Raw genomic sequence first — 56,042 nt, 5'->3', positions numbered from 1 at the left:
CTTTCATGTCCCGGGAAACTTTGGCGTAGCCATAACCCGGGAGATCGACGAGCCGGCAACCCTCGCGGTTGAGCGTGAAGAAGTTGATCAGGCGGGTACGGCCTGGTGTTTTGCTCGTTCGGGCCAGCTTGCCGTTAGCGGTAATGGCGTTCAGTGCACTGGATTTACCGGCATTGGAACGTCCGGCAAAAGCGACTTCAGCACCATGATCCGGCGGGCACTCATCCAGTTTGGAGGCGCTGATCAGGAAACGGGCACTGTTAAAAGAGATGGTTTTTTGAGTCAGATCAGGGTCCACAGCGGTTGGCTTTCCTTTGGATTTCAGTTATCAGGGATTAATGTATAATGCTACACCAAATCCGGGCGGCGCGCTGAGCGTGACCGCTGTCAGCCCCGGTTTTGAGCCTGACTGGTCAGTGCCTGCCGGCTGCACAATAAAGAATACCTTTAAGATGAGAGAAGCGGAGCGAGCATGAAAAAACTGATCGCAGGAGTTGTTCTCGGTGTTAGCCTCACAGCGATGGCTCACGGGGCAGGAGATCCTCAAGCGGGCGAACAGAACGCAGCGGTGTGTGCCGGCTGTCACGGCCAGGGTGGCCAGAAGCCGATAATGGGTGCGTATCCCAAGCTTTCGGGCCTGGGAGAAAAGTATTTGCACAATCAGCTCATGGCAATTCAGTCGGGCGATCGCGCGATTCCTGAAATGACCGGCCTGCTGGATGGCAAGTCTGACCAGGAGTTGCAGGATCTGGCGGCCTATTTTAACAGTCAGGACATGGTCGTTAGTCAGGCCAATCCGGATCTGGTTGACCAGGGCGCGGCCCTGTACCGGGGTGGCAATATGGCTTCCGGTGTGCCGGCGTGTGCTGGCTGTCATAATCCCAGGGGTCTCGGCAATGAGCCGGGCGGCTACCCGCGTCTGGGTGGTCAGAGTGCGGAATACGTGGTCAAGCAGCTGCAAGCCTATCGTGACGGAACCCGGGCAACCGGTTCCAACGCAGCCATCATGATGGATGTCGCCGCGAAGCTGACCGATGCGGAGATTGAAGCTGTTGCGAACTACGTGTCAGGCCTGAACTAATAGATTGGTTCTGGATGGTATTTCAGAAAACCCCGCGTCAGGCGGGGTTTTTTGTTGCTTACCGGTCTGTAACCCTCTCTTTTGGCCGCCTGTATGGAACTTTCCGGGCTGCCTGAGTCATAATCCCTCACACTCATGAATTGAAGATACCGGAGATGATCAATGATCAGAACACTCGGAACTGCCGCTTTCATGGCTATGATTTTTGCATTTGGTGTCCCTGCCAGCGCAGAAACCTGGGAGGAGGGGACGCACTATCAGGAGCTCGATACGCCGGTGCGGACCGATAGCGATGGCAAGATCGAGGTCGCGGAAGTGTTCTGGTATGGGTGCCCCCATTGTTACAACTTCAAGCCAATCGTTGAGGCGTGGGAAAAAGACCTTTCCGATGACGTGCGTTTTGTCATGATGCCTGCGGCCCTCGGTCGGTCCTGGGAGCCTCATGCCCGCGCTTACTATGCGTTGGAAGCGATGGGTGAGCTGGAGAAGGTGCACGATGCCCTGTTTGATGCCCTGGCGGGAGAGCGTCGCCCCCTGAATACACCGGAAGCTCTGGCAGATTTTGTTGCCGGGTACGGTGTGGATGCTGAATCGTTTCTCAGCAATTACCAGAGCTTTGGCGTGAACGCCCGAATGCAGCAGGCGCAGTCAAAGATCCGGGGTGCGCGGATTACCGGCGTTCCGACTATGCTGGTAAATGGGAAGTACAAGGTGAGCGCTTCCATGGCAGGTGGCCATGAAGCCGTGCTGGAGGTCGTTGATTACCTGATTGCCAGGGAGCGTGATACCGGAGCAGAGTAACGCATAGTGCCTGTGGCTTCGCCGCTGCAGGCAGCCGGAAACACGTTGGGCTGTCATCATGTACAAACGAATCCGCAAGCAACTGAATGGCATGGTCAGCCCGGTCAAAGGGCCACGTGGCACGTGTTCAGGGCTGGACCATGTCCCGGCATTCGAACCTCATCGTTATATCCGTCTGCTGACCTTCAACATTCAGGTCGGTATCAACACGTCGTCCTACCGGCATTATCTGACCCGAAGCTGGCAGCATATACTTCCCCATCGTCGGCGGATTGAAAATCTGGATCGTATCGCCCGCCTGATCAGAAATTACGACGTGATTGCGCTTCAGGAGTGTGACGGGGGCAGTCTGCGTAGTGGTTATATCAATCAGGTCCAGTATCTTGCGGAAGCCGCCAGCATTCCATATTGGTACCAGCAACTGAACCGTAATCTCGGCCAGATTGCACAGCACAGTAATGGCCTGCTGAGTCGTTACCGTCCACTTGATGTCACCGAACACAAATTGCCGGGCCTCATTCCCGGGCGGGGCGCGATCATTGCCCGCTACGGTTCTGAGGATGATCCACTGGTGCTGGTGCTAATGCATCTGTCTCTCAGCAAGGCAGCACAGCAAAGGCAACTCGGGTATATCAGGGAACAGATCGAGGACTATCAGCACGTTGTGCTGATGGGAGATATGAATAACCACGCGGAAGAGTTGTTAACGCAGACACCGCTTAAAGGAACCAACCTTGTGCCGCTGCCGGATACCGCTCACAGTTTTCCGAGCTGGCGGCCTGAGAAAGCGCTTGATCATATTCTGGTCAGTCCTTCACTGGAAATTCGCCGCTCGGAAGTGGTGAGTTATCCAGTATCGGATCACTTGCCAATTGCGTTGGATGTGGCGCTGCCCAAGGGCTATCTGGAAGCCTTTTAGCTGCTTTCTGTTAACGCACAAAAAAACCCGGCACATGGCCGGGTTTTTTGTGGATGCCAGATCAATAATTACTTGATCTTGGCTTCCTTGTACGCAACGTGCTTGCGGACGACCGGATCGTACTTTTTGATCTCGATCTTTTCCGGAGTGTTACGCTTGTTCTTGTTGGTCGTGTAGAAGTGACCAGTGCCTGCTGACGATACCAGCTTGATTTTCTCGCGCATGATGCGGCTCCTTAAAATTTCTCGCCGCGGGCACGAAGATCGGCCAGCACAGCGTCAATGCCTTTTTTGTCGATGATGCGCATGCCCTTGGTGGATACGCGCAGCTTCACGAAACGCTTCTCGGATTCAACCCAGAAACGGTGGTTCTGCAGATTAGGCAGAAAACGACGACGAGTGTGGTTCATCGCGTGGGAAACATTATTACCGGTAACCGGACGCTTACCGGTAACCTGACAAACTCTGGACATACTTGCCTCCGACCTGAGCAATGGTCTCAATATACGAATTCGTTTTTAATGCGTCTCTGGTTGCTGAGGAGCACTTACGCTCCCTTTCGCGCCTCTAAACTGAACGCTGCTCGCCAGACGCCGCCAGAAAGGGACGCTTTTATACCAGAACTGCCACCCTAACGCAAAAAATTGTTGGGAATTTGGCCAGTTTTTCGACCGTCGCGTTCGCGTACACTTACATCAGCCCCCGTTCCGCGAGCGATATTACCTCACCATGGCCCACAACCATATGGTCAAGAACCCTGATATCGACCAGACCCAGTGCTTCCTTCAATCTGCGGGTCAGGGAAATATCTGCCTGGCTGGGCTCTGCGACCCCGGAGGGGTGATTGTGGGCGAATATGACGGCTGCAGCATTATCTTCGAGTGCCTGGCGCACAACCTCTCTGGGGTAGACGGCCGCGCCATCAATGGTACCGCGAAACAGCTCCCGGTAGTGGATAATCCGGTGTCGGTTATCAAGGAAAAGGCCGGCGAATACCTCGTGGGGGTAGGTTCCAAGCCGACTGGTCAGAAACCGGCGAGTGTCTTCCGGCGAGCGCAATGGGTTGCCCTGGCGCAGGGGTTCGTCCATGACGCGCCTTGCCATTTCCATGGCAGCCTGCACCTGGGCGTACTTGGCCGAACCCAGGCCTTTGACATGGCAAAACTGGCGCCGGGAGGCGGTCATTAAACCCCTGAGGCTGCCAAACTCATCAATTAGTGCTCTTGCCATTGCCATGACAGGTACGCCGGCGGTGCCGGTGCGAAGAAAGATGGCCAGCAGTTCGGAATCGGAGAGGGTTGGCGCCCCGTGGTTCAGCAGGCGTTCCCGTGGACGTTCGTCCGTGGGCCAGTCAGAGTTGGGCATTAAGGCTTCCTTGCGTAGTGGATCCGGTGAGTCGTGGCGCTTCCTGCGCCGGGACCTGTGTCTCAGGGTTACAAAGGTTACTTCAAAAAGTAACAATCGGTAAATGTCTGGAAGGGTTGGCAGGCTGTCTGCTTTGCCGGACCGTGCTATCTTATAAGCCTTTCTTTTTGCAACGATACGGAGCCCGTATGGCCGCCAAACGAATTCTGCTGGGCATCACCGGCGGTATTGCTGCCTATAAGAGCGCAGAGCTGGTTCGCTTGCTGAAAAAGGCAGGACATAGTGTGCGGGTGGTTATGACCCGGGGAGCCGAAGCGTTTGTTACACCATTAACGTTCCAGGCACTGAGTGGTGAACCGGTGCGTACATCGCTGCTGGACCCTGAGGCGGAATCAGGCATGGGGCATATTGAACTGGCTAAATGGGCGGATCAGGTTGTGATTGCGCCGGCGTCGGCTGATTTCATTGCTCGCCTGGCCCAGGGCATGGCAGACGACCTTCTGACGACTTTGTGTTGTGCCACGGAAGCGCCCATTGCCATTGCCCCGGCAATGAACCAGGCCATGTGGGGCAATAACCGTACGCAGCGGAATATCCGGCTGCTGCAGGAAGACTCCCAGATCTGCCTGTGGGGCCCGGATCAGGGTCAGCAGGCCTGTGGTGATACCGGGCCAGGCCGTATGCTTGAGCCGGCGGAACTGGTCGGGCTCATTAATCATGATCGCTCTCAGGGGCCACTGGCAGGCAAGCAGGTTATCATTACGGCTGGCCCCACCCGTGAGCCGATTGATCCGGTTCGTTACATCAGCAATCACAGCTCGGGGAAGATGGGTTACGCACTGGCTGCTGCCGCCCATGATGCCGGCGCTGACGTTATTCTTGTCAGCGGGCCGGTTAACATTCCGGTTCCCGCGGGGGTTGAGGTTCGCCATGCTTCTACCGCCGAGGATATGCTGCGAGAGTCGAGTGCCGCCGTAGATGCCGGTTGTGACCTGTTTGTGGCAAGCGCTGCCGTCGCTGATTATCGCCCGGAGACATGTGTCGGAGACAAGATCAAGAAATCCAGTGATCAGATGTCACTCTCGCTGGTGCGCAATCCGGATACCCTGGCAACGATCGCGGCCCGTGAGGATGCGCCCTTCACAGTGGGATTTGCCGCGGAAACGTCCGATGTAGCCCATTACGCCACTGAAAAAATGCAGCGCAAGAAGCTCAGGATGATCGTGGCAAACGACGTATCCACCCCGGGGCTTGGCTTCAATAGTGAGAACAATGCGGTCACTGTTTTCTGGTCTGATGGTCAGGAGTCAATCGGCCCGGACAGTAAACAGCAGATCGCAGCGCGCCTGGTGGCGCTGATTGCTGAACATCTCGAAAGGGCTGGGTGTTAATCCGGCACCACCCTGGACCATTTCAAATAAAGGACAGTTCATGACCAGAAAAAAACTGCAGGTGCGGGTACTGGACGACCGTATCGGAAACCAGATTGCTTTCCCCGAGTATGCGACGGATGGTTCCGCCGGGCTTGATCTTCGCGCCTGTCTGGATGAACCGCTGACACTGGCACCGGGTGAGACACAGCTCATAAAGACCGGCTTGTCCGTTCATATTGCCGATCCGTCTCTCGCGGCCATGATCCTGCCAAGAAGTGGCCTCGGCCATAAACACGGCATCGTGCTGGGGAACCTGGTGGGGCTGATTGATTCGGATTATCAGGGCGAGCTTATGGTGTCTTGCTGGAACCGTGGCCAGACCACCTTCACTGTCGAGATTGGCGAACGCATCGCCCAGCTCGTTCTGGTGCCCGTCGTTCAGGCGGACTTTGAAGTTGTTCCGGAGTTCGATACCAGTGTCCGCGGTGAGGGCGGTTTCGGCTCTACAGGCACACACTAAGACCCTGCCGCCCACGCAGAATCGTGGGTCGGCGTCTATACTTTGCGGATATTCAATTTCTCCTGGAAGAAAAAAATACAACTGCAGGATGGGCTATGAAGCTGGGTAAGAAGACCTCCGACACGTCCGTTGATGAAAAACCCGCCAAAAAGGGGGCAAAAACCGAGAAAAAAAAGGCCACCGCCCGCGCCGGGCTGAAACGCCTTAATTCAGTAGCTACCAGCCAGGCGCTGGTGGTTGTTCTGGTTGGGGTTGTTGCCTCGGCGCTGATTCATTTTCTCGTAGTTCAGCCTTCGGCCACCAAGCAACTTGAGATCCAGAAAACGATTGAGGCTGACGGCGCTGCTCTTCGGCTTAACCAGTATCTCGGTTTAATGCAAGAGAGCGTTAACAGTCTGGCGGGCCGGCCGGATGTCATCACCGCGGTATCTGAGCGCAGTGGTATTCCTGTGGCAGAGGATGCTCTGACTGACGCTTTGCCCGGTATAGAGGGGGTTTATCTGTTTCCTTACCGGATGATCCCCAGAACGGTCAATGGTGACGCATTGCTGGGTTTTGCCGGACTGGAACTTGCCAGAGAGGCGGAAGCCGGTCAGGTCCTGCATCCGGATGCTTTCTCCAGGGATAATCGCTGGTTCCTTCAGATGGCGACTCCGGTTCGAAATCCGGTCAGTAATGCCGTGACAGGCAGCCTGTTGGTGGTTTTTGATGCGACGCAGTTGCGGCCCCTGCTGCAGGTTGTTAATCCGCGGCTCGGTGGACAGTTGGCGCTGATCCAGACCGTCTCCGGTTCCTCAAGAGCCGTGGTCAGCAACGGTAGTGCTTCGGGGGCAGCAGAAACCCGGCCATTGTCCAACCCCGACTGGTCGGTAGCGTACACGCCGGCCAGGTCCCCTGCAGCGCCGGTGGACATTATCATGATTGCGTTGCTGGTTGGCGCACCCGCGCTGGTCGCTGCGATTCTCATATGGGTGTTGCTCAGCGGAGCGCAACGGGGCCTGCGGAAAGATTTGGCGGTACTGATTCAGTGGTCGCACAAGGTGTTTGGTGGTGAGCGGATAAAGCTACCGGCGTTTCAGTGGGATATGGTGGCTTCTACTGGTGAGGTATTGCTCCGCCTGTCTCAGGTCGTAGACAAGCGCATTACCAAGGCAGCCGGAACGGCGAAGCCAAAGCAGCAGGCGGCTAAAAAGTCTTCTTCTCCAGACTCCGGTGAGCCGTTGTTCCAGGACAATGATATGCCGGAGATCGACATGCTTGACGGTGACGAAGATGTGTTGGGCTTTGGTAGTGGAGAAGACAGTGTTTTGGGGAGTGGCGATACGCCTGATGTTGAAGAGGTTGCGTTGCCGCAGGTTGAGCTGTCTCCGGATATTTTCCGCGCTTATGACATCCGCGGTATTGTGGATGAAAATCTGACCCCCGATGTTGTTCAGGTCATCGGCCGGGCCATTGGTTCGGAAGCTGTTGAACGTGGCATTGATGCGCTCTGCATCGGTTATGACGGTCGTCACTCCAGTCCTGACCTGGCCGATGCCCTGGCTCGAGGCATTATGGCAACCGGGTGTAACGTGATTCACGTGGGTGCCGTGCCGACCCCTGTGCTCTATTTCGCCACCCATGAACTTCAGACCGGGTCCGGGGTTATGGTAACCGGAAGCCACAATCCCCCGAACTACAATGGCCTCAAAATCATGCTGGGCGGTGATACGCTCTCTGGTGAGGCTATACAGAAACTCTATCAGCGCACCCGGACAGGCGATTTTGCCAGCGGTCAGGGCGGTCAGTCGTCCGAAGACGTTCGCCGCGCCTACCTGGATCGTATCGTTGGCGACATTGCCGTTGCTGCGCCGCTCAAGGTCGTGGTTGATGCCGGTAATGGCATTGCCGGCGAACTCGCACCCATACTGATTGAAGAGCTCGGCTGTGAAGTGGTGCCGATCTATTGTGACGTAGACGGTGATTTCCCGAATCATCATCCGGATCCCGGTAAACCCGCCAACCTGGCGGACCTGATTGCCAAAGTGAAAGAAGAGGGCGCTGATCTCGGGGTGGCTTTTGACGGTGATGGTGACCGACTGGGTCTGGTCACCAACACTGGCAAGATTATCTGGCCGGACAGGCTGTTGATGCTGTTCGCCCGCGACGTGGTATCCCGTAATCCCGGAGCCGACGTGCTCTATGACGTGAAGTGCAGCCGTCGCCTTGCCGGAGTGATCTCTGAGGCTGGCGGCCGGCCTATCATGTGGAAAACGGGTCATTCCCTGATGAAGGCCAAAATGAAAGAGACCGGAGCCCTGCTGGCCGGCGAGATGAGTGGCCACATCTTCTTTGGCGAACGCTGGTACGGGTTTGACGATGGTCTATACTCAGCCGCTCGTCTTCTGGAGGTCCTTGGTATTGACGATCGTCACAGTGACGAAGTGTTTGAAGACTTCCCGGATGATATCAGTACACCTGAGCTGAATGTCGAGGTGACCGAAAGCAGCAAATTCGCGATCATTGAGCGCCTTGGACAGGAAGGTGACTTCAGGGACGGTAACATCAGCACCATTGATGGCATTCGTGTCGATTATGCCGATGGCTGGGGGCTGTGTCGCGCGTCCAATACCACGCCGGTACTGGTGCTGAGGTTCGAGGCGGAAACCGAAGAGGCTCTTGAGCGGATCAAAGGTCTGTTCCGGGAACAGCTAAGCAAAGTGGCCCCCGATATTGCAGTGGATTTCTGATCGCTGATTATTCAATGTGTTAACTACGGATTATTAAGGCAGCAACATGGCGCTGGATCGTGAAACAGCAATGCAGGTGGCTTCAGTTCTGAGTCGCGGCCTGCCCTATATTCAACGGTTTACCGGTAAGACCGTGGTGATCAAGTATGGCGGTAACGCCATGGACAATGAGGAGCTGAAGAGCAGCTTTGCCCGCGATGTGGTGTTGATGAAACTGGTGGGTATCAATCCTATTGTTGTCCATGGTGGCGGCCCCCAGATCGGGGAACTGCTGGAGCGTCTGAACATTAAGTCCAGATTCGTCAATGGCATGCGGGTAACCGATTCCGAGACCATGGACGTTGTGGAAATGGTTCTTGGTGGCCAGGTCAACAAGGAAATTGTGTCCCTGATCAATGCTCAGGGTGGCACAGCAGTCGGTCTGACCGGCAAAGATGCGAACCTGATCCGTGCCCGCAAACTGGAAGTGGTCGACCGTTCGCCGGAACTGGAACGCCCTGAGATCATCGATATCGGGCATGTTGGCGAGGTTGCCAGTGTCAATGTGGACGTAATCGATATGCTGACCCGGAGCAATGTGATCCCGGTCATCGCGCCGATTGGTGTTGGCCCCGACGGTGCCTCCTACAACATCAACGCTGATCTGGTCGCCGGTAAAGTGGCTGAGGCGATGAAAGCGGAGAAGCTGATTCTGCTAACCAACGTTTCTGGTCTCAAGAGCAAGGAAGGCAATGTACTGACGGGTCTGACAGCACAGCAGGTCAATGACCTGATTGACGATGGCACTATCCACGGCGGCATGCTGCCCAAGATTCGCTGTGCCTTGAACGCCGTCGAAAACGGCGTGCAGACCTCCCACATCATCGACGGCCGGGTGGCCCATGCCTGCTTGCTGGAAATCTTCACCGACGAGGGTGTCGGCACTCTGATTTCCCGCAACTGAAGGCGCTGCCTGAGGAGTTTCCGGATGAAGCGCCTGCTCACAATGCTGGTTGTTCTAGCTCTGCTTGGTTTTGCCGGTTTCAAGGCTGCTGTCTGGTGGCTGACGGACCAGCGCATGGCTGAGGCGAGAACGGCTCTTGATGACTGGGGTGTCCTCCAGCGCGGCACCATTGGTTCAGGCCTCGACGGGCATATGATGCTAGTCGGAAGCAGTTGGCAGGACTTCCGGCTAACTCAGCCCCTGGATATCGGCCGGGTGGAATTTGATGCCGGATCACCGGTTGACTTGCTGACTGCACTTGCCGACCCCACCAGACTGCCCGCCAGTTGGGAAATACAGGGGGAGGGACTGGGGCTCATCCTGGAGGCGACCATGCTTCGCAACTGGGTAACTGCCGATGGTGAGAACAGCGAAGGTGAGCCTGCGCTGTTTGTTCTTTCCTGTGCGCCGGATCCGCGGCAGCAGATTGGTGGTGGTGACCTGATGCGCATGGGTATTACCGGCCTTTCGGGTGAGTTCATGCTTCGCCAGAATCCGGACGGCCTGTATGCCGAACTGAACACCGCCGGCACTGGCAGTCTGGAACTGGGCTGGCCGGATACCCGCCTTGATCTCACCGAGCCTGAAGCGGCTTGGGCCAGCTCTTCCGGCCCCATGCTTATTACCCTGCGCGACGGAGGACTGATGCGACGGGTTGCCGCCTATTGTGCCCGGGAGGCAGGACTGGAAACGCCGGAGTGGGCAGGGCGGGTTCTGGATGCATTCCGCCGGGGCCTGGAAGCCCGGGGACTGGTCGCAAGCAAGCAGTTACTGGCCCTGTATCGACAATGGCTGCTGGAAGGAGGTGAGCTTACCCTGACGCTTCGTCCAGGTGCACCGGCATATGGTATTCCGGTCTATCCCCCTGGCAGTGAGGCCCCGGAACCTGGCTTGGACGTCAAATATAACGGGGCTGTTGTGCCCGATGTGTATTTGCAGGAAGTAGCAGCAGTTATTCCGCAACGTTCGAAGGACGCTGTGGAGCCGGTTACTCCCCGGGAGAATACTGAAGTTGAAGGGTGGTATGCTGACACCATTGAGAATGCTGGTAACTGGATCGATCACAGGGTCCGGGTAACGCTCTCCAATGAAAACGTGGTTGAAGGTCGGCTGGTGAGCGTCAGTGATCGCGAGCTGGAGGTGGCCAGTGTGGTTGCCGGAGGTGAGGTGGCTTACCCTATGCTGGTGCGCGCCATTACCGGATTTGAGGTGTGGCGGCGCGGCCGCACGGAATGACCCTGCTGGGTCTGAGAGGAGCTTATGTCGCAGTCCGCAGTTAATACCGCGGCGGTGCCAGGCATCAAGGATATGCTGGCCCGCCTGATTTCCCTGCCATCGATCAGTAGCGCGTCTCCCAATTGGGACCACAGCAATGAAGCGGTTGTGCGGGTCCTGGCGGAGTGGCTGGAGCCTCTCGGATTTCAGATTGAGATTCTGGCAGTGCCTGGTATGCCAGGCAAATACAATCTGATTGCGACTCTGGGCAGCGGCTCTGGTGGCCTTGTGCTGTCCGGCCATACCGATACCGTGCCGTTTGACGACAAGCGCTGGCAGAGTGACCCTTTTACCCTCACCGAGCGGGATAACCGCTGGTATGGGCTGGGAACCTGCGATATGAAAGGGTTCTTTGCACTTGCCATTGAGGCTGCCAGGGAATTTGCAGGACAGGACCTGAAGGAACCGCTGATCATCCTGGCGACGGCCGACGAGGAAAGTTCCATGAACGGCGCACGGGCACTGGCCGAAGCCGGTAAGCCCAAAGGCCGTTATGCAGTGATTGGTGAGCCAACCAGCCTGAAGCCGGTGCGTATGCACAAAGGCATTATGATGGAACGCCTGAAATTTGAGGGCCAGTCTGGTCATTCCTCGAACCCGGCGCTGGGCCGCAATGCCATTGAAGGGATGCACGAGGCACTGACGGAATTGATCAACTTGCGCAGTCAGTGGCAGGAACAGTATCGCAACCCGAATTTTGAGGTTCAGGTGCCTACACTGAATCCGGGGTGTATCCACGGTGGTGATAACCCCAACCGGATATGCGGCGAATGTGAACTGCACTTTGATTTGCGGCCTTTGCCAGGCATGAATATGGAGTCGCTACGTCAGACCATCCTGAGCACGCTCCGGCCGGTCGCCGAGCGGCGGGAACTGTCGATGGTATTCGAGCCCCTGTTTGATGGTGTCCCGCCGTTTGAGACACCGGCCGATGCGGCATTGGTCAGAGCCTGCGAAAAGCTGACCGGCCATACCGCTCACGCTGTAGCGTTTGCGACCGAGGCTCCCTGGTTGCAGAAACTGGGCCTCGAGACCCTGGTCATGGGGCCTGGTTCCATTGACCAGGCCCATCAACCGGACGAGTTTCTGGAGCTGTCACAGCTGGAACCAACGGTTCGGATTCTCAAGGGCCTGATCCGCCAGTTCTGCCTATAAACTGCCTGTAACGACTGACTTGGAGACCGGGTTGAAATCAAACGAGTGGCTGCACGGATTCCGGCATTCATCTCCCTATATCAATGCCCACCGTGGCCGAACGGTGGTGCTGACGATTCCGGGGGATGCCATCGAGCACGGGAATTTCATCAACATCATTCATGACATCGCACTGTTGAGCAGCCTTGGTGTGCGACTGGTGGTGGCGTATGGGGCACGGCCCCAAATACAGTCCCGCCTGGACCGGGCTGGTGTTGAGTCATCCTTTGCCAGCGGCCTGCGTGTTACGCCGGAAAATCATCTGCCGATGGTCATGGAGGCTACTGGCGGGTTGCGGGCCTATCTGGAAAGTCAGCTTTCCATGGGGCTGGTGAATTCGCCTATGCACAATGCCCGTATCAGGGTTAGCAGCGGGAATTACGTTGCGGCCAAACCAGTGGGGGTGCTCAATGGCATTGATTTTGGCCATACCGGTAAGGTTCGCCGTGTTGACGTAGCGGGGATTGATAAGCTGCTGGAACTGGGACACATTGTCCTGTTGCCTCCCATGGGGTACTCGCCTACTGGCGACGCCTTCAATCTTTCCTATGAAGATGTGGGTAGCCAGGTGGCAGCTGCGCTTCAGGCGGAAAAGCTGATGGTCTTTATTGACGAGCAGGGCTTACTGGACGAAGACGGCACTCTGGTTCGGGAGCTTTCCGCTCGCCAGGCCTCGGAGCGGCTGGCGGCCGGGACGATAGTCGGCCACGATGCGTCGTTGTTGAAAGCGGCCTGTGATGCCTGCGTAAAGGGAGTGCGGCGCGCGCACATTATCAGCTATGTGAAAGATGGCGCCCTGCTGGAAGAAATGTTTACCCGGGACGGTTCGGGCACGCTGGTCAGTGGTGATAATTATGAGCAGATCCGGCAAGCCAGGGCAGAAGATATTGGCGGCATCCTGGAATTGATCCAGCCGTTGGAGGAACAGGGTATTTTGGTGCGGCGTTCCCGCGAGAAGCTGGAAACCGAGGTTGACCGGTTTGTGGTTGTAGAGCGTGACGGCACAGTTGTCGGTTGCGCCGCGCTTTACAGTTATCCGGATGAAGATGCCGGAGAGCTATCCTGTTTTGCTGTAGACCCCCATTATCGTCGTGGGGGGCGAGGTGACGAGATCCTGGCCATGGTGGAGAAACTGGCCCGGGCGCAGGGTGTCCACAAACTGTTCGTGCTTACCACGCAGGCTGAACACTGGTTCCGGGAGCGTGGTTTTCAGTCTTCGTCTATTAATGCCTTGCCAGGCCCCAAGTTGGCCTCCTACAACACCCAGCGGAACTCAAAAGTCTTCTTTAAACCTCTCTGACAGCTCGGTGAGCGTGCGTATACGCTCGTTCGCTGGCAGTTCGGACAGCGCCGTTACCGACCGGTAAAACGCAGGAAAACTATCTCCGTTGTCCCGAAGCAGCTGGCGGAATCCGGCTACATACTGGTTGTACTGCCTGAACAACGCCAGGTTGGCGTTGTTCAGCGCGGAGGGGCTCTCGCCAAAAGGACCGGGCTGCTGCCATTGCTCTGATAGCCTTTGGTAGTTCCGGAGCAGGTTGCCCAGTATGGTCGACTTGCGTTGTCGAAGTTGCTGACGGGTCAGCGTGCCCTGCTGGCGATAGAGCTGTTCAAGCTCATCGGTCGCTTTTCGTACCAGTGCGACTGTCTGGTTGCGCTGCTGCAGGCGTTCAAGTGCTCGCTGGAAAGCTACAGGATTTCCTTGCTGAGTTAACCAGAGCTTCAGGCCTTCCAGTTCCACTGCGGTCGCGAAGCTCTCGTTGAAGGCGGTGTCGTTGTCAATATAAACCACCCGGTGTGCCAGCTCATGGAACATCAGTGCCACCATGCGGTCTTCGGGCAGACTGGTAAAGCCTGAGTGAAGAGGGTCGTCGAACCACCCGAGGGTGGAATAGGCAGTGACACCGCCAATAAACGTATCGTATCCGTCTTCCCTGAACGCACTCCGTTCACGCCTGGCATCCTCGAGACTGAAATAGCCTCGATAGGCCTGGCAACCGAGGAACGGATAGCACCAGCGGTGTGGCTCCAGCGAAAACTCCGGTACGGCTACAAGGTTGACCACGACCCAGGGCCGGCCCAGTTCCACGTAATTGGAAAAGGCCTCTTTCACAGGCAGCTCCAGTGTGTTCGTGGCGAATAACCGGGCTTGCTGTGAGATAAGCAGCTTCCGCTGGAGCTCCGGAGAAGTTGCGTTGCCAGCGATAAATTCGTCTACCGGCTCACCGGCCATCATCAGTGACAGATGCCCCCCAATAGCCTGGCTGTAGTAGCTAATGGTCGTACACCCGCTTAGGCCTGTTGCCAGTAGCAAAAACAGATAGATCTGACTAAGCTGTCTTATGGAGCAGGATGTTATAATGGCGCCGGATACCTGTAGAATTCAGGTTAATATACTATAAACATAGTTCCCATAGTGGCAGGTGCCAACAGTCACCGTTTTCAGGGACGCGAGTCGGATCGGGACAAGTGTTCCCGCCCGGTGTTTCCGGCTTTGCAAGATATCAGGTAGTTCATGGATCCGAGAGAACGTCGTAGCAGCCCCCGTAAACCTATCAAACTGGCAGCCCAGGTCGATCTGGGAGGCGGAGAGCACTGGCCTTGCCAGATTGCGGATTTTTGTGCCGAAGGGCTGTTTATTCGCTATTCAGGCGAAACCTCCCGGAAACTTGATCGAGCCCTGGCTTCCGGCAATCCTCCGGAACTGGTGGTGCGGTTTCGCAGCATCGATGGCCAGCGCCGTCATGAGTTGCACGTCAGTATTGTCCGTCGCATCGACGGCGCCATGGGTGTGAACTTCACGCGCGCCAACCCCGAGGCCGTGGATGCGATGCTGCAGCAATGTGGTGGCTCTCGGAATCAGGAGCGTTCCTCGCTCCGGCCCCCGAGTGACCGTGTTCAGTTCGTGCTGCATCAGGCCGCCAAATCAGTTATCCAGTTTATCGAGCCGCTCATGGATGCCTGCTTCCTGCAGATGGTTGCAGCACTGAAGCAGTCGGCGGAGAAGGCTTCAAACGATCAGCAGGCGAACGAGTTCATGGATGCATCCGGGCAGCTCCAGGCCCGCCAGCGGGTTATCTGGCATCAGATGGCCCGCAACCTTGAGTCGCCACTGAAACCGGCCCCGAAGGGCTTCCCAGGCTCAGAGCTATCGGTGGTGGACAAAGGGGAGTTTGAGGACTGGCTTACCATTCGGGTGATGGTGACCAAAGCGGATACCCAATACCGGGGTGACCTGCTCCAGTTAAAACTCCGTCTCGACAAACTCGGCATTGCCAATGCAACGGGCCATCATAATCCTCTCGGCCCTTCGCTTGTCTGTGAGTCCTTTCATGCCGGGCTGAGTCATCTCAAAGGCTCGCGCGAGGTCGAGAAAGTCTGCCTCAAGGCCTTTGAGCAAGCGGTCCTGTTGAAGCTGGATCCCCTCTACAAGGAGCTGAACAGTATTCTGATCCGGCACGGGGTGTTGCCGGATCTGGACCTCAGCAAGTACCTGAGCGAGAAAGCGGCGGCAAAGTCAGAATCCAAGGCCGTACCCGAGACCAGCCCGGTGACTGAAGGCTCCTCACCGGGTAAGCAAACCGAAGCAAAAACGAGCGAAAAGCCCAGAGCGTCCGGTTCCGGGCGTCGTTTTGATGCCAGTCGGGCAGGTGGTGAATTCCGCGGCCATGCGCAGGCTGCTCAAACAGCGTTTGCCACCGTTCGAAATCTGATCAGCACCCTGACTGCAAGCCGGATTGCCAGCGGGGATCCCGAACCCGTGGCATTCCCGCCCAATGCCCGGCCACTCTCCGCCGGTGAGTTTCAGCGCGAGCTTCAGCAGTTGCAGGTGCAGGCATCGGATCCATCGGCAGAGCAGGTGCCACTCAAGGAGCGGGTGGTTGAAAAGATCCGCGAGAGCGGGGAGACCAAACTTAATGAAGAGCAGCAGGGTACGGTCGACGTTGTGGACCGTTTTTTCAGGTCTGTGGTCGAGAGTCCCAAGCTCAGCGAATACGCTCAGGAACGGATGCGCCAGCTGGAAGTTCCGGTCCTTAAGGTGGTCATGCGAGATCCTGCTTTCTTTGACGACCAGGACAGTCCGGTACGTGGCGTGATGAACCGGCTTGCACAGCTGGGGGTGAAAGGTGGCCGAGTCAACCCGGTTGTGCAGCGTAAGGTGGATGAGCTGGTTCAGCGAATTACCACGGATTTTGAGCAGGATACCGGGGTGTTCGAGCAGACGGTGCAGGAACTCGACTCCCTGATTGATCGACAAAACCTGGTCTACCGGCGCAATGTGGAACGGGTCACCGCAGCGGCCGAGGGCGCTCAGAAAGTGGCTGAGTCCAAGACTGCCGTTGCCGACATGCTGAATCAGAAGCTGGCTGGCCGGAAGGTTCCCAAGGCCGTGCTGAGCTTGCTCGATGGAGGCTGGCGCGACTTGCTGTCACTGACCTGGATTCGCCAGGGGCCGGACAGTCAGCTCTGGCACGATTACCTGGCGGTGATTGATTCCCTGCTGTCTTTTGCCGATGACCCAGACAGCGCCGTCAACCTGCCTGAGCTCTTGAGGGTGATCCAGGACGGGCTGGCTTCGATCTCCAGCAACCATATGCCCTCGTCGCAGATTCGTGATGAGCTGAAACAGTTCCTGGTTCGAAGCCCGGACAATGCGCCCGAACTGGTGGAGGTTCCAGCTGCGCAACCGGACAAGGAAGATAAGCAGACCGCCATGTCCGAGCGCGAACAGCGCAGCCTTCAGCGCTGGATTAAACGAGTCCAGCAGTTGCGCACTGGCGACTGGCTCCGGGATCAGGACAAGCCGGATGACCCTCAGTACATTCGCCTGGTCTGGATTGCCCGTGGTTTCAGCCGGTTTGTCTTTGTAAACCATCAGGGCATGCGTGTGGTTGAGCTGGAACTTGAGGCTCTGGCCCGTCACATGCGTAAGGGCATTATTGTTCCTGATGGCCAGTATGAGCGACCGCTGGTGGATGAGAGCATCGATCGCATGGTTAGTAAGGTGTATGACCAGCTGTCCTGGGCATCCACCCATGATGAGCTGACAGGGCTTCTGGGGCGCCGCGAGTTCGAGCGCATGCTCGATCAGCAGCTGGCACGTCGGGAGGATGTGCGGGCGTTGTTGAGAATCGACCTTCGCCGTTTCCGGTTGCTGAATGATACCGCTGGATACCAGGCGGGAGATGCCACCCTGAAAAAGGTTGCGGATATTCTGGGTCGTCATGTGGAGGATGGCATGCCTCTGGCCCGACTGGCGGGCAATGAATTCGGGATGCTGGTGCCGGCCGAGAACGCCATGCAGGTAGCGAAGGACCTGATCAGGTCATTGGAGGAGGCCGAGTTCACCTTTGATGGTCGCACCTACCGCCTTTCAGCCAGCGCAGGCGTGGTGCCCGAGCAGCCGGCGCTGGTTAGCGCCGAACGCTGGCTAAGAGCCTCTGAGCAGGCTCTGGCGGCGTCCAGACAGCAGGGGCATGGCAAAGTCGCTGAGCACGCACTGGATGCCGGTGATCAGGCTCGCCAGGAACAGATTGCTGCCAAAGTGGCTGGCCTCAGTGACCTCAATGAGGAGCGCATGCTGCTGAGGTGTCAGAAGATCATTCCGTTGCATGCCAAGGCGGCAATGTCGCCCCAGTATGAGGTGCTTATCAGCATGTATGACGATGCTGGCAACCTCATTACCGGCAGGGACTTTGTGCGCATGGCGGAGAGGTATGACCGGATGCAGGCGGTGGATCGCTGGGTGGTCGGTCATATGCTGGACTGGTTGCAGGAGAAAGCACCGGATCCCCGCCACCTGGGCGGTATTTGTATTAACCTGTCCGGTTACTCCCTCAACGACCAGTCCCTGCTGGAGTTCATCTACGAGAAGCTGAGCCAGAAGGATGCACCGATTGAACGGCTTTGGTTTGAGCTTACGGAGGCCTCTGCGATCAATGATATTGAAGCGGTGGCTGACTTTATTCTGGAAATGAAGGAGCTCGGGTGCCGCTTCTGTCTGGGTAATTTTGGTAGTGGGCCGAGTTCGTTCCAGTTTATGCGGTCGCTGCCGGTGGATTTCATCAAGATCGACAGTGCTTTCACCAGCCAGCTCACCACCAGTGAAACTGATCGGGCCATGGTGCAGTCCATGGTTGAGATGGCGCACTATATGAAGCGGGAAGTGATTGCCTCCAAGGTTGAATCCCGGGACGTTCTGGATATGCTGACACAACTGGGTGTGGATTACGCTCAGGGCTTCGTAGTCGAGAAGCCCCGCTTACTCGACAGCCTTACCTGATCTTCGGAACACGTCCTGTTATGTCCAAGCGTCATCCCATCATCGCTGTTACCGGTTCATCCGGAGCCGGAACCACGACTACCGGGCAAATCTTCAGCCGGATGTTTGCCAGTGAGGGGCTGAAACCGGCCACAGTGAGCGGAGACAGCTTTCACCGTTATAATCGCGAGCAAATGGCCCGGTTGGCGGCCAAGGGACAGTTCGGCGAGCGAAACCATTTTGCCCTTGCAGCCAATCATATCGATAAGCTGGAAGCCCTGTTTTACGATTACGGTCACACCGGTAACGGTCGGTATCGCCAGTATGTCCATGACGAGGATCGGGATCTGGTGATCGCAGGCCACAAACCCGGAACCTTTACGCCCTGGGGGCCGCTGCCTGCGGAAACCGACCTTCTCTTCTACGAGGGTTTGCATGGGGGCGTGGTCAGTGATGCGTACAACATTGCCCAGTATGTGGATCTTTTGATTGGTGTTGTGCCGATCGTGAATCTGGAGTGGATTCAGAAGATCCGCCGGGATACCAACAAGCGGGGCTACAGTCAGCAAGCGGTGGTGGAAACCATCATCAATCGGATGGACGACTACGTTCACGACATTGTGCCGCAGTTCTCCCAGACTCACATCAATTTCCAGCGGATCCCGCTGGTGGACACCTCCAACCCGTTTGTAGTTCGCGATGTGCCTACCGAAGACGAGAGCATGCTGGTGATCCGGTTCCGGGATCCGTCCGAGGTGGACTTCCCCTATCTGCTCCAGGTGATCGCTAACAGCAGCCTGTCCCGTCATGACACTCTGGTGATACCGGGAACCAAAATGGCGCTGGCCATGGATCTGTTGGTACGACCCATGGTCCATCGCCTGATGTCCCGAAAGTCATTTGCCTGATGGCTTTCAGGCGGTAAGTCTGCCGTCCCGGAAATCCCTCAGCGTCTGCTCGATCTCTTCACGGGTATTCATCACAAACGGTCCGTATTGAACGATCGGCTCACCAATGGGCTTGCCGGCTATCAGCAACAGGCGCGCACCCTGTGCGCCGGCAGTCACGGAAATGTGGTCGCCATCTCCAAGGACATTGGCTGCACTGAGCTGCAGATCCGTGTTGCCCAGGCTGGCCTCGCCGTCATAAAGGTACAACATGCCATTGTGGGTCTCCGGCACCGGCAGAGTCACCTGGCCAGCAGGGTCCAGATGGATATCCGCGTAAACAGGCTGGGTACTTCGTCCCGTTACGGCTCCAGCATGGGGGATGCCGTCAATCACCAGTGTGCCCGCGATCAGTTTGATCTGACCGCCTGCCAAAACGATTTCAGGAATATCCTCGGGCTGGATATCGCGGTAACCAGCGTCGGTCATCTTCTCGGCAGCAGGCAGGTTCAGCCAGAGCTGGAAGCCTCGCATTACCCCCTCTTCCTGCTGGGGCATTTCCGAGTGGATTATGCCGCGCCCCGCGGTCATCCACTGCACACCCCCATTGCGAAGATCACCGCGGTTACCCAGATGATCTTCGTGGAGCATGTGTCCTTCGATCATATAGGTCACCGTTTCAAAGCCACGGTGCGGGTGGGATGGAAAGCCGGAAATGTAGTCTGCGGCATCCGCTGATCCGAACTCGTCCAGCATCAGGAAAGGGTCCAGTCGTACCGAGGGCTGCTGTCCCAGTGACCGCTTGATGCGGACGCCGGCCCCGTCAGAGGTTTCGGCACCCGGAATGACCTGTCTGAGTGTGCGTGCTGTCATTACAGACCTCCCTGCTCAAAGCAATAATAAGACCGCGGGCTCAGGCGGTCAGGGTTTCAATATTACGACCGGCTTCCTGCAGGGTGCGCTGTTTTTTTGTCATCGCCAATATCCAGGCTCTCAGCGTGCACAAATTAGAGCGCCCTCCGGTCGCTAAATCCGGGGCAGGAGCGCAGTCTGTGAGTCATTCGGCGTGCCGGTGCAGGTGCCTCCGGTGTCGATCGAGTCGTATGGGGGTATTTAACGTCGTGGCAACGAAAGATGAAATCGGAGAATCTTGGCGGGCTTATTCAGAAAATTTGATGGTCCGCGTCACGCGCCCCGGAGGGCGCTGACAGGCGTGCGGAGCGGATTATTCCACATTCCGGGAGTAGAAGATCTCGAGCATTTCCCTCCGCAGGCGATCTTCGATGGATTGGGCTTCCTTCGGATCAAGATCGCTGGCATTGACACCAAACACGTAGTTGTCCAGCTTGAAGTTCTTCAGCATCATCTTGGTGTGGAACAGGTTTTCCTGGTACACGTTCACATCGATCATCTGATAGGCGTTCTGGGTATCTTCAGTCAGGTAGTTCTGGATCGAGTTGATGTCGTGATCGATGTAGTGCTTGGTACCATCCACATCGCGGGTGAAACCGCGCACACGATAGTCCACGGTGACCACGTCCGAGTCGAAACTATGAATCAGGTAGTTCAGCACCTTGAGTGGTGAAATCAGGCCACACGTGGATACGTCGATATCGGCGCGGAAGGTACTGACGCCGTCGTGGGGGTGGCTCTCCGGGTAGGTATGCACCGTCACGTGGCTCTTGTCGAGGTGGGCCAGAATTGTATCCGGCAGGGGGCCCGGCGACTCTTCGTTATCCGGCTCTTCGCCATTGGTCAGCTCATGCTCGGCAATCAGCATGGTGACGGATGCCCCATGGGGCTCGTAGTCCTGGCGAGCAATATTGAGAACGTTGGCGCCGATAATCTTGACCACGTCCGTCAGGATCTGGGTCAGGCGCTCGGCATTGTACATTTCGTCGATGTAGTCGATGTAAGCTGCACGCTGCTCTTCTGTCTGCGCATAACAGATGTCGTAGATATTGAAGCTCAGGGATTTGGTCAGGTTGTTGAAACCGTGTAGCTGGAGTTTGTTTTCCATGCTCAGCCCCTCCGGATGATGGAAATGAATGACTGCAGAGCTGCTATCAGGCGCTCTGCCGAGGCGGCCACCGACTACTGACCCGGTTGTTCACCTTTTGCGCAGACCGGCGGAGAGGGTGCGTATTATGCACACCGCAAGTGACATTGGATAGTATTCACCGGGACATTTTAGCATCCGTGATTTCCGCTGCACCTGGATGGCCGGATAAGGCACGAGACGGCCTTTGGGGTTCGGCTCTGCCATTGATCCCGGTCAGATTATTCAGCTTCCCGAATTTCGTGGCTGTGGGTGATTTCGACGCCGGCTTTTTCCAGCATGATGGAGGCGGAACAGTATTTTTCAGCCGACAGGCTGACTGCTCGCTTGACCAGGTTTTCTTTCAGGCCGTGACCAGTGACGATGAAGTGCAGATGGATCCTGGTGAACACCGCTGGCACAGCATCGGCGCGTTCCGCTTCCAGTTCGGCATGACAGGCAGTCACGTCCTGACGGCTTTTTTTGAGGATGCTCATAACGTCAAAGGAAGAGCACCCACCCAGCCCCATCAGCATCATTTCCATCGGGCGTGGCCCAAGGTTTTCTCCGCCATGATCCGGTGGGCCATCGAGCTGAACACTGTGGCCACTGGCGCTGGTGGTCTTGAAGCTGGCGTTGCCGGTCCAGTCAACGGTTGCTTTCATCGCGCTTGATCTCCGAGTCAATTTGGTTGTGAGCCGGCATGGACCGGCGGCCGATACAGATTATTGAGGCAGGATGCTAGCACAGTCGCATTTATGCGACAGCCGTCTATCAGTGGATGCGGATACATCTTGTATACTCTTTCCGGTTGCCCAACTCAGGCCTTCTTGCTATAAGTTGCGGTGTTTGTGAATAAAAATGAACGAACCCGCAGGGAAAGCCGGGTGCATAACAATCATTGGGGTCCGCCAGTATTTCATTGGGATCCGCCAGTATTTTAGGAGGCACGACTCGCATTATGGCCACTATCGTCAAGCCGGTTGAGCAAAAGACCAAACATCTCGACTATTTCCTTTCGCAGTGCCATCGCCGCCGTTATCCAGCCAAGAGTACGATTATCTATGCAGGGGACAAAAGTGACTCCCTGTTTTACATCGTCAAGGGGTCCGTCACGGTGATCATCGAAGATGATGACGGTCGCGAGATGATCATGGCCTACCTGAACGCTGGCGACTTCTTCGGCGAGATGGGTCTTTTCGATAACATGGATTCCCGCAGTGCCTGGGTGAAAGCCAAGACCGAGTGTGAGGTGGCGGAGATTTCCTACACCAAATTCCGGGAAATTGCCCAGCAGGACCCCAGGGTGCTCTACTTCATCGGTGAGCAGATGGCCTCGCGCCTGCGCCAGACCACTCGCAAGGTGGGCGACCTGGCCTTCCTGGATGTGACCGGTCGTGTTGCTCGCACCCTGCTGGATCTCTGCAAGGAGCCGGATGCCATGACCCATCCGGATGGTATGCAGATCAAGATTACCCGCCAGGAAATTGGCCGCATTGTGGGTTGTTCCCGCGAGATGGTGGGCCGAGTCCTTAAAACTCTTGAAGATCAGGGGCTGGTTCGGGTCAAGGGCAAAACCATGGTGGTTTACGGAACCCGTTAATTCACCTGGAAGCTCCCGGTGTTCGACAAAAGGCCGCTGATTCCAGCGGTTTTTGCGTTTTTTTGGGCTGTCAGTCCACGATTGCCACGGACTTGATCTGCATCCAGACTTGCTGGCCCTGCTCAATAGCGAGCGCATGGACAGCCCGACTGGTCAGGCGGGCAAGAAACGGAGTTTGTCCGGCCAGAAGGCGTACCATGGAAGTACCGGGACTGAGGTTTGAGGCAATTTCGTCAACGCTGGCAACAATCAGGTTCTGTATGCTCTGATCGGTCTGTTCGGTCAGGGCGAGGCTGATGTCCCGTGCCAGCACCTGCAGGCGAACCGGTTGTCCGATTACCAACCTCTCGTCGGCGCGAAGCCATAGGTGGCCACCGCTGAAATCCGCGCGGCACAGGTGCCACTGATCGTCCCGTTCCCTGATCACCGCCTCAATGATGACTCCCGCATCCTCCTCCAGTCCAAACGGTTGGTCAGTCCTGGCGAGTATCTCCTGAAGTGGCCCCTCGGCGACGACGCTGCCGTTATCCATCATCACGATGTGATCCGCCAACCTGGCAACCTCTGCTGCCGAGTGGGAGACATAGAGTATGGGGATGGAGAGAGTATCCCGGAGGGCCTCGAGGTACAGCATGATTTCCTGCTTACTGCCCTGATCCAACGCAGACAGCGGCTCATCCATCAGCAACAGGCGGGGACTGGTCAGCAACGCCCTGGCAATGGCCACACGCTGGCGTTCTCCGCCCGACAGTTTTGCCGGCATACGCTCCAGAAGGTTCGCGAGCCCCAGCCAGTTTACCGCCTGGTCAAATGAGATCTGACGTTCCGTTTTCGGGAGGCGCCGGTAACCGTACATCAGGTTGCGCCTTACGGAGAGGTGGGGGAACAGACTTGTTTCCTGAAATACATAGGCGAGCGGGCGCTGGTGGACTGGGCGGCTGAAGGAAGCACTTTGCCACTCGTCACCATTAACGGACATGGTTCCTTCCGCTGGCTGCAGGCCGGCCATGCAGCGGAGTAACGTCGTTTTTCCGCAGCCGGAGTGACCGAAAAGAGCGGTGAGTCCGCGACCGGGAAGGTTCAGCTCGACATCCAGATGAAACCCTTCGAAGTGGCACTGGAAGTGCGCCTGTATGCCCGGTGATTTCGTCATTTCACCATCCCGGACTGTAACCGACCATTGAGCGAATACAGGGCGACCAGGACCACGAATGAGAAAACGACCATGCCGGCCGCCAGCCAGTGGGCCTGGGTATACTCCAGGGATTCCACATGATCATAGATTGCGACAGAGAGCACCTTGGTCTCGCCTGGTATGTTACCGCCAATCATCAGAACGACACCAAACTCGCCGATGGTATGCGCGAAGGTTAATACGCATGCAGTGAGAAAACCGGGGCGAGCCAGGGGCACCACCACTGAAAAGAAACGGTCCATAGGTGAGGCCCGAAGCGTCGCTGCGGCTTCCAGGAGTTGCTGGTTGACTGTCTGAAAGGCGTTTTGCAGAGGCTGGACTGTAAACGGCAGTGAATAAATAACCGAGGCAATCACCAGGCCTTCGAATGTAAAAGGAAGCAAACCCAGTCCTATCTGTTCGGTCAGCCTGCCGACCAGGCCCTCGGGGCCCATCAGAATCAGCAGGTAAAAGCCGAGAACGGTGGGCGGTAATACCAGCGGCAGGGCGACGACGGCAGCAACAGGTTGCCTCAGCCAGTGCTGGCTTCGTGCCAGCCACCAGGCAATGGGGGTGCCAATCAACAGCAGCAGGGCCGTGGTAAAACCGGCAAGTTTCAGTGTGAGCCACACGGGCTCCCAGTATGTGTGCATGATATCGACCAGATTACCGATCAGCGTTGGGTTTCATAACCGTACCTCTCAATGATCCTCCTGGCCTCTTCGCCTTGCAGGAATGAGAGCCAATGGTGAGCAGCGTCGTTTTTCTCACCATGGGACAGCAGGATAGCCTGTTGATCAATGGGGGAATACAGGCCCGGCGGGATAAGCCAGAGGGATCCGCCTTGATTCCCCCAGGCAAGGACCTGAGAAAGCGCTACAAAACCGGCCTGGGCATTGGCGGTGGCCACGAACTGGAAGGTCTGGGCGATGGAGTCGCCGCGAACCAGCCTGGGTTGCAGAGGGGCCCAGAGATTAAGGCGGGAAAGCACCTGCTTGGCTGCCAGCCCATAGGGGGCAGTCTTGGGATTGGCAATGGCGAGCCGCGCAAATCCTGTCGATGCCAGCCAGTCTTCCGGTGGATTAAAGGCATTCCGTTGCGGGCTCCAGAGTACCAGTTTGCCTTTTGCATAGGTAAACCGGGTGCCGGTTACCCCGTGGCCATTCTCCTCCAAAAGCTCTGGCCTGCGGCTGTCGGCGGCCAGGAAGGCGTCAAACGGCGCCCCGTTCCGAATCTGGGCATACAGCTTGCCGGTGGATCCGAAGCTTGCCGACGCTTCCAGTCCGCTGGCCTGGGCGAAAGCCGTGATGAGCTCACGGGCGGTATCGGTAAAATTTGCGGCAATCGCAAGGCGGACATCGGCTGCAAACGAGGTGCCGCTGAAGGCCAACAGCGAAACCAAACCTGCGATATGTATAAATTGGAGTTTCAGGAACGGCAATTGCGAAGTCTCTGATTGTTCAGGTGGTTTCCAGTCTTTTTTCACTCGGCTTTTCATCATGCCCTTGAGGCGGGGGAACACACAAGGACTGAATGTAGGCACGGACCTCTGCGGCATTGGTTTCATTCAGCATTTCATGCCGTCCGCCCCTGAACAGGCGAAGAGTGACGCGTTGAACCCCGGCATCCCGGATAGACTGGAAATGGCGGGTCATGCCATTTCCCATCTCGCCTACCGGATCATCCGTGCCGGCAAACAGGTGCACAGGAAGGTCCTTGCGCCACTGTTTCGGATCTATCGCCAGCATGCCCCGAATAAAGTCATGCCACAGCCCTGTGGTGCATGTGAACCCACAGAGAGGGTCCGCTATGTACTGGTCGACCTGGGCGGTATCCCGGCTGAGCCAGTCGCATTCGGTACGGTTTGGTTTGAACTGGCTGTTGAATTTGCCAAAGGTCATTTTGGTGATGATCCGGCTTTGATGGTGGCATCCGTAGAGCTTTCGGATCCCACCGATCAAAGCCCGGGAGGCCAGCAGTTCGGTGCGGTTGATGCGATTGGTGGCACTGAGGATCAGTGCGTCCAGCGAATCGCCGTGCTTCTGGGCGCAGCTCTGGGCAATAAAGGAGCCCATGCTGTGACCCATCAGTACAAGCGGTACAGCCGGAAAGCGTTTACGGGTATGAAGCAGCACCCGGTGCAGATCATCGGTGACCTTGCTCCAGCCATTGTTGTCGCTGTAATGGCCGAGCCGATGTTTGGGGCATCCGGGGCCGTGGCCCCGGTGGTTGAACGTAACGACGCCAATCCCCTGGTTTGCCAGCGAGCGCGCAAAGTCTGTGTAGCGCCCAGCGTGTTCAGCCATTCCGTGGGAGATAACCAGAGTCGCACCGGCGGTGTCCGGGCAGAAAACAGTGCCGGAGATAATGTGGTCATCCTGGCTGGTCAGTTTTAGCGGCTGTTCGTGCATGGGGTGATCCTGAGTCTGTTGATGCCGGACGTTCCCATTCCGGTGGTTTCCAAAGGTGTCTGAGCCGTGACAATAGACCGCCCGGGCGGGCCATGTCGCGGAACAGGTCCACGTATTCGTGGGTCCAGAGCACAAACAGGTTGTTTGAGGACACTGGGCGGGTAATGCCGTAATGGGGGGGATCCTTGGCATCCTCGTCAACGAACGACCCGAACAGGCGATCCCAGATGATCAGTGTGCCGCCGTAGTTGCGATCAATGTAACCGGGGTTGCGCCCGTGATGTACCCGGTGGTGGCTGGGTGTGTTAAACAGCAGCTCGACCCACCCCGGCAGGCGGCCGACCAGCGTGGTGTGGATGAAGAACTGATAGACCAGTGACAGGGCGTAGGCGACCCCGATCCAGACCGGGTTGAACCCGATCAGGGCCATGGGCAGGTAAAACATCCACATGCCGTTAAAGATGTTGGTGGCATTCTGGCGCATGGCGGTAGAGAAGTTCATGCGTTCAGAGGAATGATGGACAACATGGGCGGCCCAGAACCAGCGTATCCGGTGGCTGGCCCGGTGCATCCAGTAAAAGCAGAAATCGACGCCGAGGAAGGTCAGGAAGCCAGTCATCCAGTCGAGTTCCAGATCGAACAGCCGGTAGTGGTAACAAAGCGCGTAGACCGGAAACGCGATCATGCCCGCGAACAGCAGTTCGGTGACCTGATAGCCTGCGCCAAGGGCGAAATTCCGGACGGCTTCCCGGGTATCCATCAGTTTTGGGTTGTGGCGTATTTTCAGGTATTCCCAGAGTGTGACGGCCACGAATACCGGTGTTGCGAAGACAAAGATAAGCTGCCGTTCATCCAGTGCCAGCCAGGGCGAAACCGTATCCCAGAGCTCCAGCATACCGCTGTTCTCGAGCACGGCCAGGAGCATGTCAGTCAGAGCCATAAGCGACCTGTCAGAATTGTTATTGTTCAGGGCCTATTGTGGCATGGCTGTGGACAGTTTTATTTGTCGCTTTCCGCCATAAATACTGGCGATTTACGCCAGTATCGCTCCGGGATCAGCGGTGTTTCCGGTGGTCTTTATAGATTCTGGAAAGCACCTCAAGCTCTGGTTGCCACTGGTCCAGCCAGTCCTTGATATCTTTGGGAATCTTGCTGGTTTTCGGCCAGGGCACTGGATACTCGGTAGGCTGGAACATTGGTGCGAACAGGGCGGCTGCGGTCAGGTCCGCACGTGTAAACGTATCGCCCGCCAGGAAAGGTTGCTTGCTGTAAGTCGCTGCCAGTTCCTTCAGCAGACCTTCCATCACTTCTCGTGATTGCCCCGCCGTTTTCTCGTTGATCTTCATCCATTTACGCATCAGTTCATCGACGCGGCTGAAGGCCAGGCTGAGCATGATCCGGTTATAGAATGGCGTGCCGGCAGCCAGCATGGGCACGACAACTTTCGGGCGTTGCAGAAAGTGATGGTAGGAATAGCAGCGGATGGCCGGGCCGGCCTCCTCATCCAGTCTTTTCTCCCAGGCCAGGGCCTGCTCCCGACTATCGGCATCGGCGGGGGTCAGCGGCTGGTCCGGGAAGGTTTCGTCGAGGTAATCGAGGATTTCGGCTGACCCCTGAATAATATGGCCGTCGTGATCGAGAACCGGAACCGACGATTCTCGACCGGTTAATCTTCGGATCGTTTTCACATGCTGGCCAGGGAGCAGGGTCGTCGTCTGATAACTGAGCCCCTTGAAATCCAGAGCCCAGCGAATTTTTTCGCAATAGTGGGAAATGGCGAACTGGTAAAGCTTGAGGGCCATAAGGTGTCTCCTGATGTTGGCCTCCCAGCATAATGCTGAACGAACCGGATAAGAAGTACGGTGCGACAGTCTGTTGAATCGGGTAATGGATAGCCTCTGCCGCCAGGGAGTTTTACACTATGGCCGGACCTTCACAAGACCAAGGGAACTGACCATGTACTCACGACGAGTTTCTTCGTTGTCCGTCGTTGCCGCTGCCGGACTCCTGTTTTCTGGCTGTGCCACCGTCAACGAACCGAAGGAACCGATTGGCGGCCACTACACCTGCGGGCAACTGGATATTGAGGTGTCAGCGAATGACGACAGTCGGCTGCTGGGGGTTGATTACCTGGATAAACGGTTATTGCTCAAGCCCTCAGAAAGCGCCTCGGGGGCACTATACGTGGCTCCCGGCGATGACAGTACCCGTTTCTGGAGCAAGGGGGAGCGTGCAACGCTGACTGTCCGTGGGCAGACCTATCCGGAATGTCTGTCGCCAGGCGCGATTGAAATGCCCTTTGAGGCCCGTGGTAATGAGCCTTTCTGGCACGCTGTTGTAGAGGCTGATCAACTCGCGTTGACCCGACCCTATGAGCAGAACAAAACGCTCACTCTTCCCGTGGAACTCCAGACTGCAAACCGGCATGGCCGGAAGTTCCTGGCAGAAACCGACGGCATGCGAGTGACTCTCACCGTGGCAAGGCAGCTTTGCCAGGACACAATGTCCGGCGCTCAGTTCCCTAATCAGGCGCAGTTGACGGTTAATGGCGAGGTGTTCCAGGGCTGTGGCGGCGATCCGGAGCGTCTGCTCAGGGGGGCTGAGTGGGTGGTTGAGGATCTGGCCGGAGGCGGGATCATCGATAGCTCGCGGATTACCATTGCTTTCCTGGAGGGCAGTCGGGTAGCGGGTCGAGGATCGTGTAACCATTACGCCGGTCGTTACCAGTTGAGCGGTGAAGGCGGCCTGACGTTCAGTCAGGTGGCAACGACCCGAATGGCATGCGCGCCGTCATTGATGGCCCAGGAAGATCGTTTTCTCAATCTGATGAACCAGATATCCCGGGGCCGGATAGGGCCTCACAGAGAGCTGGTGCTGTCCACGCCGGAAGGCGTCTCAATGACAGCGTTTCAGTCTGACCATGAAAGCCCGTAGCGTGCCAGAATTTGCTCCAGGCGCCCGGAATCCCGGAGCTTGAATATGCCTTTTGAGAGCGTGGTGGCGAGCTCGGAGGACGCTGGATTGATCGGTGAAAAGGCAATATAAACCGGGGACTTTGGAAACTGTCCGGCTACTCGCAGGGAAACTCCCCGGCTTTGGTGATTAAGCGCCCATGTCATGACGCGTCGATCTTCGGGGAAAACATCCGATCTACCTTGTTCCAGTAGCTCAATGGCACGGTCCAGAGGAGAGGGGCCTGAAATGACCCAGACCTGTTCGGAATTGTCCTGGTTTGCCAGTATGTAAGCGTCCAGTTCTGGAGAATAAGAGTAACCATTGATCGCAAGGAGTGTCTGGTGCCTCAGGGATTCAACGCCTTGCCAGGTCCAGCTGCTGTCTGGGTGGGTGTACAGGGTGGTTTGGGAGTAGCCTGAGGGTTCGTCGGGAAAGATAAAATCCGGGGCATCGCCTTTAAATGCCCCCACGACCCCGTCAATATGACCATCATTTGCCTGTTGCAGCGCTCGGGCCCAGCTCATGTTGACATACTCTATGTCGAGCTTGGCCAGGGCAAATGCTTCCCGAGCTATCTCAACCATGTAGCCCTCAAGATTGTCCCCGGCGGCACAATTATGAGGGCACCATGGATCGGCGGCGATGATAATTTTACGTCTGCCCGGTACCTCGCCAGTTGTTGCGTTTGCCGGCGCAGTTTTGACTACCTTCGCCACCGCACCGGGAGCAACAGTATCCTCTGATGGCGAACATGCCGTCAGCACCAGGATCAACCCTATAAGCAAGGCTCTGGACATTTTAAAGGGACCGGTTTGTCGTTTTGCTCGACAGTCCCTTAACTATAGTCTGTACCCGCAGCCTTGTAACCTGTCAGCCGGGTCAGGCAGCCCTGCTGCTCTTGTCTCCCGAAGCCGCTGTAGGAACAAGTGCAAGCGTCAGATCCTTCATGGTCAGGACGCCTACCTGCTCGCCATCCCTTACCACCCGGAACGTCAGCCCGGTATCGCCTTTGGACAGCGAGAGGACAGATTCCAGATTATCCGTTTCCAGGATGTCTCCGGCATACTCGATATCGTCCCGGTCAGGCTGGGTCATGACCGAGCGCACGCGGAGTACACGAGCCCGGTTGATATCACTGATGAAGTCGACGATGTATGGATCGCCTGGATTGAGCAGGATGTCCTGAGGATCGCCCTGCTGAATCACTTCACCATCTTTAAGAATGACCAGATGATCGGCAAGCTTCAGTGATTCATCGAGGTCGTGGGTGATGAACACGATCGTCTTGTGGAGTTCTTCCTGAAGCTCAAGCAAAAGATCCTGCATGTCCGAACGGATCAGTGGATCTAGCGCTGAAAATGCCTCATCCATCAGCATGATCGGAGAGTTGGAAACCAGAGCGCGCGCGATTCCCACCCGCTGCTGCATGCCACCCGATAACTGGTGAGGATACTGGTTTTCGTTACCTTCCAGGCCTACCCGGGCCAGCCATTTCCTGGCTTCGCCCTCGAAGTCACCGGTTTTGAAGCCTCGAACGTCCATGGCCATTCCGGCATTCTCCAGCACAGTCCGGTGCGGAAGCAGGGCGAATTTCTGGAACACCATGGACATGCGCTCGCGACGAAGGGTGCGTAACTGCGACTCGTCATAGCTCAGCACGTCTTCGTCATCGAAATGGATCTCACCGGCTGTCGGTTCGATCAGCCGGTTCAGGTGACGTATCAGCGTTGACTTGCCTGACCCCGAGAGCCCCATGATGACAGTGATTTCACCGTCACGCATGTCCACATTGATGTCACGGAGACCCAGAACGTGGTTCTGCTTTTCAAGCAGATCTGCCTTGTTCATGCCTCGTTGCACATACTCCAGTGCTACGTCCGGCGTAGGGCCAAAAATCTTGTAGAGGTTCTTGATTGAAATCTTGATATCTCTTGCCACGTGACTGTCCTCACTGCTTTTGGGCGGCATTGATACGTGCCAGAGAAGCTTTGGTTACCCGGTCGAGGATAACCGCCAGGATAACGATGCCGAGACCCGAAACGAGGCCGACACCGAGTTCCAAGTTCCGGATACCACGCAGAACCAGCACACCGAGTCCAGGAGCCGAGACCAGGGATGCGATCACGACCATGGCCAGACTCATCATGATGGTCTGGTTTACACCCGCCATGATGTTTGGCAGTGCCAGCGGAATCTGAACTTTGTACAGCTTTTGCCTGGGTGTCATGCCGAAGGCATCGGCGGCCTCAATGACGTCTTTGTCTACCAGGCGGATACCGAGGTTGGTCAGTCGGATTACCGGGACGATGGCGTAGAGGATAATGGCAATACCGTAGAGCTTCGATTCGGTTACGCTGAACAGGAAAATCAGCGGAATCAGGTATACGAACGGCGGCAGCGTCTGCAGCATATCCAGCACCGGAATGGTAAGGCGCTGCATCATGTCGCTTCGGGACATGGCAATACCGATGGGGACCCCCAGCAACACACACAAGAACGCGCAAACCAGGATAATACCGAGGGTTTGCATGGCGTACTCGTAATAATCGATGAAGGCCAACGTCGCGAAGCTGACCGCAACAAAGCAAACCAGTTTCCAGGATTTGCTCACCAGAAATACCACCACCAGCAGCAATGGGATGATGATCCACCAGGGAGCGCTCAGCATTGCGTAAAGGGTGCCATCCAGGGCCCAGCTCAAAGGTTGGGTAATGGGGTCAAGGATAATGCTGAGGTTGTCCTTGATGGCGAGGAATCCCTCTTCAAGCCCCTTGGTCAGCTCCCGCGACTGCGGAAAGTTTGGACAGGCTTCGTTGAGGGCATCCATGGAGGGGAACGGCAAATCCCAAATCGACGTTTCGGGAGTTTCTTCGCCTTTTGTCTTCGATAGCAGTTGCGCCATCGACATGGGGGCGTCGCTCTTGCCCGCGGAACACCAGTCTTTCAGACCGAGTGAGGAGAAAAGGGAATCGTAAGTAGCCATGATTCGTCAGGTTCCTGTGCGTATCTCCGCCAGGTCAACGGACATCGGGTTATTTAGGAATAAAAGCAGACAGGGCCGCTGGCGGCCCTGTCACAACCGGAAAGAATCAGCTGCCAAGGATGGCGGCGAGCTTCTCGCGCGCTGAATCGTTGAGCCACTCCTTCCAGGTTTGACCGTTTTTGCTCAGGAAGTATACGGCGGCCTCTTCAGCAGAAGCATTGTTGTCGCTCTTCCAGGCCAGAACCTTGCTCATGGTGTCGGTTTCGAAGGTCATTTTGCTGAGCATATCGGCAACCTCAGGTTGCCGCTCGCGGAAGTCCGTAGTGACGGCGGTCACCACATCTGCGGCCGGGAAATCGGAGACCTTCGGGTTTTCATTGTCCCGGTTCTGATTGGCGTCGTGGGCTGCTTGATTATATTCGCCCAGATTAACACGGGTCATATCAAACTTGCCGAGCGGCACAGTGGGGCCCCAATAGTAGCCGAACCAGGGCTCGCCATTACCTACCGCGGAGGCCATGGATGAAGACAGTGTTTCACCGGAACCGTGGTTGAACACCTCCACACCGGACGCTTCCAGGTCGAGTGCTTTGATCAGGTTGTCATTGACGATGCGGCAGCCCCAGCCGTCCGGGCAGTTATTGAAACGGGCATCCACCAGCTCCGGGTTGGCCATGATGCCTTCGATGGTTTTCAGCTCCGGATGGGCCTCGGCCAGGTAGGTCGGAATCCACCATCCTTCAACACCACCAGGTGTCAGGACTTTACCGAGAGTTTCGACCTTGCCTTGCGATTCGAGGCGGGTGTAGACCTCACCGGCGGAGTTCAGCCACAGCTCGGTGACAATGTCCGGCTCGCCGTTTTCGGCGACCGACGTTACGGCCGGCACGGTATCAGAAGGAACAACGTTCACTTCACAGCCGTAGCCCTGTTCCATAACGAATTTAGCAACGTTGGTAACAACGGAAGCGGATGCCCAGTTCATTTCGGTGATTGAAACCTGGCCGCATTCGTCGGCTTGGGCGAGCGCAGGCGCAGCAGCTGCGCACAGCAAAAAAGCGGACGTAAGCTTTCGCATAGTCATTTCTCCACTTTGAGTTGATGGTTCACGAGAGGTTCAGACAGGACGTGGGTATGACCCATACAGATGTTATGAAGAGTGTTTTTTGAGTAGTACGAGTTAGTAAACAAATTATGAACGCCCTGTCACGATCTGTTTTTTAGCATAAGGATCCTGAGCAAACTTACAAGTCTGTTAGATTAAATGTGTCTCTTGTTAATACGTAAAAAGACGCATTTTCTCGGGGAAAGTCAACGTTTTGTGGCAGTTGGAAGCTAAGTTCCGATTTTTTGGGTAGGGGCATGGACAGGAAGGGATTGGTCGTCGGGTTGCCATCCACTGGCTCGATCCGGGTGTTATGTCGCTGAACCAAGGCAGCAATCCTGAGGGGTTAAGCATTATGCGTAATGCCCCTGCCAGCCATGAAAACTGGTTGCTCGCCGGGACGGAGGAGCCCATGCTGAGGGAAACCACCATCATGGACTGGTGCCGGGATTCGCAATAGCATGGACTGGATTCTGCTGCGGGGGCTAACCCGTGAACAGGCCCACTGGGGTGACTTCCCTCGACGCCTGCACACATCATTTCCGGATCACCGCTTTCATGCGGTCGACCTGCCCGGAACGGGCGTGCATTTCCGGGAAGCCAGTCCCGATACCATTGCCGGTATCCGTGAGGCTGTTTGCAGGCAAGTGAGGCATATTCCAAAACCGTTCAGTCTTCTTGGCCTGTCGATGGGCGCAATGGTCGCTCTTGATTGGGCCCAGCATGTGCCGACAGGAGAGATTCAGAACCTTGTTCTGATCAATGCCAGCTCCGGATTCAGTCCACCCTGGCGACGGATGCGCCCGGCGACCTGGCCCCGAATCGTGAGGCTGATCGTTCGCCGCGAGCTGTTCGATCGGGAAAGAGACATTCTCAGGCTGAGCTCCAATCGTGATGTGCCTCTGGAATTGGCCAAGCAGTGGTATCGCATTCAGCGGCAGCGCCCTGTCAGCAGCCGCAACGCACTTAACCAGCTGGCGGCGGCGGCCCGCTTCCGGCCGGCCAGCAAGCGGCCTCTGCCCGAGGCCCTGGTGTTGGCAAGCCGTGGTGACAGACTCGTGCACTGGAAGTGCAGTTCGGCTATCGAGCAGCGCTGGCAGTGGACCCTGAAGCTGCATCCGGACGCCGGGCATGATCTGGTAATGGATGAGCCTGAGTGGGTACTGCGTCAGCTGGATGAATGGCTGATCCGTTAATGTTGGTTGCTTGACGCAACTCTTTGTTCGGGGCAGGCTCTTCTCTTGTCTTTTATTTGTGACCGCCCAAAAAACCCCCGGAACGGAGCCAACAACAATGAAAATCTTCGAGACCAAAACCGCCCCTAATCCTCGCCGAGTCCGTATGTTTATGGCCGAGAAGGGCCTGCTGGACATGGCGGAGTTTGTTCAGATTGACCTGGCAAAGGGCGAGAACCTGACCCCGGAATACGCCGCCCGGAACCCGATGAAAAAAGTCCCGGTAATGGAGCTGGATGACGGCACTTGCATTGCCGAAACCATGGCGATTTGTCGCTACTTCGAGGAGAGCTACCCGGAGGCGCCGAGTCTGCTGGGTGATACCCCGTTGGAAAAGGCGAAGCTGGAACAGTGGCTGCGGTGGATTGAACTGTTTTTGTTCCTGCCCACGGGTATGTGCTTCCAGCATACCAGCGGCTATTTCAAGGATCGTATGAATCCGGTCAAGGAATGGGGTGAGGAGTGCGGTCAGCAGGTGGAAAAGTTCATGGGCTTCCTCGATAAGCATCTCGAAGGTAAAGAATATATCTGTTGCGATCGTTTCACGGCGGCGGATATTAACGCCTTTACCGCCATTGCCTTTGCCCGGGTGGTCAACATCCGCATCAATCCGGAACAGACCAACCTCCAGGCCTGGTACGACCGCATCAAGTCGCGTCCATCGGCGCAGGTCTGACTGCGCCGCCGCCAACACTTCCTGCCAGGAGAACGCCTTGATTGATCTATATACCTCGCCCACTCCCAACGGTCATAAAGTATCTGTATTGCTGGAGGAGATGGGCGCCGAGTACAACCTGATTCCTGTCGACCTGTCCAAGGGAGAGCAGAAAACGCCAGAGTTCCTGGCGATGAACCCCAATGGCCGCATCCCGGTGATCGTTGACCGGGACAACGATGATTTTGTCGTCTTCGAGTCCGGCGCCATCATGATTTATCTGGCCGAGAAGTATGGTCAGTTCTATCCGGGTGACCCGAGGATTCGGTCGCGCGCCCTGCAGTGGTTGATGTTCCAGATGGGCGGCGTTGGCCCGATGATGGGCCAGGCCAATGTGTTCTACCGGTATTTCCCGGAGAAGATCCAGCCGGCCATTGATCGCTATCAGCACGAATGCCGCCGCCTGTTTGAGGTTCTGGATACTCGTCTGGCGGAATCCCGGTATCTGGCCGGGGACGAGATCACCATTGCCGATTTTGCCAACTGGTGCTGGGTTCGCACCCACAAATGGTCTGGGGCTTCCGTGGACGGGCTGGAACACCTGAACCGCTGGATTGACGAGCTTTGGACCCGTCCCGGCTGTCAGGCTGGTGCCCGCAAACCGGAACGGGTGGAGAACCCGGATGATCTGGTCAAACACGCCCAGACGATGGTAACGCGTTAACCACGAGGGGTATCCTTGAAATCGCCACTGATCGACAGGAGTAGGGCATGACTGCCTCGGCACCATTAACCTGTGCGTTGGACAAAATTGATGCCGCAAACCAGGCCGATCCGAACCGGGAAACCGTCAACGGCGAGTCACTGCCCAGGGAGTACGCCTACAGCCTGCACATGACCCGCTGGTTGTTCGAGCTTGAGGCGGCCCCGTCCGAGCGCCTGCAGATTGCCTGCCGGGCCCAGCACATTGAACGCTGGACCATGCCAAGAAGTGACTATCCGGAAGGACGCAAAGCTTACTATGAATGGCGTCAGGCGTGTGGCCGCATGCACGGGCGCCGGGCTGCAGAGGTCATGGCGACGTGCGGCTACAGGCATGCGGAGTGCGAGAAGGTGGAAACCATCCTGACCAAGCGTGAGCTGCGCAGGGATGCCGACACCCAGTTATTGGAAGACGTGGCCTGTATGGTTTTCCTGGAGCGCTACTTCGCGGAATTTTATCAGCAGAAAGCGGATTATGACCGGGAAAAGTGGCTGAGGATCGTGCGCCGGACCTGGGCCAAGATGTCGCCGAGGGCGCATGATGCTGCCCTCAAACTGGCAGAGAGCATGCCGACGCACCTCCTGGAACTATTGCAGGAAGCGCTCGCTGAACCGGAGAGCTGATCAGCTCTCCGGGAAGAACAGGTCACGCAGTTTTTCGCCGGGCTCTTCGGCCCGCATGAACGACTCGCCCACCAGGAAGCCGTAAATGCCCCGGTCGGTCATGGCCAGGACATCTTCTCGGTTCATGATGCCACTTTCGGTGATGGTTAACCGGTCGGCACTGATCCGCTCGTGCAGGTCGAACGTTGTGTCCAGCGATACCTCGAACGTATGCAGGTTACGATTGTTGATGCCCACCAGCGGCGTATGCAGTGTCAGGGCGTCGTCCATTTCCTCCCCGTCGTGCACTTCCACCAGCACGTCCAGTCCGATTTCATGGGCAATGCCTTCCATTTCCTGCATCTGGTCTCTTGTCAGGCAGGCGGCGATCAGCAGGATACAGTCGGCACCGATGGCCCGGCTCTCGTAAACCTGGTATGGATCAACCATGAAGTCCTTGCGAATCACCGGTAGTCCACAGGCTGCCCGCGCGGCTACCAGGTATTCCTCGCTGCCCTGGAAAAAATCCCGGTCCGTCAGCACGGACAGGCAGGTTGCGCCGCCTTTCTCGTAGCTTTCGGCTATGGCTGGTGGCTCAAACGGTTCCCGCAGAACGCCCTTGCTCGGCGAAGCTTTTTTCACTTCCGCGATCACCGCGGGCAGTTGCTGCCCAATCTGCCGGCGCAGGGCTCCCGCAAACTCCCGGGCGGGTGGCTGATCGCCGGCCTGGGCCTTCAGATCGGCGGTGGACGTCCTTGGCCGGCGATAGGCAATTTCTTCCCATTTGCGCTCAATGATCGTACGCAGAATGGTCGGTGTTCGGTCGTTATGTCGGTCAGTCATGATCGGTGTCGCTCAGAAACACTGGGAAAAATCAGCAAGCTCGGACATCTTTCCGGCGGCCAGCCCGGAGCCCATGGCATCCAGTGCCATCTCGACACCGGCCTTCGATGTGTTGGCGAGTCCGGCTACGTAAATCGCCGCACCAGCGTTCAGGGCAATCATATCCCTGGCTTTTTCCGACATCTCGTCGTGTCCTCGGCCAAAAGCGGCGTGAATCAGTTTCAGGGAATCGTCAGCGGACTCCACGGCCAGGCCGACTAATGACTGACTCTTGATGCCCAGATCTTCCGGCGTGATGTCGTATTCGGTAATTCTGCCGTCTTTCAACTCGGCCACGTGGGTGGGACTGGCCAGACTGATTTCATCCAGGCCATCCTTTGAACAGACCACCATGATGTGCTCGGAGCCGAGGCGTTGAAGCACTTCTGCCATGGGCCGGCAGAGATCCTTGTTGAATACGCCCAGAAGCTGGCGTTTGACGCCGGCGGGGTTGGTCATGGGGCCGAGGATATTGAAGATGGTCCGGCAGCCGAGCTCCTTGCGCGGGCCGATAGCGTACTTCATGGCGCCATGATGGGCCGGAGCAAACATGAAGCCCACGCCGATCTGCTCGATGCATCGGGCGACCTGCTCGGGTGTCATGTTGAGGTTGATGCCGGCTTTTTCGATCAGGTCGGCGCTGCCGCTCTTGGAGGACACGCCGCGGTTGCCGTGCTTGGCGACAAAACCACCCGCGGCGGCAACAACAAAGGCCGAGGCGGAGGAGACGTTGAACAGGTTGGCGCCATCGCCCCCGGTGCCCACGATATCCACCAGCGGTTCGGCGCTGACGGTCACGCCGGTAGCCAGCTCACGCATGACTTCGGTGGCACCGGTGATCTCGTCAATGGTTTCGCTCTTGAGTCGCAGGCCCATGAGAAAGGCCCCGATTTGCGCGTCGGTCGCCTCGCCGTTCATGACGATACGCATCACCTGTTTCATTTCGTCCCGGGAAAGATCCAGGTTGGAGGCAATCCGGTTCAGAGCTTCTTTCATGTCCATGTTATGCGGCCTCTCGGTCGTTATTGGCTGACTCAGCTACGCAGGAAGTTGCGCAGTAGTTCGTGTCCCTGTTCCGTCATAATAGACTCGGGATGGAACTGCACACCCTCAACGGGCAGGGTCTTGTGCCGCACGCCCATGATTTCCTCCACGGAGCCGTCTTCGTGGCGGGTCCAGGCGGTGACCTCCAGGCAGTCCGGCAGGGTTTCCTGGTCAATGACCAGGCTGTGGTAGCGGGTTGCCTGCAGGGGGTTGTTAAGTCCGCGGAAGACACCGGCATCCTTGTGGTATACCGGTGATACCTTGCCGTGCATAACGCGGCCGGCGCGAATGATGTCGCCACCGTAGACCTGTCCGATGGCCTGATGCCCGAGGCAGATCCCGAGGATGGGCAGCTTGCCCGCAAAGTGGCGGATAGCCGCCATGGAGATGCCCGCCTCGTTCGGCGTGCAGGGGCCCGGGGATATCACCAGTCGTTCCGGTTTCAGGGCCTCTATCTCCTCCACCGTAATCTCGTCGTTACGGTATACCTGCACATCTGCGCCAAGTTCCGCCAGATACTGCACCACGTTGTAGGTGAAGGAGTCGTAGTTATCGATCATCAGCAGCATAATCTTTCCCTCGCCTCAGTGGTCGAAATCGTTGTAGGTCATGGCGACTGCACGGAAGATCGCGCGGCCCTTGTTCATGGTTTCCTTCCACTCAAGGCGGGGGACCGAATCGGCAACCACGCCAGCACCAGCCTGAATGTGCAGGGTGTTGTCCTTGATCACCGCGGTACGAATGGCGATAGCCGTGTCCATGTTGCCGTTGAAGGAGAGGTAGCCAACGGCACCGCCGTATACGCCCCGCTTCACGGGCTCCAGCTCGTCAATGATTTCCATGGCGCGAATTTTCGGCGCGCCACTGAGGGTGCCAGCGGGCAATGTGGCCCGGAGCACATCCAGGCAGCTGGTATTCGCGTTGAGACGGCCGGTGACATTGGAAACGATATGCATGACGTGGGAGTAGCGTTCCACGATCATCTTGTCGGTCAGCCGCACGGTACCGGTTTCCGAGACACGTCCGGCATCATTTCGGCCCAGATCGATCAGCATCAGGTGTTCGGCGATCTCTTTCGGGTCCGCCAGTAATTCGGTTTCCAGAGCCTTGTCTTCAGCATCGGTGGCGCCACGCTTGCGGGTTCCGGCGATGGGGCGGACGGTCACTTCCTCATCCTCCACCCGTGCAAGTATTTCCGGGGAGGAGCCGACAATGTGGAAGTCTTCCAGATCCAGGAAGTACATGTAAGGCGACGGATTGAGCACCCGCAGTGACCGGTAGAGATTCAGCGGCGGCGCCTCAAACGGGATGGACATGCGCTGGGAAATGACGGTCTGCATCACGTCACCGTCCAGCACGTACTCCTTGATCTTGCCGACAGCGGATTCGAATTTATCCTGGGTGAAGCCGGAGACAAAATCACTTTCGTCTACCGTCTTGCCGCGAAGATGCTCTGGCGTTCGGGGCGCATCTGCCGTTTGCCGGTGCAGACGGTTTTCCAGTTCATCAATCCGCGCCTGTGCGTTTTCATAGGCAGCTTCAACCGAGGGATCAACGTGAACGATCAGGTGCAGCTTGCCCCTGAGATTATCGAACACGACGATCTCGTCCGACACCATCAGCAGAATGTCCGGTGTGCCGATTTTATCCGGTGGGCAGCTCTTGCGCAGGCGCTTCTCGATGTAACGCACGGTGTCGTAACCAAAGTAGCCGACCAGACCACCGTTAAACCGGGGTAGCTGTTCCAGGTCCGGTGCGTTAAACCGGGCCTGATACTGCTCCACAAATGCCAGCGGGTCCTCGACCTCGGCTTCTTCCACCAGTTCGCCGCCACGCCGAATTTCGACGTGGTGATCGAAGACCTTCAACACCTCGTGACTGGGCAGGCCGATGATGGAATAACGGCCCCATTTCTCGCCCCCCTGAACGGATTCGAACAGATAGGAGTATGGGCCGCTGGCCAGTTTCAGGTAGGTGCTAAGAGGGGTGTCCAGATCCGCGAGGACTTCGCGGTAGACGGGAACACGGTTAAAGCCGGCCTCGGCGAGCTCGGAAAATTGCTCGGGTTTCATGTCTCGGTTTCCTGAAGTCTGATATGCGTTCGGGCGGCGCTGATTCGCGTCAGGGCCGTCCAGATGGTTGCCGGCTGCACAGTCGTTGGCCGGTCAGCCGCCGGGCTTGTTCAGCCAGTGCGCCATCGCCACCATCGTGTTGCGCGGGTGGTGAGGATGCCTCGCGCTGCAATCAGATTCAGTCCCTGCACGGCAGGAATCTCCCGAAGTGAAGTGATCAACGTAAAGTCCTTGTGAGATTACAAAAGCTCGGCCAGTGAATCAACAACCGCGTCTGCGCCAAGGGCATCAACCGGCTGACCAAAGTTATAGCCATAACGGACAGCCACGCAGGGCAGGCCGGCCGCCAGGGCGGCGTTGATGTCGGCGGCCGAGTCGCCCACCATCACCGTGGTCCCCGGGGTGCCGCCAAGCGCCTCCATGGCATGCAGCAAAGGCGCCGGATCCGGTTTTTTTACGGGCAGGGTATCGCCACCGATGCTGATATCAAACCAGTGATCCAGCCCCATCTGCTCCAGCAGTGGTGCGACAAACTGTTCGGGCTTGTTGGTGACAACGCCGAGGCTGCAGCCATGCTCCTTGAGCCTTGCAAGGCAAGCTTCCACGCCTTCGTACACCACTGAATGCTGGCCGTTAATTTGCTCATAGGCGTGGTAGAAGATCGCCAGGGCGTCCTTGAACAGGGCATCGTCTTTCGGGCCGGCTGGCTCCCAGTCGGTCTGACCGGCCAGGGCACGGCGAATCAGGACGCTGGCGCCATTACCAACCCAGTTGCGAACCTTGTCGATGCCAGCCGGGGTACGGCCGAGATTTTCCAGCATCTGGTCAACCGCAGCCGCCAGATCCGGCGCGCTATCTACCAGGGTGCCATCCAGGTCGAACAATGCAACGCCAGGCCATCGGGAGCTAAAAAGTCCCGCCAGGCTCATTGCTCAATCACCTTGCGCGCCCGTTCCAGTTCTTCCCGCATGGCATCGATGGTGGCCTTGTAGTCATCGGTTTTGAAGATGGCAGACCCGGCGACAAAAGTGTCGGCACCGGCTTCGGCGATCTCCCGGATGTTTTCGGTTTTGACACCGCCATCAATTTCCAGACGAATGTTGAAGTTACTCGCGTCGATACGCTTACGCGCTTCCCGTAACTTGTCCAGGGTGCCTGGAATAAATTTCTGGCCGCCGAAGCCCGGGTTTACCGACATCATCAGTACCATGTCGAGCTTGTCCATAACATGATCCATGTAGTGCAGCGGCGTGGCCGGGTTGAAGACCAGGCCGGCCTTGCAGCCGCCTTCGCGGATCAGTTGCAGGGAGCGGTCAATGTGATTGCTGGCTTCCGGATGGAAAGTGATGTAGCTCGCGCCGGCATCAATAAACATGCGGATCAGATCGTCGACCGGGGATACCATCAGATGCACATCAATCGGCGCGGTCACGCCATGCTTGCGCAGGGCTTCGCAGACCATGGGGCCAATGGTCAGATTGGGCACATAGTGATTGTCCATCACATCGAAATGAACAACGTCGGCACCGGCGGCCAGTACGTTATCGACTTCTTCACCCAGGCGGGCAAAATCGGCAGACAGGATGGATGGGGCAATCAGGTAAGGGTTCATGATGGCTCTCTCAATTACTTTGCGCACGAATCGGTTGATAATGGCATTGCCAGCGTTCCCTGCCGCACATGAAAAGCGAGTGCTAGTCTAACAGTTCGGAACGGTTTTTTCGCAGCCAAAGAGTCAGAATCTGTGTCTAGAGTCGGTATTGATTTCAGTGTCAGGTGGTGGCGGGTGTTTTCGCTGGGCCTGTGGTTTGCGTGTGCCATTGCCTTTGCCCAGGACGAGCCCGGGGAGAGCCCGTCGAAGTCCGCCATTGCTGCGCAGGAGCGTCCCGGTGTATCAACCGGTCTTGGGGAGATGGCTTTAAGCCGGTTATACCCTGAGGCGGCGGTGTGGCTGGAGCTGGAAGAGGGGGACCGCGCCCTCGGGTTATTGAACCCCGAACAGACGCTTCCCGCCAAAGGGGCGCTGCTGATTCTGGCGGACGCCGGCGGGACGGCGGCCTCGGGAGTGTCTGGAAGTCTGGCTCAGCATCTGGCTGAAAGAGGCTGGGCCGTATTGACGGTGGGACTGGATGCGCCTTCGACGTCGCTGCAGCGGTTACTGGCAAGCAGGCAGGCGTTAACGGGGAAGCAGTCTGAAAACGCCACGGGCGAGGCATCCTCAGTGATGATTGATGTCATGGAAGCGGACGGTGACGGGGGGCCTGAGGCGGCCTACCGGAACCGGGTTGGCCGGATACTGGAGGCCGGGCTCACCGAGCTGGCGAATCGGGAGTATGACAATATCGCCCTGTTGGGGGTTGGTCGGGCCAGCAACCACATTGTTGCCTTGTCGCAGGGCGGCCAGAACCTTCGTGCGATGATCTGGGTGGCGCCGGTTTTTTATCCCGGGGATGAAGCCGTTTTGGCGACCCGGCTTGGCGAGGTCGGTGTGCCCGCGGTGCTGGAACTCTATAACTCTCCGGTAGAAGGTGAAGTGCCCGGCAGGCGGAGGGAGCTCAGGTTGCTTCGGGCTGGCCTGGAAAACTTCGTACGTCAGCCGGTGGTGCTTCAACAGCCGCCCTCGGCGCAAGACGGCCAGTCTCTGGCCAGCCGGATCGATGCCTGGCTGCAATCACTGGAGCGCTGAAATTCTATCTTCGTATCGTATGATGCCGTTTGACCAGCTCCCATGCCTGCTGGTAGCGCAGTAAGCGCTCTTTTGCGGTGGCATGTTCTGCAGGACTGACATCCTGCTGTGCCAGCTTGTCAGGGTGGCATTCCGAGACCTTCTTGCGATACGTCCGCTTGATCGTGTCGAGTGAATCCCGCCGCGTCACTCCCAGCAGCGCACAGGCTTGTTCGTAACTTTTAGGCTTGGAAATGTTTTCGGCCTGTCGCACCCAGAATTTGTTGGCGTAGCTTTCAAAAATGTCGTCGCTTATGGCGATCGGCAGCCCCATCTGATCGATGACATCCTCGCAACGATACCGGCGCTGTTTTGCCGGGCGGCCCTTGAGCTGGGTGGCATGGCAGAGGCAAATAGCCACTTTCAGGGCGGGTCCTGGCCAGAACCGTTGTGTGAGCTTCAACGACAGGCCACGCAAAGCCGGGATACGAGGTGAAGCTTTCCCTTGCTGGAACCAGTTGATTGCCCGTCGGCGTTGTCGCTGGGAAAGTTTCAGTGCCTTGATCAGCCGCTCGGCATATCCGATATCCGATTCCGTAACACGACCTTCGGCCTTTGCAATGTAGCCCAGGAAAAAGAAGAGTGGATGTCGGCACCAGTGGGGCAGGTGGGCACGGTCCACAAGTGTGACAGCCTGGTGGCCGCAAGCGGATAGTTCCCGAAGCAGGCTGGAGAATTCGGCATCCAGTCGGGCGGGCAGAGTTGGCTGTCTCACGTTTTCAGACATGGTGTCAGTGCTCCCGGGCCCTGAGTGCCTGGTCAAGTTCACGAAGCCTTGCCGGCGTACCGACGTCCACCCACTCGCCCGGATGATAGAGGCCGGCAACGCGTCCTTGCGCCATGGCGGCGCGCAAAACAGGACCCAGCTTTCCGGCCTGTTCATCCAGCCCCTCAAACAGGCGACGGTTCAACAGGCTGATGCCGGTAAAAGTCAGTTTTTCCCGGCCTTCACCCGTTAATCGGCCATCGTCCGTCAGGTGAAAATCACCGTCGGGATGGTGTGGGCGGTTGTCGGTAACCACCAGAAGCGCATCACCCTGCTCGGGTGGTGTGAGCAGGGATAGCTCGAAGTCAGTCCAGATATCGCCATTGATAACCAGAAACCAGTCGGACGCTGTCTCGGTCAGCAGGGGCAGGGCACGGACGATACCTCCGGCCGTTTCAAGTGGCTCACCTTCCCGGGAGTAGCGAAGGGAAAGACCGAAGCGATCACCGGTGCCCAGAGTAAACTCGATCTGTTCCCCGAGCCAGGCATGATTGATCACCACGTCCCGGTAGCCGGCACGGTTCAGGTGCTCCAGGTGATGAACGATCAGCGGCTTGCCGCCGGCGCTGAGCAACGGTTTCGGCGTGGTCAGCGTCAGCGGCCGCATGCGCTCGCCCCTGCCGGCGGCCAGGATCATTGCTTTCAAGGGTTTCATTGCGCCCTGTCCGGCGCAGGGGCAATTCGGCGTGTAATCTCTGGCATCACTGTCTCGCTCAACCACTCGTGAAAATGACGTAGAGCCGGCTGTCGGCTGCTGGCGGTGAGCAGGTAGCCAACAGTGCGGGGGATGTCATTCAGGTAGCCATGTTTGCCATCACGGAGTGCCAGGCGTGCAAAGATCCCGGCTGCCTTGAGGTGGCGTTGCATGCCCATGAGTTCAAACCACTGACGGAAGGTTTCTTTGTCCGCCCGGTGCAGTCCCGCCTGCAGGCTGTCTTGCCGAAAGAATTCCAGCCATTCGCACAGTTTCTCTTCCGGCCACTGAATGTAACAGTCCTTGAGCAGAGAGACCGCGTCGTAAGTTACCGGACCGGTCACGGCATCCTGAAAATCAATCACGCCCGGCCGGTCCGTCCCGGGCCGAACCAGCAAGTTTCGTGAATGGTAGTCTCTGTGAACGGTCACCTCTGGCTGGGCCAGAGCGCTTTCTTCAAGGATGGCGAAGGTCGTATCGAGCAGCGCACGCTCGCCGTTGCTCAGGTCCAGGCCCAGATGCTGCTCCAGCAGCCAGTCCGGGAACAGTGCCATTTCCCGGCTCAGCAGCGCTGAATCATAGGGGGGTAGCGGGTAGTCGGTTGGCGAGTTGAGTTGCTGGATACCGACAAGTTCGGTCAGGGCGCCGCGATAGAGTGGGTCGGCGGTGCTTTCATTCAACTGCCCCAGCATCAGCTGGTCGCCAAAATCTTCGATTAACAGAAAGCCCTGGGCGAGGTCTTCCTGCAGGATATCTGGAACGGCGACACCGTGCTGGTGCCAGTGGCGGGCAATGGCAATAAACGGTTCGCAGTCCTCGTGTTCAGGCGGGGCATCCATCACAAGGAACGGCGATGTTTGACCATTGGCACCTGTGCGTCTGACACGGAAATACCGTCGAAAACTGGCGTCGCCGGAGACCGGCTCTGCCGTCGTCTGTTCAAAGCCGGAGAACTGTCTGACCCACTTGGTCAGCAACTGCAGGCGGATGTCCATGGTTCCGGTTACTACCCTGAAAAAATGAGTGGTCGCTGACAGCGAAAGTTAGCAGAGGAGTATAAAGAGGGTAAAACGGTTTTGCAGCGGAGTTTCCGTTAACAACCCCGGGGGGCACGTGTAAACTAGGCGGCTGTTAACGATACCCGTCCAGTCATTCACCCGGAACAGGAACCCGCGACTGTGCCCACTTCCGATTGCCCTCTGCACCTGCCGGTCCGCCGGCTGCAGCGCCGATTAGGTCAGGCGCTGGTGGCAGGGTTTATTGGTATGGTTGCGATTCAGGTTCGGGCCGAGACACCCCCGACAGCGGCGGAAATCGACTGGCGCCCCAAATCCCAGCTGCCGGCATCGGCGCGTGATACCTTGCCGGTATTCTGTGAAGGCGGCTATCTGCCATCTGGCGACGGTGGCAAAGCCGTTGGCGTGTTCGGCGATGGTGAGGGTCAGCAGGCTCCGCTTGAAGCCAGCGGCCTGAATGCCCGCTATGAGATCGATCGGGAGCTGTATCTTGAGGGTGATGTGCGACTCCGACAGGGCACCTTCCAGGTAAGTGGTTCTGAGGCAAGATACAATCAGTCCGAGGGTAAGGTATCTTTACAGGGCCCGCTGGTCAGTCGCGGTGATGGCTTCCTGCTGACGGGGGAACGTGCTGATTACAATGTTGATTCCGGTCGTTTTGACATCAATACCGCGACCTTTCTTCTTCATGGCCCGGAGATGCGTGGCAGTGCCGACAGCCTGACTCGACTGGCGGATGAGAAGGTGGTGATCCGCGACGGCATGCTCACCACCTGTGGGCCACAACAGAATGACTGGGCGATCGTCGCATCGGATATTCGGCTGGACCGCGCAGAGGGCTTTGGCACCGCGAAGCATGTCCGGCTCGAGATACTGGACGTTCCGGTTTTTTACTGGCCCTGGGCAAGTTTCCCAATCGATGACCGGCGCAAGACGGGCTTTCTGTACCCCCAGTTTGGTTCCTCCAGTGCTGGCAGTGGCGCGTTTCTGGCAGCGCCCTATTACCTCAATCTTGCCCCGCATTACGATGCTACCCTGACGCCTCAGTACATTCATGGTCGTGGCTTTTTTAACGAAGCGGAAGGCCGGTACCTCAGTCGCTTTGGCGAGACCGTGTTGCAGGTTGGCTATATCGGAAACGATTCCGCCTATACCGAGGACAATCCCGGGGAAAGTGGTGAGCGCTGGGCGCTTGACGCCTCGACCCGTGCCCGTTTCGGTGCAGGATGGAACGGCTATGGGGATTTCTCTGTGGTCAGCGACGAGGATTACCTGGGCGACCTGAACCGCAGCCTGGAAATCAATCAGACAACTCACCTGCAACGCAAGGGTGGGGTCCGTTATCAGGACAGTCAGCAATATTTCGAAACCTATCTGAACGATTACCAGACGGTTCCGGAACGAATAGCGGATGTGAACAAGCCATACGCCCAGTTGCCAGAAATTCTGTACGGAGGCCTCACCGAACTGGGCTGGCTGGAAGCCGGGATAGAAAGCCAGTACACCTGGTTCTACCGGGACAACGAAAATCTCACCGGTCTGGACCGGGCCAATGGCCAGCGCCTGCGCGCCATTCCGGAGTTGGCAGTACCTCTGCGCACGTTGTGGGGCTTCAGCCGGCCCTCCGTCAGTGTGGATTACACCCGATACGAACTGGAAGATTACACTCTCGGGGATGGCGGCTTTGATCGAGCAATCCCGGTAGCGGAGTGGGATAATGGCCTCTATTTTGACCGTCGGTCCAGCCTGTTCGATGTGCCTTACAACCAGACGCTGGAGCCCAGGCTCTATTATGCCTGGGTGGATGCTGAAGCCGATCAGAACGATATCCCGGACTTCGATACGGATGTTCAGGCTTTCCGTTTCGATCAGCTGTTTCAGCGTGACCGATTTACTGGCGGCGACCGGGTTGGCGACGCCAACCAGTTGACTGTTGCGCTCACCAGTCGCTTCAATGACCTGGTCACGGGGGCGGAGCGGGCCCGTTTCAGCATTGGCCAGATTCAGTATTTCGAAGATCGCAAAGTCAATCTCTTCGGTGAGGGCGCCAGTACCCGTAGCCGCTCACCGCTGGCGGGTGAGGTGATCCTCAATCCGATCGATACGCTGGAAATCCGCTCGTCCGGGCTGTGGGATCCGGATACCGGCGACACCGAGGAGGGGCGAAGTCAGCTGGTGTTTCACTCCGAGGATTATCGTTATCTTGCCAGCCTGGGACATACCTACAGCAGGGATGAACTCGAACAGTCGGACGTGGCGGCGGTTTTCCCGGTTACGGATCGTGTTAGCCTGATAGGCCGCTGGGTTTACGACTCACGGCTCGACCGGACCGTGGGTTCGCTGGCAGGCATGGAATACAACAACTGTTGCTGGAGTGTTCAGGTTGTGCACCAGAACTATCTGACAGACGACCAGGAACTGGACAGCCGGTTACTGTTCCAGATTCAGCTCAAGGGTCTGGGCGGCAGTGGTGGCTCGTCGGCCCCAATCTCTCAGGCTATCTACGGTTTCGATGAGCGGGAAAGTCGCCGGTTTGGAACTCCCTGACCTGTATCAGGACTAACCGCGGGCATAGTGCCCGCAGTTCATTTATTATCATGAGGTGTTTATGAAGGCGACTCTTCGCCATGCTGTAAAAACGTTGCTGATGGTTGTGGCGGTTACCCTCTCGCTGGCCGTGCAGGCAGAGCGCAAGCTGCTCGATCAGGTTGTCACCATCGTGGACAACGACGTTATCCTTCAGACCCAGCTTGAAACCAGGATCAACACCATTACCGAGAGGCTGAGCGCCCAGGGGACTGGCCTGCCTCCCCGTCAGATTCTTGAACAGCGGGTACTTGACCAGCTGATCACCGAATCTATCCAGCTCCAGATGGCGGAAAAGATGGGCATACGGATCAGTGATAACGAGCTGAACGAGACCATGGCCAACATTGCCGAGCGTAATGGCATGACACTGGCTCAGTTCGAACAACAACTGTCGGCGGAAGGTGTTTCCTATCGCCAGGCCCGTGAGCAGATCCGTAATGAAATGCTGACCAGCCGGGTTCAGCAGCGTCAGGTGGGCAATCGTGTGCGGGTCACCGACCGGGAGGTGACCAACTATCTGCAGGCGCAGGAAGCCAGGGGTGGCAATGATGCCGAATACCGCCTTGCTTACATCTTTATTGAAGTGGATAACCCCGCCAGTGACGCGTCAGTGTCTGCGGCCCGGGACAAAGCTGAAAACCTCAGGCAACAGATTGCCAACGGCCGGGATTTCCGGGAAGTTGCCGTGGCGGAATCCGATGCCAGTAATGCACTTGAAGGGGGTGACATGGGCTGGCGGGCCGAAAGCCAGCTACCATCGCTGGTTGCTCCCATCGTGCCTGAGCTGACCGTGGGAGAGCCGTCTCGCGTGCTTGAGAACAACAGTGGTTTTCACCTCGTGATGGTTATGGACAAGCGTGGTGGTGAGCAGAAGCAAGTCATTCAGCAGCATAAGGTGCGTCATATCCTGATTCGTCCGTCCGAGGCAGTGACCGAAATGCAGGCTGAGGCAAAAATCCGGGAGCTCTACCTGCAGCTGACGAACGGAGCCGATTTTTCAGAACTGGCGCGGGAGCACTCTGATGACCCGGTCTCGGGTTCCGATGGCGGCAGCCTGGGCTGGGTGAGCCGGGGGCAGATGGTTCCGGCATTTGAACGGGCCATGCTGGAAGCCGATATCGGTCAGCTCAAAGGTCCCGTTCGGTCACAGTTTGGATGGCACATTCTGCAAGTGCAGGAGCGCCGGCAGAAGGACATAAGCGGTGAGGTGAAACAGTCCGAAGCGCGTCAGGCCATCTACCGCCGCAAATTCGATACCGAACTGCAGAACTGGTTGCGAGAGATTCGCGACGAGGCTTTTGTCGAGTTCAAGGGTGAGTACGTCCGGGACGAGGCTTCTGAAGGAGAGAGCGCCAACTCATGAGTGACCCGGTAATCCTGGCCCTGACCGCGGGTGAACCCGCAGGTATTGGTCCGGAGTTGTGCCTTGGGCTCGCGGCGGAACCCCGCGATGCGGGTATAGTTATTGTCGCCAGCAAGTCCTTGCTGGCGACTCGAGCTGCCTCGATGGGGCTTGATGTCTGTCTGCGTGACTGGCAGCCCGGCGAGCTGCCTGAGACCCGCGCGGGTCAACTCTCGGTCCTGTCCGTTGATGGTTGTGTCAGCAGTGCAGCCGGTGTGCTCGATCCAGGCAACAGTCGTTACGTGATCGAGACCCTGAAAGTTGCGACCGAGGGCTGTCTGTCTGGCGATTTTGACGGCATGGTGACCGCGCCGGTTCATAAAGGGGTGATCAATGAGGCAGGTATCCCCTTCAGCGGCCACACCGAGTTTCTACAGGAAATCTGTGGTGTGGACCGCGTGGTCATGATGCTGGCGACGGACGAGTTGCGAGTAGCATTGGTAACCACCCACTTACCGCTGAAGGACGTGTCAGCGGCCATCACGCCGGAACGGCTGACCGAGGTAACCCGGATCCTTGACGCCGATCTGAAAACCTTTTTCGGCATTGAGCGGCCCCGTATCCTGGTGGCGGGCCTGAATCCCCATGCTGGAGAGGGTGGCCATCTGGGCCGTGAGGAAATTGAGATCATTGAGCCAACACTGGCGTCACTTAGGCAGGAAGGCATCCGTCTGACCGGGCCCCTGCCAGCAGACACCCTCTTCACACCACACTGGCTGGATGAGGCCGATGCCGTGCTGGCCATGTACCACGACCAGGGCTTGCCGGTACTGAAATTTCAGGGCTTTGGCCGTGCGGTTAACATCACCCTGGGGCTTCCTGTTGTCCGCACCTCCGTTGACCATGGCACCGCGCTGGATCTTGCTGGAACCGGCAAGGCCGATGCTGGCAGCCTGCACACAGCCATTCGCGTTGGAGCACACATGGCCCTGTGCCGGAAAGCCGCTAATCAAGAGAATCGCCCGTGAGCAATAAACCCGGCCATCAGGCCCGAAAACGGTTTGGTCAGAACTTCCTGCATGATCCCGGTGTGATCGAGCGCATCGTCCGCGCGATCAATCCGAAACCGGATGACGCCATCGTGGAAATTGGTCCCGGTCTGGGGGCGATTACCGAGGAAATTCTGGCGATTAACCCGAAACTGCAGGTTGTTGAGCTGGATCGTGACCTGATCCCGGTGTTGCGGACCAAGTTCTTCAACTTCCCGGATTTCCGTATCCACGAAGCTGATGCACTGACGTTCGATTTCAGTCAGCTGGTGGACAACGGCAAACCCCTTCGTATCATCGGGAACCTGCCCTACAACATTTCCACACCGCTGATTTTTCATCTGCTGTCCCAGGCCAGTGTGGTGAAAGATATGCACTTTATGTTGCAGAAGGAAGTGGTCCAGCGGCTGGCCGCAGTGTCCGGTGATAATAACTATGGTCGCCTGGGCATCATGGCCCAGTATTTCTGTAAAGTGCAGCCGCTGTTCGAAGTTGGTTCCGGCGCTTTCCGCCCGGCACCGAAGGTGGATTCTGCGATTGTTCGCCTGGTGCCCCATGAGACACTGCCGTATCCGGCCAAAGATTTCGGCACCCTTAAGGCCGTGGTCCGGACAGCGTTCAATGCCCGGCGCAAAACGCTACGCAAGGCACTCGGTGGCATGATTTCCGTTGAACAGCTTCGGCGTCTGGAAATAGATGACGGCCTGCGGCCGGAAAATCTCAGTCTTGCGGATTTCGTGAGGATTGCTGACTTGCTGGTTGACGAGAAAGCGGAAATGACTACTGGCAACGAGGCAAGTGATGACTGATTACGCCATTGGCGATATTCAGGGCTGTTATGATCGTTTGCGGGATGTGCTGGCGAAGGTCGACTTTTCTCCGTCCAGGGATCGTCTCTGGGTGGCAGGGGACCTGATCAACCGGGGGCCGTCGTCACTGGCAACCTTGCGTTATATCGAAAGCCTCGGCAGTTCAGCGGTTGTGGTGTTGGGTAATCACGATCTGCACCTGCTTGCGGTGGCCCTCGGTGGCCACCAGACGCGCAAGAAAGACACCCTGTCAGACATTCTCGATGCACCGGACCGGGACAGGCTCATTGTCTGGTTGCGCCAGCAGCATCTGTGCATTCATGATCCGGACCGCAACCTGATCATGGCCCATGCAGGCCTGCCACATATCTGGAGTGTTGATCGTGCCATGAGCTTTGCTCGGGAAGTGGAGGCTGTCATCGCTGGTGATGGTGCCGGGGAATACTTCACCCACATGTACGGCAACCAGCCGGAATGCTGGCATGATGCACTTGCGGGCATGGATCGCTGGCGAATCATAACCAACTATTTCACGAGAATGCGGTTCATTGCAGAAGACGGCACACTGGAGCTGGCGACCAAGGAATCCGAGGACAGTGCTCCTGCAGGGTTTGCACCGTGGTTCCGGTTTTCCCGGCAGGATGATGTCCAGGTACTCTTCGGGCATTGGGCAGCGCTCGAAGGCCGAACCGGGCATGACCAGTTTGTTGCGCTGGACACCGGCTGCGTCTGGGGCGGTGCTCTGACTATGATGAACCTGGATACTGGAGAAAAGATCCACTGTGACTGCTGAACGCGTAGAAACCCGTTCAACGGGCCTGATGCCTATGCCCCTTGTGCTTGGTGCCGCGTTTGCACTGCTTGCGGTAATGGCGGGAGCCTTTGGTGCGCATGGGCTACGTGGCGTTGTCAGTGAGCGAAGCGTTGACGTCTTTCAAACAGCGGCCACCTATCAGATGTATCACTCCATTGCATTGGTGCTGGTGGCACTGCTTTCCGGGCTGGCTTTAAACCGTCGCCTGCTTGGGCTGGCGGCCGCTTCTTTCGTGGTGGGCATACTGCTTTTTTGCGGCAGTCTGTACGTTCTGGTGCTCACAGATGTCCGCTGGATCGGTCCGGTCACCCCAGTGGGCGGTGTGTTTTTTATGGTTGGCTGGGCATTGGTGGCGGCCGCCGGATTGCGCCGGTAGAGGCGCCTTGCAAGTTGCTTGAAAAGAACAGAGGTGAGGACAGTATATGCAGGTGCAGGTAAACGGTGATGCCATGGAGCTCCCCGCCGGAGCGACCGTTGGGACATTGATTGAGACGATGACCCTGGTGGGTAAGCGCCTTGCGGTGGAGGTGAACGAAGATATTGTGCCCCGGAGCCAGCACGCGGAATTCACCCTTCGTGAGGGCGACCGCGTTGAAGTCGTCCGGGCCATCGGCGGCGGCTGAGGCTTCAAGTAAAACCTGGCCTGGCCGGATTCGGCCCGCCAATGTGACCTCGACTACCAATACAATCGAACAACTCCAGGAACGTTATGAGCGAGACTCCCGAGATTCTGCTTCCCGAAGACAAACCCCTAGAAATTGCCGGGCGTGTCTATAAGTCACGTCTTCTGGTCGGTACCGGAAAATACCATGACCTGATGGAAACCGGCCATGCGATCGAGACCAGTGATGCCGAGATCGTGACCGTGGCTGTCCGCCGGACCAACCTGGGGCAGAACCCGGATGAGCCGAATCTGCTTGATGTGATTTCTCCGGAACGCTACACCATCCTGCCCAATACGGCGGGTTGTTTCACGGCCAAAGACGCCGTCCGTACCTGTAAACTGGCCCGGGAACTTCTCGATGGTCACGACCTGGTCAAGCTTGAAGTGCTCGGTGAGGAGAAGACCCTCTATCCGAACATGACCGAGACCCTGGTTGCCGCCGAGGAATTGATCAGGGACGGGTTCAAGGTGATGGTCTATTGCTCGGACGATCCCCTGCTTGCCAAACGCCTGGAAGAAATGGGCTGCGTTGCCATCATGCCTCTGGGTGCTCCCATTGGCTCCGGGCTTGGTATCCAGAACCGCTATAACATCCGCCTGATCGTTGAAAATGCTCGCGTACCGGTTTTGGTTGATGCGGGAGTGGGCACGGCATCGGATGCAACGATTGCTATGGAGCTCGGGTGTGATGGTGTGCTGATGAACACGGCCATTGCCCAGGCAAAGGACCCCATCAAAATGGCCAATGCCATGCGCCTTGCGATTGAAGCCGGCCGTGAGGCCTATCTTGCCGGGCGCATGCCCAAGAAGCTGTACGCCAGTGCTTCATCGCCCATTGATGGCACCTTCTTCTGATCTGGGGCACAATCCCCACAATGAATAAACGAGGGCCGGCGCCAAATGACCGGCCCCGAAAACGACAAATCAGAGCGCTGTAGTCCTGTCATGACCGATCAGAAACCGAGTCGCCGAGAGGCGATTCTCCACGCCCTCGTGCAGCTTCTGGAAACCGATCCGGGAGCCCGTATTACCACCGCCGGACTGGCAAAGTCCGTTGGCGTTACCGAGGCGGCCCTCTACCGCCATTTCCCCAGTAAGCGGAAAATGTTTGAAGCTCTTATTGAATTTGCCGAGGAAGCAGTCTTCTCGCGCTGCCAGGTAATTCTTCAGGAGCAAGAAGATGTGAGGGTGCGCCTGCAGCAACTGGTGCATTTGGTTCTGGTCTTTGCAGAGCGCAACCCCGGATTGTGCTGTGTTCTGACCGGTGATGCCCTGATGGGCGAAAATGAGGCTTTGCGCAAGCGGGCCTCACAGTTCTTCGAGCGCCTTGAAACCCAGGTCCGTCAGGCTCTTAAAGAAGGCGAGATCCGGCAGGGTTTGCGGCCGAGGACCAGTGCCGCACGAGGTGCCGATTTTGTGCTGGTCTTCGTTGAGGGGAGGATTCAGCGGTTTGTCCGGTCCTCGTTTTCGCGGTTGCCGTCCACGGACTATGAAGAGAGTTGGGGCTTGGTGGCTGAGGGCGTCTGGAACTAGGCTCTCCAGGACCACCCGCAGACCTCATTCGTACCCTGAAGCCGTCCGAAGAATAGTCCGGACCGGGTCCCAGATAGCCGGTGCTGAAATCAGGATATCACGACCATAAAGATCGGCTGGGTAGCCGTCCGGCACGTCACCAAAGTGTCCTGCGTTGGCGCCGGCCTCGAGGGCAATCAGGCGGGCTGCGGCGAAGTCCCAGGGGCTGACGTTTTCGTAGTAAATGTCCAGGCGTCCGCAAGCGACCCAGCAGATATCCAGAGCGGCGGAGCCGATGCGGCGCAGGTCCCGGCACTGGTGGATCATGGCGTCGAGGCGGCGAACCAGTGGTTCCAGGTTGTCTTTTGTGTAAGGAAAACCTGTGGCAAACAGGGAATCTCGCGGCACCGTCGCGCCGCTGTGCTCAATCGCCTTGCCATTCAGAGTTGCACCTTCGCCCTTGGTCGCCCGGAAGGTTTCACCGGGGAATGGAGCATGGACAACGCCGGCCCTTACTCTGCCTTTCTCAGCGTACGCAATGGAGACGGCGACCTGCGGGTGGCCATAAGCGTAATTGACTGTGCCGTCGATGGGATCGACGATCCATAACGGGGTTTCAAGTTCCTCGGCCTGGCTGAGATCCGGCATGGTTTCTTCAGACAGTATCCGATGACCGGGGAAGCGTTTGCGGATGGCACCGGTAATGAATTCATCGGCCATCACATCAGCGTGGGTCACCAGCTCGGTTTGTTGCTTGTAGTCAGTTCGCAGGGTGTTTTCTTCGCGCTCACGACGGATCAGTTCTCCGGCCTCGCGAGCCAGGTTTTCAGCAAAAACGGTAATATCGAGAAGAGAAACAGAATCGGACACGGCGCCCCCGGTGAGGTCTCTGATAAGAGTGAAGGCGCCAGTCTAACACGACCGGGTCAGAGGCTGTTCAGCCAGGCCGCCATCTTGTCCATGGCCTTGACCAGGCGCGGGCAGGCCTTCTGGACGAATTCGTCACCAAGGTCTGCTTCAGCATAGTCGCCACTGGCCAGGTTCAGGGCTTCAGTGCCATCAAAATCGACAAAGGCCAGGCGTGCGGCCAGGTGATCCGGCACGAAGCCGAAGTCGCTGGCGGGCAGAATCGCCACACCGGTGTTTTCGATCA

At 57.3% G+C, this 56,042-nt stretch carries 57 protein-coding genes (2 of these 57 running past the window's edge); 28 read left to right on the top strand and 29 right to left on the bottom strand.

Features of this window, described 5'->3' with window-relative positions:
* Window positions 1-298, bottom strand: the 5' portion of a protein-coding gene (gene yihA / locus KFJ24_RS13565; protein WP_250831621.1) for a ribosome biogenesis GTP-binding protein YihA/YsxC. It extends 344 nt beyond the left edge of the window; only the first 298 of its 642 coding nucleotides appear in the window; it begins with the start codon at window positions 296-298; its stop codon lies off the left edge, out of view.
* 174 nt (window positions 299-472) lie between these two features.
* On the opposite strand from yihA, the gene KFJ24_RS13560 reads away from it, so the two are divergent.
* The 3 genes from KFJ24_RS13560 to KFJ24_RS13550 all read left to right on the top strand — a co-directional run bounded on the left by KFJ24_RS13560 (window position 473) and on the right by KFJ24_RS13550 (window position 2,801).
* Complete coding sequence (locus KFJ24_RS13560; RefSeq protein WP_250831620.1) at window positions 473-1,081, top strand: c-type cytochrome; 609 nt, start codon at window positions 473-475, stop codon at window positions 1,079-1,081.
* Between the two features lie 162 nt (window positions 1,082-1,243).
* The gene (locus KFJ24_RS13555; RefSeq protein WP_250831619.1) at window positions 1,244-1,882 is read left to right on the top strand and encodes a thiol:disulfide interchange protein DsbA/DsbL; all 639 of its coding nucleotides are present in this window, start codon (window positions 1,244-1,246) and stop codon (window positions 1,880-1,882) included.
* Between the two features lie 58 nt (window positions 1,883-1,940).
* Window positions 1,941-2,801: an endonuclease/exonuclease/phosphatase family protein gene (locus tag KFJ24_RS13550; RefSeq protein WP_250831618.1), complete on the top strand. Its 861-nt coding sequence runs from the start codon at window positions 1,941-1,943 to the stop codon at window positions 2,799-2,801.
* A 68-nt stretch (window positions 2,802-2,869) separates the two neighbouring features.
* Here the strand turns inward: KFJ24_RS13550 and rpmG are convergent, their stop codons facing one another.
* From rpmG to radC, 3 genes are all read right to left on the bottom strand, one after another.
* The gene (gene rpmG, locus KFJ24_RS13545; RefSeq protein ID WP_007153739.1) at window positions 2,870-3,025 is read right to left on the bottom strand and encodes a 50S ribosomal protein L33; all 156 of its coding nucleotides are present in this window, start codon (window positions 3,023-3,025) and stop codon (window positions 2,870-2,872) included.
* Between the two features lie 11 nt (window positions 3,026-3,036).
* A complete protein-coding gene (gene rpmB / locus KFJ24_RS13540) occupies window positions 3,037-3,273 on the bottom strand; it encodes a 50S ribosomal protein L28 (protein ID WP_114335425.1) in 237 nt (78 codons plus the stop codon).
* A gap of 217 nt (window positions 3,274-3,490) precedes the next feature.
* On the bottom strand, window positions 3,491-4,165 hold the full coding sequence (gene radC, locus KFJ24_RS13535; RefSeq protein WP_250831617.1) for a RadC family protein: 675 nt from the start codon (window positions 4,163-4,165) through the stop codon (window positions 3,491-3,493).
* A 188-nt stretch (window positions 4,166-4,353) separates the two neighbouring features.
* On the opposite strand from radC, the gene coaBC reads away from it, so the two are divergent.
* From coaBC to argA, 7 genes are all read left to right on the top strand, one after another.
* Complete coding sequence (gene coaBC, locus KFJ24_RS13530; RefSeq protein ID WP_250831616.1) at window positions 4,354-5,556, top strand: bifunctional phosphopantothenoylcysteine decarboxylase/phosphopantothenate--cysteine ligase CoaBC; 1,203 nt, start codon at window positions 4,354-4,356, stop codon at window positions 5,554-5,556.
* Between the two features lie 40 nt (window positions 5,557-5,596).
* Entirely contained in the window at window positions 5,597-6,058 is a 462-nt protein-coding gene (gene dut / locus KFJ24_RS13525; protein WP_250831615.1) for a dUTP diphosphatase, read from the top strand.
* A gap of 95 nt (window positions 6,059-6,153) precedes the next feature.
* Window positions 6,154-8,787: a phosphomannomutase/phosphoglucomutase gene (locus tag KFJ24_RS18190; protein ID WP_284709193.1), complete on the top strand. Its 2,634-nt coding sequence runs from the start codon at window positions 6,154-6,156 to the stop codon at window positions 8,785-8,787.
* A 46-nt stretch (window positions 8,788-8,833) separates the two neighbouring features.
* Window positions 8,834-9,730: an acetylglutamate kinase gene (gene argB / locus KFJ24_RS13515; protein WP_250831614.1), complete on the top strand. Its 897-nt coding sequence runs from the start codon at window positions 8,834-8,836 to the stop codon at window positions 9,728-9,730.
* A gap of 24 nt (window positions 9,731-9,754) precedes the next feature.
* The gene (locus KFJ24_RS13510) at window positions 9,755-11,005 is read left to right on the top strand and encodes an acetylornithine deacetylase (RefSeq protein ID WP_250831613.1); all 1,251 of its coding nucleotides are present in this window, start codon (window positions 9,755-9,757) and stop codon (window positions 11,003-11,005) included.
* 24 nt (window positions 11,006-11,029) lie between these two features.
* Window positions 11,030-12,199 carry an acetylornithine deacetylase gene (gene argE, locus KFJ24_RS13505; RefSeq protein WP_250831612.1) on the top strand — a complete coding sequence of 390 codons (1,170 nt, stop codon included), beginning with the start codon at window positions 11,030-11,032 and terminating at the stop codon, window positions 12,197-12,199.
* A gap of 31 nt (window positions 12,200-12,230) precedes the next feature.
* Window positions 12,231-13,538 (top strand): amino-acid N-acetyltransferase, encoded by a 1,308-nt coding sequence (gene argA, locus KFJ24_RS13500; RefSeq protein WP_250831611.1) that lies wholly within the window; start codon window positions 12,231-12,233, stop codon window positions 13,536-13,538.
* On the opposite strand, the gene KFJ24_RS13495 is transcribed toward argA, so the two are convergent.
* Complete coding sequence (locus KFJ24_RS13495; RefSeq protein ID WP_250831610.1) at window positions 13,512-14,552, bottom strand: aminopeptidase; 1,041 nt, start codon at window positions 14,550-14,552, stop codon at window positions 13,512-13,514. The two genes, argA and KFJ24_RS13495, sit on opposite strands and share 27 nt — an antisense overlap.
* 201 nt (window positions 14,553-14,753) lie before the next feature.
* On the opposite strand from KFJ24_RS13495, the gene KFJ24_RS13490 reads away from it, so the two are divergent.
* Together KFJ24_RS13490 and KFJ24_RS13485 are read left to right on the top strand one after the other, a co-directional pair.
* On the top strand, window positions 14,754-18,521 hold the full coding sequence (locus KFJ24_RS13490; RefSeq protein ID WP_250831609.1) for a DUF1631 family protein: 3,768 nt from the start codon (window positions 14,754-14,756) through the stop codon (window positions 18,519-18,521).
* 20 nt (window positions 18,522-18,541) lie between these two features.
* Window positions 18,542-19,408 (top strand): phosphoribulokinase, encoded by an 867-nt coding sequence (locus KFJ24_RS13485; protein ID WP_250831608.1) that lies wholly within the window; start codon window positions 18,542-18,544, stop codon window positions 19,406-19,408.
* Window positions 19,409-19,414: 6 nt separating this feature from the next.
* Here KFJ24_RS13485 and KFJ24_RS13480 read toward each other — a convergent pair whose 3' ends face one another.
* The 3 genes from KFJ24_RS13480 to KFJ24_RS13470 all read right to left on the bottom strand — a co-directional run bounded on the left by KFJ24_RS13480 (window position 19,415) and on the right by KFJ24_RS13470 (window position 22,090).
* Window positions 19,415-20,260: a pirin family protein gene (locus tag KFJ24_RS13480; RefSeq protein ID WP_250831607.1), complete on the bottom strand. Its 846-nt coding sequence runs from the start codon at window positions 20,258-20,260 to the stop codon at window positions 19,415-19,417.
* Between the two features lie 352 nt (window positions 20,261-20,612).
* Window positions 20,613-21,407: an adenosylmethionine decarboxylase gene (gene speD, locus KFJ24_RS13475; RefSeq protein ID WP_250831606.1), complete on the bottom strand. Its 795-nt coding sequence runs from the start codon at window positions 21,405-21,407 to the stop codon at window positions 20,613-20,615.
* A 260-nt stretch (window positions 21,408-21,667) separates the two neighbouring features.
* On the bottom strand, window positions 21,668-22,090 hold the full coding sequence (locus KFJ24_RS13470) for an OsmC family protein (RefSeq protein ID WP_250831605.1): 423 nt from the start codon (window positions 22,088-22,090) through the stop codon (window positions 21,668-21,670).
* 296 nt (window positions 22,091-22,386) lie between these two features.
* On the opposite strand from KFJ24_RS13470, the gene crp reads away from it, so the two are divergent.
* On the top strand, window positions 22,387-23,028 hold the full coding sequence (gene crp / locus KFJ24_RS13465; RefSeq protein WP_007153756.1) for a cAMP-activated global transcriptional regulator CRP: 642 nt from the start codon (window positions 22,387-22,389) through the stop codon (window positions 23,026-23,028).
* 70 nt (window positions 23,029-23,098) lie between these two features.
* On the opposite strand, the gene modC is transcribed toward crp, so the two are convergent.
* The 6 genes from modC to KFJ24_RS13435 all read right to left on the bottom strand — a co-directional run bounded on the left by modC (window position 23,099) and on the right by KFJ24_RS13435 (window position 28,415).
* Complete coding sequence (modC, locus tag KFJ24_RS13460) at window positions 23,099-24,181, bottom strand: molybdenum ABC transporter ATP-binding protein (protein ID WP_250831604.1); 1,083 nt, start codon at window positions 24,179-24,181, stop codon at window positions 23,099-23,101.
* Window positions 24,178-24,855: a molybdate ABC transporter permease subunit gene (gene modB / locus KFJ24_RS13455; protein WP_250831603.1), complete on the bottom strand. Its 678-nt coding sequence runs from the start codon at window positions 24,853-24,855 to the stop codon at window positions 24,178-24,180. The genes modC and modB overlap by 4 nt, the downstream gene beginning before the upstream one ends.
* Window positions 24,856-24,875: 20 nt before the next feature.
* Window positions 24,876-25,592 (bottom strand): molybdate ABC transporter substrate-binding protein, encoded by a 717-nt coding sequence (gene modA / locus KFJ24_RS13450; protein WP_434968016.1) that lies wholly within the window; start codon window positions 25,590-25,592, stop codon window positions 24,876-24,878.
* 70 nt (window positions 25,593-25,662) lie between these two features.
* Window positions 25,663-26,613: an alpha/beta hydrolase gene (locus tag KFJ24_RS13445; protein WP_250831602.1), complete on the bottom strand. Its 951-nt coding sequence runs from the start codon at window positions 26,611-26,613 to the stop codon at window positions 25,663-25,665.
* Window positions 26,576-27,553 (bottom strand): sterol desaturase family protein, encoded by a 978-nt coding sequence (locus KFJ24_RS13440; protein WP_250831601.1) that lies wholly within the window; start codon window positions 27,551-27,553, stop codon window positions 26,576-26,578. The genes KFJ24_RS13445 and KFJ24_RS13440 overlap by 38 nt, the downstream gene beginning before the upstream one ends.
* Before the next feature lie 115 nt (window positions 27,554-27,668).
* On the bottom strand, window positions 27,669-28,415 hold the full coding sequence (locus tag KFJ24_RS13435) for a glutathione S-transferase family protein (RefSeq protein ID WP_250831600.1): 747 nt from the start codon (window positions 28,413-28,415) through the stop codon (window positions 27,669-27,671).
* Window positions 28,416-28,569: 154 nt separating this feature from the next.
* Here KFJ24_RS13435 and KFJ24_RS13430 point away from each other — a divergent pair, with 154 nt between their 5' ends.
* Window positions 28,570-29,547, top strand: coding sequence for an META domain-containing protein (locus KFJ24_RS13430; protein WP_250831599.1), 978 nt, complete (start codon window positions 28,570-28,572; stop codon window positions 29,545-29,547).
* On the opposite strand, the gene KFJ24_RS13425 is transcribed toward KFJ24_RS13430, so the two are convergent.
* The 4 genes from KFJ24_RS13425 to KFJ24_RS13410 form a co-directional block, all read right to left on the bottom strand.
* Entirely contained in the window at window positions 29,523-30,365 is an 843-nt protein-coding gene (locus tag KFJ24_RS13425) for a substrate-binding periplasmic protein (protein ID WP_250831598.1), read from the bottom strand. The genes KFJ24_RS13430 and KFJ24_RS13425 overlap by 25 nt on opposite strands.
* Before the next feature lie 82 nt (window positions 30,366-30,447).
* Window positions 30,448-31,506 (bottom strand): quaternary amine ABC transporter ATP-binding protein, encoded by a 1,059-nt coding sequence (locus tag KFJ24_RS13420; RefSeq protein ID WP_250831597.1) that lies wholly within the window; start codon window positions 31,504-31,506, stop codon window positions 30,448-30,450.
* 10 nt (window positions 31,507-31,516) lie between these two features.
* A complete protein-coding gene (locus KFJ24_RS13415; RefSeq protein WP_250831596.1) occupies window positions 31,517-32,551 on the bottom strand; it encodes an ABC transporter permease in 1,035 nt (344 codons plus the stop codon).
* Window positions 32,552-32,657: 106 nt separating this feature from the next.
* Window positions 32,658-33,629: an ABC transporter substrate-binding protein gene (locus KFJ24_RS13410; RefSeq protein WP_250831595.1), complete on the bottom strand. Its 972-nt coding sequence runs from the start codon at window positions 33,627-33,629 to the stop codon at window positions 32,658-32,660.
* Between the two features lie 488 nt (window positions 33,630-34,117).
* Here KFJ24_RS13410 and KFJ24_RS13405 point away from each other — a divergent pair, with 488 nt between their 5' ends.
* From KFJ24_RS13405 to KFJ24_RS13390, 4 genes are all read left to right on the top strand, one after another.
* Window positions 34,118-34,852, top strand: a complete 735-nt coding sequence (locus tag KFJ24_RS13405) for an alpha/beta fold hydrolase (RefSeq protein ID WP_250831594.1) — start codon at window positions 34,118-34,120, stop codon at window positions 34,850-34,852.
* Between the two features lie 97 nt (window positions 34,853-34,949).
* A complete protein-coding gene (locus tag KFJ24_RS13400; RefSeq protein WP_250831593.1) occupies window positions 34,950-35,567 on the top strand; it encodes a glutathione S-transferase family protein in 618 nt (205 codons plus the stop codon).
* A 37-nt stretch (window positions 35,568-35,604) separates the two neighbouring features.
* Complete coding sequence (locus KFJ24_RS13395; RefSeq protein WP_250831592.1) at window positions 35,605-36,270, top strand: glutathione S-transferase family protein; 666 nt, start codon at window positions 35,605-35,607, stop codon at window positions 36,268-36,270.
* A 47-nt stretch (window positions 36,271-36,317) separates the two neighbouring features.
* Window positions 36,318-36,932, top strand: a complete 615-nt coding sequence (locus KFJ24_RS13390; RefSeq protein ID WP_250831591.1) for a DUF4202 domain-containing protein — start codon at window positions 36,318-36,320, stop codon at window positions 36,930-36,932.
* Here the strand turns inward: KFJ24_RS13390 and trpC are convergent, their stop codons facing one another.
* The 6 genes from trpC to rpe form a co-directional block, all read right to left on the bottom strand.
* Window positions 36,933-37,754 carry an indole-3-glycerol phosphate synthase TrpC gene (trpC, locus tag KFJ24_RS13385; RefSeq protein WP_250831590.1) on the bottom strand — a complete coding sequence of 274 codons (822 nt, stop codon included), beginning with the start codon at window positions 37,752-37,754 and terminating at the stop codon, window positions 36,933-36,935.
* A gap of 12 nt (window positions 37,755-37,766) precedes the next feature.
* Window positions 37,767-38,795 carry an anthranilate phosphoribosyltransferase gene (gene trpD, locus KFJ24_RS13380; RefSeq protein ID WP_250831589.1) on the bottom strand — a complete coding sequence of 343 codons (1,029 nt, stop codon included), beginning with the start codon at window positions 38,793-38,795 and terminating at the stop codon, window positions 37,767-37,769.
* Window positions 38,796-38,827: 32 nt separating this feature from the next.
* On the bottom strand, window positions 38,828-39,406 hold the full coding sequence (locus KFJ24_RS13375) for an aminodeoxychorismate/anthranilate synthase component II (RefSeq protein WP_250831588.1): 579 nt from the start codon (window positions 39,404-39,406) through the stop codon (window positions 38,828-38,830).
* 15 nt (window positions 39,407-39,421) lie between these two features.
* A complete protein-coding gene (trpE, locus tag KFJ24_RS13370; protein ID WP_250831587.1) occupies window positions 39,422-40,909 on the bottom strand; it encodes an anthranilate synthase component I in 1,488 nt (495 codons plus the stop codon).
* Window positions 40,910-41,148: 239 nt separating this feature from the next.
* A complete protein-coding gene (locus KFJ24_RS13365; RefSeq protein ID WP_250831586.1) occupies window positions 41,149-41,838 on the bottom strand; it encodes a phosphoglycolate phosphatase in 690 nt (229 codons plus the stop codon).
* Complete coding sequence (gene rpe / locus KFJ24_RS13360) at window positions 41,835-42,521, bottom strand: ribulose-phosphate 3-epimerase (protein ID WP_250831585.1); 687 nt, start codon at window positions 42,519-42,521, stop codon at window positions 41,835-41,837. The genes KFJ24_RS13365 and rpe overlap by 4 nt, the downstream gene beginning before the upstream one ends.
* 132 nt (window positions 42,522-42,653) lie before the next feature.
* Between rpe and KFJ24_RS13355 the strand changes: the two genes are divergently transcribed.
* Entirely contained in the window at window positions 42,654-43,595 is a 942-nt protein-coding gene (locus KFJ24_RS13355) for a DUF3530 family protein (RefSeq protein ID WP_250831584.1), read from the top strand.
* Between the two features lie 4 nt (window positions 43,596-43,599).
* On the opposite strand, the gene KFJ24_RS13350 is transcribed toward KFJ24_RS13355, so the two are convergent.
* The 3 genes from KFJ24_RS13350 to KFJ24_RS13340 are packed head-to-tail and all read right to left on the bottom strand — an operon-like array spanning window position 43,600 to window position 46,089.
* Window positions 43,600-44,361 carry a DnaJ domain-containing protein gene (locus tag KFJ24_RS13350; RefSeq protein WP_250831583.1) on the bottom strand — a complete coding sequence of 254 codons (762 nt, stop codon included), beginning with the start codon at window positions 44,359-44,361 and terminating at the stop codon, window positions 43,600-43,602.
* A 4-nt stretch (window positions 44,362-44,365) separates the two neighbouring features.
* Window positions 44,366-45,046 (bottom strand): N-acetylmuramate alpha-1-phosphate uridylyltransferase MurU, encoded by a 681-nt coding sequence (gene murU, locus KFJ24_RS13345; protein WP_250832650.1) that lies wholly within the window; start codon window positions 45,044-45,046, stop codon window positions 44,366-44,368.
* A 5-nt stretch (window positions 45,047-45,051) separates the two neighbouring features.
* Complete coding sequence (locus KFJ24_RS13340; RefSeq protein ID WP_250831582.1) at window positions 45,052-46,089, bottom strand: aminoglycoside phosphotransferase family protein; 1,038 nt, start codon at window positions 46,087-46,089, stop codon at window positions 45,052-45,054.
* 270 nt (window positions 46,090-46,359) lie between these two features.
* On the opposite strand from KFJ24_RS13340, the gene KFJ24_RS13335 reads away from it, so the two are divergent.
* The 9 genes from KFJ24_RS13335 to slmA all read left to right on the top strand — a co-directional run bounded on the left by KFJ24_RS13335 (window position 46,360) and on the right by slmA (window position 54,910).
* Window positions 46,360-48,657, top strand: coding sequence for an LPS-assembly protein LptD (locus KFJ24_RS13335; protein ID WP_250832648.1), 2,298 nt, complete (start codon window positions 46,360-46,362; stop codon window positions 48,655-48,657).
* Window positions 48,658-48,718: 61 nt separating this feature from the next.
* Window positions 48,719-50,062 (top strand): peptidylprolyl isomerase, encoded by a 1,344-nt coding sequence (locus KFJ24_RS13330; protein WP_250831581.1) that lies wholly within the window; start codon window positions 48,719-48,721, stop codon window positions 50,060-50,062.
* Window positions 50,059-51,069 (top strand): 4-hydroxythreonine-4-phosphate dehydrogenase PdxA, encoded by a 1,011-nt coding sequence (gene pdxA, locus KFJ24_RS13325; protein WP_250831580.1) that lies wholly within the window; start codon window positions 50,059-50,061, stop codon window positions 51,067-51,069. The genes KFJ24_RS13330 and pdxA overlap by 4 nt, the downstream gene beginning before the upstream one ends.
* Complete coding sequence (gene rsmA / locus KFJ24_RS13320) at window positions 51,066-51,899, top strand: 16S rRNA (adenine(1518)-N(6)/adenine(1519)-N(6))-dimethyltransferase RsmA (RefSeq protein WP_250831579.1); 834 nt, start codon at window positions 51,066-51,068, stop codon at window positions 51,897-51,899. The genes pdxA and rsmA overlap by 4 nt, the downstream gene beginning before the upstream one ends.
* Window positions 51,892-52,692: a symmetrical bis(5'-nucleosyl)-tetraphosphatase gene (locus KFJ24_RS13315; protein ID WP_250831578.1), complete on the top strand. Its 801-nt coding sequence runs from the start codon at window positions 51,892-51,894 to the stop codon at window positions 52,690-52,692. The genes rsmA and KFJ24_RS13315 overlap by 8 nt, the downstream gene beginning before the upstream one ends.
* 28 nt (window positions 52,693-52,720) lie before the next feature.
* Window positions 52,721-53,089, top strand: coding sequence for a DUF423 domain-containing protein (locus KFJ24_RS13310; RefSeq protein ID WP_250832647.1), 369 nt, complete (start codon window positions 52,721-52,723; stop codon window positions 53,087-53,089).
* A gap of 46 nt (window positions 53,090-53,135) precedes the next feature.
* The gene (thiS, locus tag KFJ24_RS13305; protein WP_250831576.1) at window positions 53,136-53,336 is read left to right on the top strand and encodes a sulfur carrier protein ThiS; all 201 of its coding nucleotides are present in this window, start codon (window positions 53,136-53,138) and stop codon (window positions 53,334-53,336) included.
* An 86-nt stretch (window positions 53,337-53,422) separates the two neighbouring features.
* Complete coding sequence (locus KFJ24_RS13300; protein WP_250831575.1) at window positions 53,423-54,232, top strand: thiazole synthase; 810 nt, start codon at window positions 53,423-53,425, stop codon at window positions 54,230-54,232.
* Between the two features lie 90 nt (window positions 54,233-54,322).
* Entirely contained in the window at window positions 54,323-54,910 is a 588-nt protein-coding gene (slmA, locus tag KFJ24_RS13295; RefSeq protein WP_250831574.1) for a nucleoid occlusion factor SlmA, read from the top strand.
* A 24-nt stretch (window positions 54,911-54,934) separates the two neighbouring features.
* Here slmA and KFJ24_RS13290 read toward each other — a convergent pair whose 3' ends face one another.
* Both KFJ24_RS13290 and KFJ24_RS13285 read right to left on the bottom strand, forming a co-directional pair.
* Window positions 54,935-55,759, bottom strand: a complete 825-nt coding sequence (locus KFJ24_RS13290) for an inositol monophosphatase family protein (protein WP_250831573.1) — start codon at window positions 55,757-55,759, stop codon at window positions 54,935-54,937.
* A 56-nt stretch (window positions 55,760-55,815) separates the two neighbouring features.
* Window positions 55,816-56,042 carry the 3' end of a pyridoxal phosphate-dependent aminotransferase gene (locus KFJ24_RS13285; protein ID WP_250831572.1) on the bottom strand. It continues 1,069 nt past the right edge of the window, so the window shows 227 of its 1,296 coding nt (coding positions 1,070-1,296); the start codon falls outside the window, past its right edge — the gene reads right to left on this strand; it ends in the stop codon at window positions 55,816-55,818.

Origin of the sequence: Marinobacter sediminum (assembly GCF_023657445.1) — a bacterium.
GTDB lineage: Bacteria > Pseudomonadota > Gammaproteobacteria > Pseudomonadales > Oleiphilaceae > Marinobacter > Marinobacter sediminum_A.
Note: the sequence above shows the minus strand (reverse complement) of the source record. Positions and strands in the feature narration are given on the sequence as shown.

Bases quoted from the DNA above. Each gene is read 5' to 3' on its own strand.
- KFJ24_RS13560 (WP_250831620.1), top strand. From the start codon at position 473: ATGAAAAAACTGATCGCAGGAGTTGTTCTCGGTGTTAGCCTCACAGCG.
- KFJ24_RS13555 (WP_250831619.1), top strand. From the start codon at position 1,244: ATGATCAGAACACTCGGAACTGCCGCTTTCATGGCTATGATTTTTGCA.
- KFJ24_RS13550 (WP_250831618.1), top strand. From the start codon at position 1,941: ATGTACAAACGAATCCGCAAGCAACTGAATGGCATGGTCAGCCCGGTC.
- rpmG (WP_007153739.1), bottom strand. From the start codon at position 3,025: ATGCGCGAGAAAATCAAGCTGGTATCGTCAGCAGGCACTGGTCACTTC.
- rpmB (WP_114335425.1), bottom strand. From the start codon at position 3,273: ATGTCCAGAGTTTGTCAGGTTACCGGTAAGCGTCCGGTTACCGGTAAT.
- radC (WP_250831617.1), bottom strand. From the start codon at position 4,165: ATGCCCAACTCTGACTGGCCCACGGACGAACGTCCACGGGAACGCCTG.
- coaBC (WP_250831616.1), top strand. From the start codon at position 4,354: ATGGCCGCCAAACGAATTCTGCTGGGCATCACCGGCGGTATTGCTGCC.
- dut (WP_250831615.1), top strand. From the start codon at position 5,597: ATGACCAGAAAAAAACTGCAGGTGCGGGTACTGGACGACCGTATCGGA.
- KFJ24_RS18190 (WP_284709193.1), top strand. From the start codon at position 6,154: ATGAAGCTGGGTAAGAAGACCTCCGACACGTCCGTTGATGAAAAACCC.
- argB (WP_250831614.1), top strand. From the start codon at position 8,834: ATGGCGCTGGATCGTGAAACAGCAATGCAGGTGGCTTCAGTTCTGAGT.
- KFJ24_RS13510 (WP_250831613.1), top strand. From the start codon at position 9,755: ATGAAGCGCCTGCTCACAATGCTGGTTGTTCTAGCTCTGCTTGGTTTT.
- argE (WP_250831612.1), top strand. From the start codon at position 11,030: ATGTCGCAGTCCGCAGTTAATACCGCGGCGGTGCCAGGCATCAAGGAT.
- KFJ24_RS13490 (WP_250831609.1), top strand. From the start codon at position 14,754: ATGGATCCGAGAGAACGTCGTAGCAGCCCCCGTAAACCTATCAAACTG.
- KFJ24_RS13485 (WP_250831608.1), top strand. From the start codon at position 18,542: ATGTCCAAGCGTCATCCCATCATCGCTGTTACCGGTTCATCCGGAGCC.
- KFJ24_RS13480 (WP_250831607.1), bottom strand. From the start codon at position 20,260: ATGACAGCACGCACACTCAGACAGGTCATTCCGGGTGCCGAAACCTCT.
- speD (WP_250831606.1), bottom strand. From the start codon at position 21,407: ATGGAAAACAAACTCCAGCTACACGGTTTCAACAACCTGACCAAATCC.
- KFJ24_RS13470 (WP_250831605.1), bottom strand. From the start codon at position 22,090: ATGAAAGCAACCGTTGACTGGACCGGCAACGCCAGCTTCAAGACCACC.
- crp (WP_007153756.1), top strand. From the start codon at position 22,387: ATGGCCACTATCGTCAAGCCGGTTGAGCAAAAGACCAAACATCTCGAC.
- modC (WP_250831604.1), bottom strand. From the start codon at position 24,181: ATGACGAAATCACCGGGCATACAGGCGCACTTCCAGTGCCACTTCGAA.
- modB (WP_250831603.1), bottom strand. From the start codon at position 24,855: ATGCACACATACTGGGAGCCCGTGTGGCTCACACTGAAACTTGCCGGT.
- KFJ24_RS13445 (WP_250831602.1), bottom strand. From the start codon at position 26,613: ATGCACGAACAGCCGCTAAAACTGACCAGCCAGGATGACCACATTATC.
- KFJ24_RS13440 (WP_250831601.1), bottom strand. From the start codon at position 27,553: ATGGCTCTGACTGACATGCTCCTGGCCGTGCTCGAGAACAGCGGTATG.
- KFJ24_RS13435 (WP_250831600.1), bottom strand. From the start codon at position 28,415: ATGGCCCTCAAGCTTTACCAGTTCGCCATTTCCCACTATTGCGAAAAA.
- KFJ24_RS13430 (WP_250831599.1), top strand. From the start codon at position 28,570: ATGTACTCACGACGAGTTTCTTCGTTGTCCGTCGTTGCCGCTGCCGGA.
- KFJ24_RS13425 (WP_250831598.1), bottom strand. From the start codon at position 30,365: ATGTCCAGAGCCTTGCTTATAGGGTTGATCCTGGTGCTGACGGCATGT.
- KFJ24_RS13415 (WP_250831596.1), bottom strand. From the start codon at position 32,551: ATGGCTACTTACGATTCCCTTTTCTCCTCACTCGGTCTGAAAGACTGG.
- KFJ24_RS13410 (WP_250831595.1), bottom strand. From the start codon at position 33,629: ATGCGAAAGCTTACGTCCGCTTTTTTGCTGTGCGCAGCTGCTGCGCCT.
- KFJ24_RS13405 (WP_250831594.1), top strand. From the start codon at position 34,118: ATGGACTGGATTCTGCTGCGGGGGCTAACCCGTGAACAGGCCCACTGG.
- KFJ24_RS13400 (WP_250831593.1), top strand. From the start codon at position 34,950: ATGAAAATCTTCGAGACCAAAACCGCCCCTAATCCTCGCCGAGTCCGT.
- KFJ24_RS13390 (WP_250831591.1), top strand. From the start codon at position 36,318: ATGACTGCCTCGGCACCATTAACCTGTGCGTTGGACAAAATTGATGCC.
- trpC (WP_250831590.1), bottom strand. From the start codon at position 37,754: ATGACTGACCGACATAACGACCGAACACCGACCATTCTGCGTACGATC.
- trpD (WP_250831589.1), bottom strand. From the start codon at position 38,795: ATGGACATGAAAGAAGCTCTGAACCGGATTGCCTCCAACCTGGATCTT.
- KFJ24_RS13375 (WP_250831588.1), bottom strand. From the start codon at position 39,406: ATGCTGCTGATGATCGATAACTACGACTCCTTCACCTACAACGTGGTG.
- trpE (WP_250831587.1), bottom strand. From the start codon at position 40,909: ATGAAACCCGAGCAATTTTCCGAGCTCGCCGAGGCCGGCTTTAACCGT.
- KFJ24_RS13365 (WP_250831586.1), bottom strand. From the start codon at position 41,838: ATGAGCCTGGCGGGACTTTTTAGCTCCCGATGGCCTGGCGTTGCATTG.
- rpe (WP_250831585.1), bottom strand. From the start codon at position 42,521: ATGAACCCTTACCTGATTGCCCCATCCATCCTGTCTGCCGATTTTGCC.
- KFJ24_RS13350 (WP_250831583.1), bottom strand. From the start codon at position 44,361: ATGTCTGAAAACGTGAGACAGCCAACTCTGCCCGCCCGACTGGATGCC.
- KFJ24_RS13340 (WP_250831582.1), bottom strand. From the start codon at position 46,089: ATGGACATCCGCCTGCAGTTGCTGACCAAGTGGGTCAGACAGTTCTCC.
- KFJ24_RS13335 (WP_250832648.1), top strand. From the start codon at position 46,360: ATGGTTGCGATTCAGGTTCGGGCCGAGACACCCCCGACAGCGGCGGAA.
- KFJ24_RS13330 (WP_250831581.1), top strand. From the start codon at position 48,719: ATGAAGGCGACTCTTCGCCATGCTGTAAAAACGTTGCTGATGGTTGTG.
- pdxA (WP_250831580.1), top strand. From the start codon at position 50,059: ATGAGTGACCCGGTAATCCTGGCCCTGACCGCGGGTGAACCCGCAGGT.
- KFJ24_RS13315 (WP_250831578.1), top strand. From the start codon at position 51,892: ATGACTGATTACGCCATTGGCGATATTCAGGGCTGTTATGATCGTTTG.
- KFJ24_RS13310 (WP_250832647.1), top strand. From the start codon at position 52,721: ATGCCTATGCCCCTTGTGCTTGGTGCCGCGTTTGCACTGCTTGCGGTA.
- thiS (WP_250831576.1), top strand. From the start codon at position 53,136: ATGCAGGTGCAGGTAAACGGTGATGCCATGGAGCTCCCCGCCGGAGCG.
- KFJ24_RS13300 (WP_250831575.1), top strand. From the start codon at position 53,423: ATGAGCGAGACTCCCGAGATTCTGCTTCCCGAAGACAAACCCCTAGAA.
- slmA (WP_250831574.1), top strand. From the start codon at position 54,323: ATGACCGATCAGAAACCGAGTCGCCGAGAGGCGATTCTCCACGCCCTC.